Consider the following 57,671-nt stretch of genomic DNA (forward strand, 5'->3'; position numbering starts at 1 on the left):
CGTTTCTGCTGTGACTTGATGTTGGTCACGCGTTAAGGTCCTTTGTCAATTTAGGCGCAGATGCCGTGCTATCCTACAGTGGCTGTTTAGCCTACCAAGTAGGCTACGCTTTCTCACAAAAGCACAACTTCTTGCTTCTGGAACGGCCAATTTGAGGCAGCATGTCTTAGGTGAGTCTTCCCAACCAGCTAAAAGAGACTGGACCACCGTCGCGGTCTCGTTGCCGGTCTTCTGACTGGTTTGAGCGCATTTTCGGTGGGTACAACACCGCGGACATCTATTCAATAGCCTTCGACGAAATGTTCGATGGTCGGGGCAGTCTTTGTGGCCCGTACAAGGACATTTACGCTGAGCTGGCGCCGTCGGATGCGTCCGAGCTGAAGGCTAGTGCTGAAGCGTTAGCTCGCGCATTCATAGATTAGGGCATCACGTTTTCGCTGTCGGGTCAGGAGCGGCCCTTTCCGCCGGATTTGGTGCCGCGGGGTGATCTCGGCATCCGATTGGAGCGGAGTATCACCCAGCGTGTCAAAGCTCTTGGGGTGTACCGCGACGACATCTATGGTGATCAGGAAATCCCCCGCGACGGAGTCATCTCGCGCCGCTTGATTACCTCGTGTGAGCACTTTCACCGTCAGGCGGTCGGTATTGTTCCACCCAGCGGCGTGCGCATCCACGTCGCGGGCATCGACTTGATTCGCGATGACAGTGACAATTTCCGGGTGCCCGAGGACAATCTTCGCTTGCCGTCCGGGTGTCGTATGTGATGGAGAACCGGCGCACCCATAGCGCGGGTTTTCCCGAATCTTTTTGTCACCCATCGGGTGGCGAACGGTCGACGACTACGCCTCGCATTTGCTGAGGGCGCTGCGTAACTCCGCTGCCACCAATGAGGCAGACCCGACGGTGGTAGTGCTGAGCCCGGGCGTGGCCAACGCGGCTTACTTCGAGCATTAGCTATTGGCCCGCCAGATGGGTATCGAGTTGGTCGAAGGCTATGATCTGTTCTGGCGTGATAACCAAGTATACATGCGTACCACCGAGGGGGAGTGCCAGGTCGATGTCATTTACCGGCGTATCGATGATGGCTTTTCTAGACCCGCTGCAGTTCTGTGCTAACTCTGTACTGGGGGCGGCTGGATTGGTGAACGCCGCGCGCGGGAAACGTCGTCACCTCGAGTGCGATAGGAACGGTGGCGGCGATGACAAACTCGTGTACACCTCGTGCCGATCATGATTGAGTACTACCTACGGGAAAAGCCGTTGCTGGCGAATGTCGATACCTTGCGCTGCTGGCTGGATGACGAATGCCAAGAAGTGCTTGACCGGGTCCACGACCTATGTTCTCAAGCTGGTTGACGGGTCCGGCGGTTACGGAATCGTTGTTGGTCCCGATGCTTCCGAGCAAGAGCTCGCTGCGGCTAGTAAAAAGAATTTAGCGAAGATCCCCGAAGCTGGATCACGCAACCAGTGATGGAACTCTCGCCAGTGCCGACCTAGGTCGACATTACGCTGACGCCTCGCTATGTCGACCTGCGGTCGTTCGCCGTCAATGACGTCAATGACGGCAACGATGTGTGGGTGCTGCCGGGTGGACTTATCCGTGTTGCGCTGGTCGAAGGTTCGCGGGTGGTCAACTCCTGAAATCGTGTGTTCACTGCTGCAGTCGTCGCCCGACCCAGTGCCCGACGGATCGCCGCGACCAAAACAACAACTGCAGCAAGGGCAAGCCGAGCAAGCGCAACAACAGCAACAGTAGATAACGGTGCTCTGATGCTTGCCTGTAACGCCGAGGCGTTTTATTGGATCGGGTCGCTACGTCGAACGTGCCGACGAGACCGCGCGCATTCTCGACGTCGTTGTGCACTAATTGTTGGAAGATTCTAGCGTCGATCCCGACCACGTCTCGAGGACGTTGCTGCAGGTGTTCGGCATCGAGCTTCCGGACCGCGGGGTGTTACGCATGGTCGATGACCTGTTGCCCGCGCCGGGTGCGCATGACACCTATCTGCGCATCTACCGCGGTGTGTTGGATGCGGCCTGGGTTGTTGAATTTATGCTGCTCGAACGGCTGTTTCCACGTTCGATTTTCTACTCGCTGAAGCTGGACGAACACAACCTTGACAAGTTGTTGCGCAATCCGCAGAGTTGAGTTGGTGCCACAACGGAAACGCAGTGGTTACTCGGGCAGGCCCGCAGCGAACAGGAATTCGTGCAACCTGGTGTGCTGCTGAAGACACTGGACAGGCGCATGGCGAGCCTGCAGACCACTTGTAGAAATCTTGAAGAAGCATTGGCGTTGCAGTATTTTCACGTAGCGCAGTGGGTAGCGTGGTTGGATGCCGGCTACCGAGGCCGACTGGCCGGCAAGCGGGGGGAAACCTGATGTGGCGGATGCTGGTGGTACGTAATACCGGATACGCGTACGAATCGCCAGCGACCGCCTCCTTCAACGAAGCCCGGTTGACGCTGCGATCTAACACACGGCAAACCGTCATCCTCAATCGTGTCGAAACTATTCCGGCCACTCGGTCTTATTGCTACATCGATTATTGGGGTACCGTGGTAACAGCATTCGACCTGCGCGCGCCGCACACCGAGCTGGCAATGACGTCTTCATCAGTTGTCGAAACCGAACGCCTTGAACCACTCAGCGGGTCGGGCCACCTGGACTGACCTGCAGTCGATGGCCGTAATAGATCGATTTGACGAAGTTTTGCCGCCTACCGCATACACCCCAGTAAATACTTCGTGTAGCGGCGGTGGGCAAGCGAATCGCCAAGAATCACGAACCTCGGAAAGCCGTCGTCGCTACAGCCTGGTGGGTGCGAAGTAAGCTGGACCACATTCCAGGCATTACCGGTGTGTATTCGTCCGGGTTAGATACACTGTACCAGTGCAGGGGGTCTGCCATGGCTTCGCGCATCTGACTTCGATGGTGTTGCGCGGCATGGGCATTCCCGGGAGTTATGTGTCAGGTTATCTGCACCCCAAACGCGACGCCGTCCTCGGAAAGATAGTTGACGGACGCAGTCACGCCTGAACGGGTGGGTGGTGGAATTACGATCCCACCAATGACGTTGAAATCACTGAGTAATATATCAGCGTAGTTGTGGGGCGCGATTACGCGGACGTGGCCCCGTTGAAGGGGATCTACTCTGGACGGGGGCAACCGACCTTGACGTGGTTGTGGAGATCACTCGGTTAGCCTCGTTGTACGAATGATTCTTCGGCGCAAAGAATCAACAGCGCCGGCATAACTAAGGCACTGCAGAGTATAGTTATGCCCGGTCGCGGACTGGCCTGCATGGGGTGGCTGTTTGGTGGACTTGCTCTCGGCGTTGCGCTGGGCAGCGTGATCCCATGGTCCTACGGGTCGATATAGCTAGGGTTGCGGTATACGTCCGTGCCGGACCCAATCGTGCGTGCTGCAAGCTATAGCCACTAGTACGTTTGTGTCCTCGGCGCCGCTGGCGTTTTACGCGGCTATGGTCAGTATTCGGTGCATCAGTTGGGTAACGACCGCGTCTGCTGCCGTTTGCTCGACCGACGAGTGGGAGTCGAAGATATCCTTGATCTGCTGTTGGGGAACGCGGGTGACGATGTCCTTGCGGATTACGGTGTGCACCAATGCGTCGGCCTCGGCGGCGAGATCGTCTAGGCTAGCGCAGGAACCGTGTCTCCGGCCAGTACCACCAAGGTTGGTCCGGATTCGATCCGGAATCCGATCGTCGGCGTAACAGGCCGGTGATTCGTGGGGCCTCGGATCGAGACGCCGTCGGCGCTCCCACACTACACCTTTGGTATATTTGGATTTGGTGTATTTCGTATACTTTGACGGTCGCGACGCATTCAGGTCAGCGTGATGGACGATCCGATATTCGATGTCGTGACCGAACGCTTTCAGCATTGCCTCTACCGTTTAAACGGTGTCCGGCGGTACGATGATCGGCAGCGGTGGGGGATCCAGCGCAAAGGTGGTGACCCAATGCGTGATGAGCAGATCGCCAAGGTTGCTGTGCAGATTGAGTGAGCAGCAGCGCCGACAACCCGCTGGCGCTTATGTCGGGCCAACCTCCGCACGTTGCAACATTCCAAGCCCGCAGTCCACCCGGAACAGCTATCTGCCAGCTCGCCACCGCGTCGAGGGGCCCGGTGCTGCTTGGGGCAGGAATGGGACTTTCGGTGTTGAGCAGCGTGATCTCGATCATCGTCCCATCCTTGCAAGCTAGACTGGTGCGTAGTGGCGCAATTTACTCAGTTCGGTTGGTGAGCAAGGGTGCCGGCTTTCCAACGTGGGCGAAATGCTGGTTGTCGACCTGAACGTTCGAACGTTATTGGTGGTGTGTTTTTTGTTGGCTTTCCCGGCAGCCGAGTGAGCTGTAGCTTGGTGTTAAGCAGATCATAACCTTTGGCCTGGAGGCCTAGATGCAGATCACGGACTTCTTGCGGAGCAAGGGTGCAACGGTGGTGACGATCAACCCCGACGCGACTGTTTGGGAATGGATCACCGTTCTTGCCGAGCAGAACGTTTGGTGCCACGATGGTGGTCGGCATGGAGGGTGTGGGCCTTATTGGTGTCGGAGCGTGACGTCATACGTCAGCTTCATACTTATGGCGTCAGCGTGCTGTCTTACCCGTGCTCCAAGATCATGACTACCGTGGTTGCCAGCTGCCGCTGACCCTATCCTACCCCACCTAAGGTTAACTGCGCGGCTCAGCGGCAGGAGTAGTCGGCACGCAGTCGGGTGGCTATGGTATCGAAGATTTCACGGTTCAAGATTGCGCTCTCGCGGCGAATGCTCTCCTCCGTTACGTCGAGTACCCCGTCTAGTCGGAACCAGCTTTCTGGGCCTTCGTAATCCCAACTGCCAGAGTCGATATCAACCCAATTTCGCCGGTTACATGGCGTTCCCGGCTGGACACCATCGGTCCCAATACAATGCCGTGGTCGCGGCTCACGACGAGGACCGGTCCGGTCTTTGCCACGTGTCGGATCGTCCTTATAGGCTACCCACGTCCACAAGATCTACCCAGGATTAGAGCGGTCATCCAATTCAGGGGCGTAGAGTAGCTTACGGGTTTGCTTCGCGGCGGCGGAGGCTAAGCGCTTGTCATTGGTCGGTCCGCGGTGATCTCGACAGGTGGTGTCGGCGCAGGCCGCGGCTACCACATTCACGGTGACTTTGATCGCATGTTGTAGTTCCCGCAGCACGGCTTGCAAATCTGTACGTGCAGGGTGAGGTGCGGAGCCCGGCCGAATACTATGTTCTCGAGGACCCATTGTAACGATTTCCGCTGTAACTGCTGGGCTGACGCCATATCTAGCATAAATGCGAAAGGCCCGGCGAGATTGCGCACCAGTGTGTCTTGGCTGCTTCGCATGGATACGCTGGATACCGGCGAATCGCCGTTGAAGTATTCTTTAGTAACTGGAGCCCAGGAGATTCCCATCAGCAGTTTCGTCGACAAGACCTTCACTGCGCCGGCGCAGATTCGGAACTTCTGCATTATCGCTCATATTGATCACGGCAAATCCACGCTGGCGGACCGAATGCTTCAGCTTACTGGTGTCGTCGATGAGCGGTCGATGCGTGCCCAGTATCTGGATCGAATGGACATCGAACGTGAGCGTGGGATCACGATTAAAGCGCAGAATGTCCGGCTGTCTTGGAGTGTCACAGCGGGTGGGGCGACTGAGAACTATGTGCTGCACTTGATCGACACCCCCGGCCATGTGGACTTCACCTACGAGGTATCGCGAGCGTTGGAAGCCTGTGAGGGTGCGGTGTTGCTGGTCGACGCCGTCCAGGGCATCGAAGCTCAGACCCTGGCCAATCTTTACCTCGCGCTGGATCGTGACTTAACGATTATTCCGGTGCTCAGCAAAATTGACTTGCCGGCTGCCGATCCGGACCGTTACGCCGCTGAGATCGCCCATATTATCGGTTACGAGTCAGGCGATGTGCTTCGGGTATCTGGCAAAACCGGCGAGGGGGTTGCTGACCTTCTTGACGAGGTGGTCCGTCGGGTGCCGCATCCGCAAGGTGACCCTGATGCGCCTACCCGAGCGATGATCTTCGACTCCGTCTACGACATCTACCGCGGCGTGGTCACCTACGTCCGTGTGGTCGACGGCAAGATCAGCCCGCGTGAGCGCATCACGATGATGTCCACCGGCGCGACGTACGACTTGCTCGAGGTCGGCATCGTGTCGCCTGAACCGAAGGCCAGCGCGGGCCTGGGCGTGGGGGAGGTGGGCTACCTGATTACTGGGGTTAAGGATGTCCGCCAATCTAAGGTCGGTGACACCGTGACGACGGCTCGTCATGGCGCCACTGAAGCGTTAACTGGCTACCGCGAACCCAAGCCCATGGTCTACTCAGGGTTGTATCCCGTCGACGGTTCGGACTACCCGAATCTGCGCGATGCCCTAGGCAAGTTACAGCTCAACGACGCGGCGCTGACCTACGAGCCGGAAACGTCGGTGGCGCTGGGCTTTGGATACCGGTGCGGCTTCCTCGGTTTGCTGCACATGGAGATAACCCGCGAACGCCTAGAGCGCGAGTTCGACCTGTATCTGATCTCCACGTCGCCCAACGTCATATACCGTGTGGTGACAGAAGACAACACCGAGATTGTGGTGACCAACCCGTCGGATTGGCCAGAGGGCAAGATCCGAACGGTGTACGAGCCAGTGGTGAAGATCACCATCATTGCGCCCAGTGAGTTCATCGGAACGATCATGGAGCTGTGCCAGTCGTGCCGTGGCGAATTAGTTGGAATGGACTATTTGTCACCTGAGCAAGTCGAGTTGCGTTACACGATGCCGCTCGGGGAAATCATCTTCGACTTCTTTGACTTGCTGAAGTCACGTACTCGAGGCTACGCCAGCCTCGACTATGAGGAGGCTGGCGAGCAGAAGGCCCAACTGGTCAAGGTTGACATACTACTGCAAGGCGAGGCCGTCGACGCATTCAGCGCGATTGTGCACAAGGATTCAGCCTTCGCCTATGGCAACAAGATCACCAATAAGCTCAAGGAACTGATCCCGCGTCAGCAATTTGAAGTGCCAGTGCAGGCGGCCATTGGATCGAAAATCATTGCGCGCGAAAATATTAGGGCTATCCGCAAGGATGTGTTGTCGAAGTGTTATGGTGGCGACATCACCCGCAAACGTAAACTTCTGGAAAAGCAGAAGGAAGGCAAGAAACGGATGAAGACCATCGGGCGGGTCGAAGTGCCACAGGAAGCGTTCGTCGCTGCGCTGTCCGCCGATGCCGCAGGGGATAAGGACAAGAAATAATCTATTTGACTTTGTGTTGACGAACTGAAGCATCAAAAATATTCTTCTGCAAGTATCTTCAACGTCTAAGCGTGCATACTCTTGGTGCATTCGCGTGCTGGAACATCCCCGCGTTGTCGGCTTTCTTCTCGGCGAGGATCACATGGACCACTGCGTTGATCAACGCTAGATGGGTGAACGCCGGCGGGCAGTTGCCCAGGTGCCGCCTGGTGCGTGGCACGATTTCCTCGGCGTAGAGGTGCAGTGGGCTCGCGTAGGTAAACAGTCGTTTAGCGAGGGTCACTTCACCGATTTACACCAGAGCGGAAACCAGCCAGAATGAGTAAATGGTGAACATGCTTTCTTCACCGGATAACCTGTAGTCGGTCTCCTACACCCGGTATTGCAGTACGAGGCCCTCTCCTCTTCGGTGAGTTAGTTGGCGATGGCCAGCCCGGTGTTACGCAAGCGCAGGTCGTCTGGCGACAAGAATCGGGTCAGTACCACCAGCAACAGTGAGGCACCCAGCGCGTCGCTGCCATGCCGCTGGGTGCATACTTCGCGGGAGTCCACCTCATGCTCAAGCATCTCGGCCTTGAGCTCCTTAGCGATGGCCAGTCACTGTCGGGTGCGTCCTTCTTCCCCTGCCGTTCGGCCGGCTTGGCCCCGAGGTCCAGCGCCACTTAACACATCATGAAGTGCTACGGATCTCCCAGATTCCGCGGTCGGGCTCACACTAGTGCGTGATCGCCTCTTCTATCTGTTTTTTCAATACTGGCTATAATGCCTCCAGGATTTTCTCGAGCGACTTGGTGTAGAGGTTAGAGCGAGTCCAGAATCGAGCCATGGATGTCCTGCTGGACTTGGTCATAGAAGCCGTTGCCGATTCCCATCGGCCGCGTGTGGTCGTAGTCGAACAGATGATGTAGTTCGTCTTCAACGAGGCGGCGTTCGTCGTCCACCCCGTATATCACCTGCAGCGAATGGTGCTGGTCGACATTGGCGATGGATATATCGGCGATACATGCGGAGAAATCGTCGGCTTGGCGGTAGAGCCCCAGGGTGTACAGCTTCCCACAACGCGAACGTTGAATCGCGCACCCTGGCATCGTGGTACTCTCAGCTGCGTTCGCTTTGTGACGTTTCTGGAAGCGACTTAGTGCTGGTTTGCTAGCAGCGCGCCGGTGGGGAAATGCGTCAACCTCTTGAGTGTTAGTGTGCTGCATTGCAGGTATGCTCGCGACGGGTGGTCGGGGAAGTGGTCGATATCTATCCACTGCCGCCAGCATGCGGTGATCTGTCACATCTTGTCGGTTTGCTTTTACATAGGTCTGCAGCGCTGGGTGTGTGGTGCAGCTTAGCGTGACGAACGCGTCGTCGCCCTCTTTCATCCAGGTGCGTGTCCGTGCTTTATGGACCCCAACCTGATCCGCGTATTGGTTGTGAACCATAGCGCCGGGTGGGTGTCAGGTTGTTTGCTGGCACGTTCAATTGTTTCGCCGTATGCATGGGTCAAGTGTTTTCACACGGTGCCGACGTGGTGATAGTCAAACGCCGACTCACAGCTAATTATCAGCTCAACGGTCCCACTCACGCAGCGCACCGTGCACAGCAGGATGTGTTCGGCGTCCTAATCCATCGTGGTGCGGTGATGCGTTCGTAATCGGCGCTCGATGTCATGCCACGGCCCCATAACCAGCGCGTTTAACACGATCAGCCAGCCAGTGTGGGGTCTGCCATGTGGTTTCCCGGATCAGGCTGCTGGGCAAATAGCGGCGAGCTGACGGCATCGAGACGCTGTAGGGGCCCAATCGAAAATAGCCGGCATTGCAGTCCAGGATCGTGTCGGACACACTCCGGAGTCAGGCTGGGGCAGAAAAGCCCATAGTGATTCCACCGAAACGGCCAAAGAGATCAGGCACGTCGTTTCCAAGTCGGATAAGGAATGCGTAGTTAGCGATCGATGAAACGGGGTTGTACCGCACGCCGTTGGAGGCAACTGGCGCCTGCTAGCTGAAATCGAAGGGCGTTGGTTTGGCGGCTTAGGCCTGCGGTAAACGCTGTGGGCCGCAGCGGCCTTATTGTCGGTTTTGGCGGGTTGGTAGGCAGGTTCGGGCGTGCGGGACCATTCGGACATCATCTGTCGATTCTGCCTGGTGTACATCGTTTGTTTCTTTGCCTGAGGGGGTGGGGTCTTTACCTCGGTGTGCCTAGCATACTTAGGCATGTTGTTCGGGTCACGGGACAATCGCGGCGACTAGGTAACCGACGAAACTGTTGCAAGGCCAGTATTTGGCTCACCAGCCTCACGCTTTGCGACGGTGCTTGATCACCACCGCCCACCGCAACAACGATGATGTTGGTGTGGATCATCCGGTTTGCCGCCTACAGGATAACCGTCGGAATCCAGCGATGTAGCTGTACTCGAACCAGCTTCCGAGTGGACACGCGTTCCGCGCGCAGAGGACCGGCCAGCAGGCGAGCGGCCGCTACCATTAGGTTTATTCCCTACGCCGGCTACCGGAGACATCACCTGCATCGCGTTGCCGATGAACAACCTATTGTCCGAATACCAGAGACTGAGAGGATTAATATGCACATCAAGCAGTTTCATGTCGTTAAAGGACGTTAACGTGCCAACATGGTCAGTGATCTAGGGAATCATGTTAACCAGCGTGGCTCGCAACGTCTCTATGCCCTGAGCCCGTAATCGTTTCCCTTCGGAATGATGTAGGCGATTTATGTAAGTAGTCGTCGCGGTCGATCGTGATCGTAGCGTGCCCTGCGTGAGCACGTCGGCCAGTCCGAACGGGTCGTTGTGCCGGTGAGGCAATCGGAACTACCACACGTCCATCGGGGCGTCGAAGCTACGCGGTGTCAGCGTTATTGCTGAGCGCATAGTCGACGAGCAGCCATCGCAGGCCACCGTCACGTCGGCGCGCATAATCACTCCGGTCACCGCGGTGCTGCACATAAGCCGGAACGCGGGCTCCATCTCGGTGGTGGCAGCCACCATCTCCAAAAAGTTCCACTGTGGCAACCAAGGTGATGTGTTGATGCGTGCCGGACAAGCGGCTCAGGTCCAGGTTGACCGACTCGCTCGGTATCTCCATCTGGACTGGTGTCGATGTTGCGATGCAGAATTTGTGTGAATCATGGCCACAAATCGAGTTCGTCAAGTAGCCGCAAGGTGCTTGCGGGCCACGGCAACCGGATCGCTGGCCAAGAGCAGGCCAAGCATCATGCCCGCAGGTCCGTCGCCGGCAACGAGACACGTCGTTTTGTCGGATGTGGGAGGCACGGGCAGCATTGGGTAATCTTGACACAGTGGTATCACGATGCGGGGACGGCGCATGGGATTAGTGGATTAGTGTGAGCCCGGTGAACGGGTTCCTGAATTGGTGGGACAGCTTCGAGCTATGGCTGTCAGGGATCGCCTTCGTGTTACAGGCGGTTTTGGTGATGCCGGTAGTTCTTGTGCTTGCCTATGGCACCGCATTATTGTTAGATGCGGCTCTCGGCAAGGGCATCCAGTTGATGCGTCGAGCCTACCGCCCTGACCCGGCGCGCGGTTAATCTGAATGCCTCGGTCACATGTGACGTTGGTGTTGGTCGTCCTCGTGATTATGGTGATAGTGGCGTGGGTGCTGACACGCTAAGCAGCATTGTGTTGCTGACCTGCTTAGTGGTGATGAGGCCGCCCGATTCTGTTAGGCTTTGCGCCATGCATGTAGCACCCGGTGTTTTGGAGTGCTGTGTCCTCGTCAACTATCGTTGCAGACGCCAAACCCGTGAGTGGTCTGGTATGGAGTTCGTGAATTCTCTCCAGTTCTAGGTGCCTTCCCGCAACGATGCGATCGAGATGCCTACGTCTCGCACTGGAAGGCTGCTAATGTTTAACTACATTGGGCGAGTATTGCGCTGGCGGAACTTGATGGTTGTCGGGGCCGTGTTTGCCTCGACTATCGATATGGTTGCTGCGTGTCATGGTGGTGCCAGCAACGTCGTTGGCGGCGGGCTGGTGCATGCGCATACAAGTATCGCCCTGGTCGCTTACTCGGCACCGGGACCTGGTTGGGGCAAAGTGATTCCGGCGTTTAATGGCACTCGGCCGGGCGATGGTGTGCAAGTGATAACGTCGTATGGCGCTTCCAGCGAGCAGTCTCGCGGTGTTGTCGATGGCAAGCCAGCTGACATCGTGAACTTCTCGGTTGAAACGGACATAACCAGATTGGTCAAGGTAGGCAAGGTGTCCAAGGACTGGGATACCGACGCCACGAAGGGAATCCCGTTCGGATCCGTGGTGACGTTGGTTGTGCGCACCGGCAATCCCAAGAACATCAAAGATTGGGATGATCTGGTGCACCCCGGTGTGGAGGTGATCATGCCCAATCCGATTAGCTCGGGCTCGGCCAAGTGGAATCTTCTTGCTCCGTACGCCGCCAAAAGCGAAGGTGGCCGCAATAGCCAGGCGGGGATTGATTTTGTGAACCGGTTGGTGGCCGAGCACGTCAAATTGCGGCCAGGATCCGCGCGAGAAGCTACCGATGTCTTTGTCCAGGGTAGCGGCGACGTGCTGATCAGTTATGAGAACGAGGCCATCGCCGCCGAGCGGCAGGGCAAGTCGGTCGAACACATCAATCCGCCGGTTACCTTCAAGATCGAAAATCCGTTGGCGGTGGTGAGCACTAGCGCGCACCTCGAGGTCGCGACCGCGTTCAAGAATTTCCAATACACAACTGCCGCGCAGGGTTTGTGGGCGCAGGCAGGTTTTCGTCCGGTGGATCCGGCGGTCAGTGCTGATTTCAGCGACCAATTCCCGGTGCCGGTGAAACTGTGGACGATCGCCGACCTGGGTGGCTGGAGCACGGCGGATCCGCAGCTATTCGACAAGAACACCGGCAGCATCACCAAGGTCTATATGCAAGCCACCGGATGACGGCTCGTTAATCGATACTTGTTCGTTGCGCCGGTTCGGTACCATTGTGTCGCTTCGGATTGGTGCGGCTATGGTTGTGGCTTTCGATGATCTTGCTGCTGCTGCCCCTGGCTGCCATTGTGTGGCAGGACGCTGGCCGCTGGCGACCCTTCCTGTCTGGTAGTCACATCGCACGCCGCGATGGACCCGCTGCGGGTGATGCTGACCATCTCCGCTGGGGTTGCGGTAATCAACATTGTGTTCGTTCTGTTGATTGCCTAGGTGTTGGTGCGTGACGATGTCGTCGGCAAACGGTTGGTCGATGCGATGATCGATCTGTTGCTTGCGTTGCCTACGATTGTCGCCAGCCTGGCGATGCTGGCTCTTTATCGGAACAACAGTCCGGCGGATCTTCATTTGCAGCACACCGAATGGTGCGTATGAGTGGCGCTGGTGTGCGTTACGTTGTCGTTCGTAGTGCGTGCTGTCGAATCGTGGCTGTTAGAGATCAATCTGGGCGGACGAAGAGTCGATGGCGTCGTTGGGCGCCAGCAGCCCGAAAAATCTTTATCTCGGCGGTTTGTTCTGCCATCGGTTACTTCGGTGTTGTTATCAGTTGCGGGCCTGGTGTTTTTGCGGGCTATCGGCGATTTCGGTTCGGTGGTGCTGATTGGTGGTGCGGTGCCGGGGAAGACTTCAGTGTTATCGCAGTGGATCCAGACCTTGATTGAGAACGGCGACCGCACTGGTGCTACCGCAATCTAGATTGCATTGCTGTTGTTCTTGTGTGTCGTACTCCTCTTACTGCGGGTCGTAAGCGCGCATGCGGACTGACAAGAGGAGATAGACACATGACGGCATCGTCGCGATTTAGCTACCTGCTCCTGTCTGTCACCTTTGCCTAAATTGTTGTGCTGCTGGTTATTCTGGTTGCGCGTTATGTTTCGGTCGCTCACAGTGACGGTGTTCTGATCAAATCAGAGCACGCTGGCACTGGCGTGACCCGGGTGGAAGGTTCCATACGATGCCCTGACGCAAAGGTTCCTGGCAATGTCCCGGGTGCGCAAAACCTCCTCAACTCCACAAGGCGCGGTACGGGGAGAGACGTGCCATGGATTAGGTGTGTGTCGCCGGGCCAGCCAGTCCACCCAGTGCCGGACCTGCGTTCAGCGGTTTGCCCGGCATCGGGGCCCGGTACGTTTGACGTCCAGATCAGAATGTCCTGCAGTCCATCGTCATAGACCACAGTATTCGGCTTGCGCCACAGTACAGGGTGTCCCTCGATTCGCTGTCTTGCGGTATGGGAGCCGGATTAAGGCCATTCGGGACCGAAACGTTATCAACTAGCCTGTATGTCTGGTCGTTAGGCCCACAGGCGCGGAAGTCTTTCACCATGGGGGTGACAACTTCGCTGTCCGACCTGGCTGCGACGTCTTCTTGATAGAGCGTTCCCTTAGAGGGTGTAGCCAGGGATCTTTATGCTGTTGGGCAACAGTTTACCCACTCTGTAAGAGGTAACCATTGGCCCGTTGACCAGGTGTTGACTGGTAACGAATCCCTGGCTTTTGGCGCGGTGTAGGCAGTTGCTGCGGTGAAAATGCTTACCGAAGTTATTCTCCACGGCACCGAAGGTCGGCTTGACAGTGAGCGTTGTGAGCTTCACGGGGGCTCTGTATATTTTCTTCGTGTTGTTCGAGTGACTACGCAATAGCGGACAAATCGCACTCAATCGGTACTTAATTTATTGGCGTAACCAAGCGACAGCAACTTTAAATGTGACTGCACCGAGGAAGATCTCTTATCCTTCCTGTATGACTGCGCAAAAAGTTAATAAAATTTTGCGCCGCAAAATGTTTGAAAAACTTCTTTTATATTGGTATCAGTTGCCACTACTTCAGAAAGTCTGCGTATCCAATTGTCTCGAGTAGCGCTCATCGCCATCGCGAGGGGCTGCCAACTGTGACGTGTTGCGTGGTCGGTATCTATAGGTGCTGCGCTGTAGGAATGGGTGTTTGGGAACGCTGCGCTCGAACGGGTGGTCATGGAAGCCGCTGGGGTCGATGATGACCTCGTGCGGGACATGACCGAGATTTTGACCTTGATGTGTGCTCGCTTTATGGCAAGCGGGTAGATGAGAACCGTGCCAAGTGGTGCATTGGTAGCTGCCGTTATTGTAGGACCGCGAAGCAGTTTTATGGTTAAATTCGAGGTCTCCGAGGGCTGGACGCTGTAGGTGTTTCAGTTCACCTTGGACTGAACCCTCGAGTAAGTTTCCTGTTTGCGATTACAGTTCGGTGGCTACCGTTATATCCGCAACCGGGTGATGCGCACTTTGAAGAAAGATATCATCTGTTACTGCGAGGTCACAGAGGAGGTCGACAAGCCTAACTTTGCTGGATTGCGCGAGTGTTGGAATCAAGTCAAAGACGCTAAGCGTCGATACCGGCATCGGCCAGGTGTGGTGGACCGGGATCAGCAAGAAGGCGTTCGCCGATGGTGTTCGCGCTGCGTTGGACGGTTACTGGAATTGGCAGTAGGCCAGGTTGGGTAAGCGGTCCGGCTGCCGGGTTGGCTTCCTCGCTTGGCGAAGAAGAGCCAAGACCGTGACCGGATTACGTTCACCACCGGCGCGATTCTGGTAGAGACCGACCGGCGACATGTCACCCTGCCTAGGACCGAGCGTGCGCTGGTGCATGATAAAACTCGCCGCCTCCAACGTCTCTTGGCCATAGGGCGAGTACGGATACCGGCGGTTACCGTATACCGCAAGAGAACCCGGTTTATCACTGTGTTCGGCGTGCTGGTGTAACGTCCCCAACAACCCGTTGTCGCTAACTCTGATTGCCGTGTCGAGGTCATCCGAGCGTGTCCTGAACTCGTGCTTTTTGGAAATAGTGTTGAAAGAGCTGTGGCACCTGTCGCGGCGGAAGTCGAACAGCAGCAGGGGTTCTCGCCACCACGCCGAAGCGACACAACAGATTGCCAGGCTGCGGTGCCGGAATGCTGCGGCAAAAAAGAACTGACCGGTGCGACGCTGTGGCCTGTCCGATTCGACACTGGGTGAACACCGCCGCCAGTTAGCCTACAAAACCCGTTAGTAAGGATCATGTCTCACCCTTGCTAAAACCCACTGGTACCTGTAGTCGAAACTTGCCACGTCTGCGGCCACAGGCAGGCGATCGAATGAGCTGAACACTGGAATTCAACCCTTCTCTGACGGCGGATACGGGGACCACCAGTCACTAACGTGACAGCGACGCTGCGGTCACTTTCCGCACTATGAGAAACTTGTTGCGAGTGATAGCGGCGTCGACCCAGATGGGATCGCCGTAAAGAGTGGAGGCAACTGTAAGATCCGGCCTGGCCGTGAAGCGCGGAAGGGAACCGGCCGCTGGGTTGGGGAACAACCCTGAGATGGGGTGTGGGGCGCGTAACTACTAAAGATCATTCCTTGCAACGGTAGCACTGCCAGCATCCACAAGTGTTTTCACGACGAACTGGCTGTCGATTTTCGCGATCGTTTCCCGGGGCTGTACCCGATTGTGTGTCAGGCCGCAGTGCGATCGGCCAGAGTTCGAGCATGTTCACAGCAATCTAACGCGGTGACGCATTTTACCAGTGTGGGTGCGCACTCAGCTGCTGTGCCATCGCGATGCTGATGTCCCGTGCGTAGGTCTGTACTCGATAGAGCAGTAGATCAGGCCCAGAAACCGCGGCGCAATGGGTTACAAGCAGGCATCTTGGTTACGCAACTGGCGAACCGCATAGGCCGGGTAAGCATCCGGTCGGGTGACGAACGTGGTGGTCACTCCCATTCACCGGGTGCCCGCGTTAAGGACGCGTGTGGCCAGGTGGCCGCTGTGCATTCGTCTGTGCGCTCGCGCCAGCTCTACGATGCGGTCCTGAGGGCACGCCAGGTGTGGTTGTGCTGGTTGTTGGTGGTTATTTCTTGCTGGTTTGGTTTTGTGTGGTTGAGGGGTGTGGTGGGTTATGTGGTGGGGATCGGTGGTGTGGGTTGTGTTGGTGGTTTAGGGTTGGTCGCGGCGTAGGTGGGCTGCTTGCAAGGGCCGCCGAGTAGTTGGTGTTGGTCACCGGCCGCGACATCGAAGCTGGCGATGCTGGGGGTGCGTCTGGTGTGGCGGGTGGCCGGGGATCAGTTGCGCTTTTCTGGTGATGTGTTAGCCCGCCACGCGCACAAGTCACCAGATCACGCCGTGGATGGCTTTTATCTTCCTTCCGCGGTCGATCCCCACAAAAAGTCAAGTACTGCCCTAGGCTAGAGCACCGCCGTACGCGTCATCACCGGCTGCGAGGTCATCGACGAACTGTGAAACCAACACGACACCAACACAGCCAACCACTCGTTCACCACACCCCTGACCAACACCATCACCAACACAACACCCCAGTTGGATTTGTCTTAGCGCACAAGAGTGCACACGGAGTTAGCACAGCACGCCCGGCGCCGAACACGCCATTGTTGTCGAGGATCAGCTGCTGCGAAGGCGAGGAACATCGTCGAGCGTGCGCGGCAACACGTAGAGAGCCAGCTGTCGGTTCGCTACGTCGAATTCTCCTAGGAGTGCACAGCCACCGTGCTCCCAGAACGACGCACATCGTTTTTCGATGGTACGGATCGAAAATTACTCGGCTACAATGTAGTTCAAATTTTAGCGCACTGGCAACAAAGTGGAGAAGCAGGAACTGAACGATCGCGTTGCTCATGACGGCCGGGTCGGCGATGGCCGCGTGGATACCAAGATCGTAAGGGTCGAATTAATATTGAGTAAAGATAGAATCCTTTACAGAAAGACTATTTAAGACAGCCATGACCTTTCCCTATCCAGGACGTCAAGGTAAGACAGCGAATAGGTGCCGTCGAATTGTGCTCGCAGGTAACGACCCCAGGGCGACACCGATCAGACGGATTACCATATCTTAACCAAATGAGGTTGGCTCACACACTCGGCAATCATCTCAGCGTCGGCATTTGGGTCGGCCAGCCGAAAAGCGCACAATATGGGCACCTCTCTAGCGTGGGCGGAACGGGTACGTGCCGGACCTCGTCGGTGAGAGCAGTCAGTTACTGTGGGAAAACGCGTCGGCCTCACTAATGTCAGCCAGAGAGCATACCGAACCTGCAAGTCCTTCAAGACCGACATCCATCAATCAACTAGCACCGAGACCCAACCCAGTCACAGCTTGCGTATCGTCGAGCGACGCCTTTAACAGGACCAATGCGCCAACGCCCAGCTTGGATAGCACCCCAACTGTTTAAGACTAACCAGAGCCATCACCAACCCCAACTTAGCGCAGTCAAGACCGGACCCACCACACAGCTGCTCCAACTTATCGACCCACTTCCGTACCACAGCCAAACTGTCGAGGCTGAATCCATATTAGCCGTCTTCCCAAGACGCCGCTCGCAACAGAGCAGGATCGCTGTCACCGTCGGCACGAAGTAGATCGTGAGTATCGCTGTAGTCAGACACGTCAGCGCGAGCGATTCTTGTGCCGAGAACAGCTCGATCCCGACAGCGGCCTTGATGGGTGCGAATATCCACCCGGTATCGGGGCGGAAAATCGATCACATAAAGCACCTGTGTCACGAACGGCAATGGAGTAATGTCGCCGACAACGCTCGCTGCCAGGTACGTCGCCAACACTTCATAGGTGCGCACTGATGCCATGACCCCCGATAGCGGTTCAGTAGTAATACGTGTCCGACGACGCGAGTGAGTGAACCGGTTCGCCGTAACAGTCGGACACTTCGATGCCGTACGCACGAGCCAACTCAAGGATCTTCGTGACCTGGGCAATGCTCAGCAGGTCAGAGTCGTTTCCGACCTCTCCTTGTCACATTCGAAATCAACGAGAAAACCTTCTTACCAAGCAATTTCGTTCTTTTACGGAAATAGTCCCTCATGCACCTCCGCACATTGGTTCGGTGTGAGACAAATTTTTGCCCGTCATACCAAATTCAGTGTAAACAGCCATCGCCTAGATGAGACTTCAACTAGTGGAGCCGATAGTCGACCCACTGATCGCACTGGGCAGGGTAGCCGCCTTGGCGGCGATGGTGAAGCGTGATCACACGTACGCCAGGGGTAGTCGGGTTTTCTCCAACACCGGTGTCACGACGGAAATCGTCAATGCCGAAAACAAACCGAAAAGTGCCATTGGCGGCCGCGATGGCGGTGATGCGCTGCTAGAAACCCCGGTCCGTCAGCAACCAGCGCCACGATCGGCACGTTGGACAGTAGTTTCGCAGTCTCGGTGACATGGTCCACCGATTCGACCATCACCAACATCACTCCACCAACCGGGCTAGCGGCCAACCCGGCTATGTCGTCTACCCACCAAGGGGTGCCGAAGCCGTTGATATGAACCGAGTCGGAGTTTTCGGTGCTAAGCCAACTGCACGACGTAGCCACGAGCCACAAGCTTGTCCTTGGGAACGACCGCATCCTCCGATGTCAAACACGACCGTGTTGGCGCAGTAGCGCGCCGCGGATTGGAACCGGTCGGCATGCACACCGTTGACCAAGAGCTAGCTTTGATCCAGAAGCGTATCGATACCTGAACTAACGTCAGCAAGATCCGCAGAATGGACATCGAACTGCTCATAACATTAAATTGACCTGTCGTCAGAGCTATCCCGTGGGCGCATAGCTCGTTTCTTCACCCTCCCTAAACCGTAGCTGCATCGCGAAACAAATGGTCCGGATACCCCAAAACGGTCCGGATTAGAACCATGACAGCTTCTCTCCCGTCTCCCGGAAATCTTCTCGGCGCGAGGAGATACACACATAATGGCTTGAGCGAAACAGTGCGGGGTCGTGCGAAACATCTTCCTGATAGTCAGCGTCAAAACCTGAGGAGTACACTCGAGCAGATACGCACGCCGTATCCTTAGTGTCGCGCGTTTGAAGTTCGTGTACTACTTGCCGAAGTGTAGTTTATGTGTGCGTCCTGTTGTGGGTGGGTTGCGAGGTGGTGGGTGTCGCGGTGACGACGACCAGATAACCTCAAACCTCGATCACCGTCGGCACAATCATCGGCTGCCGACAGTAGGTTTCACCTACCCATTTGCCAACGGTGCGGCGCACGGCCCGGGCGATCCTGATCGGGTCGGTCACGTTTGCGGTGAGCAACGACTCCAGCTCTGCCTCGACCTTGCGAACCGCAGGCTCAAGTGCTTTGGGGTCTTCGGAAAATCCTCGTGAATACAGTTGCGGCACCGTAACTGGACGCCCAGTGCCGCGCTTCACCACCACCGTGACCGCGACAAAACCCGACAACAAGATAAGCCGTTCACCCAAGGTAATATCGACGACATCGCCGGTAATCAGCCCGTCGACAAACATCTTGCTGACCGGCACCGCTCCGGAGACCGACGCTTTACCAGCAACCAGGTCGACACTGACACCGTTCTCGGCTAACAAGATTGAATCCTCCGGCACCCCGGTGCTGGCAGCCAGCTTGGCGTTAGCGCGAAGCATCCGCCAAGTACCGTGCACCGGCATAACATGGCGCGGACGCACCCCGTTGTACAAGAACAGCAGCTCACCGGCATAGGCGTGACCCGAAACATGCACCTGGGCTTGGGCATTGGTGACAACTGGAACTCCGATCTTGGCGAGCGCGTCGATAACACCGTAGACCGCCTCTTCGTTGCCAGGGATCAGCGATGATGATAACACGACGAGGTCACCCGAGGTCAGCGTGACGCTCTGATGCTCGCCGCGTGACATCCGCGACAACGCCGACATCGGCTCGCCCTGAGTACCAGTGGTAATCAGCACTACCTGTTCTGGTGCCATCATCTCGGCAGCGGCGATGTCAATCAGATGAGAATCGTCTACTCGTAAAAATCCGAGATCCCGCGCTATGCGCATATTGCGGACCATCGACCGTCCGGCGAACGACACCCGCCGGCCCAATGCTACTGCAGTATCTATAATTTGCTGCACCCGGTTCACATTGGAAGCAAAACACGCCACGATGACACGCCCATCGGCACCCTGAATCAGCCGACGCAGTGTCGGACCCACCTCGCTTTCACTAGGACCGACGCCGGGTATCTCGGCATTGGTTGAGTCGCACAGGAAAAGGTCCACACCAGCGTCACCCAGCCGGGATATGCCGGACAAGTCGGTAGGGCGGCCGTCGAGTGGTAATTGATCGAGCTTGATGTCACCGGTGTGCAACACCGTTCCCGCACCCGTGTAGACCGCAATAGTGAGCGCGTCCGGGATGGAATGGTTGACGGCGAAATATTCGCACTCGAACACACCGTGCCGAGAGCTCTGCCCCCCGGTGACTTCGACAAACACCGGTTTGATGCGGTGTTCACGGCATTTCGTAGCGACCAAGGCCAAGGTGAACTTCGAGCCGACGACCGGGATGTCAGGCCGCAACTTGAGCAAGAACGGGACTGCGCCGATGTGATCCTCGTGCGCGTGCGTCAAAACCAGCGCCTCGATATCGTCGAGCCGGTCTTCGATATGGCGCAGGTCCGGCAGGATCAGATCGACACCGGGCTCGTCGTGGCCGGGGAACAGCACGCCGCAGTCGATGATCAGTAGCCGGCTCAGATGCTCGAAAATCGTCATATTGCGGCCGATTTCGCTGATGCCTCCCAACGCGGTGACCCTCAACCCACCTGAGGCCAGAGGACCTGGTGGGGCTAGGTCTACATCACACTTGTTGGCCACCTTTTGGCTCACCGAAGCACCGAGGCTGCACGCATATCAGCAGCCAACTCATCGATCTGCTCTGCTGTTGCCGGCATCTGCGGCAGCCGCGGATCACCGACGTCGATACCCTGAAGCCGCAGACCTGCCTTGGACATCGTCACCCCACCCAAGCGGCCCATCGCGCTGCACAGTGGGCCGATCGCGACGTTGATCTTTCGGGCAGTGGTGATATCCCCGGAACCGAAAGCGGATAACAGCTCTCGAAGCTGTCCTGCGGCTAGATGAGAAATCACACTGATGAAGCCGATGGCACCCATCGCCAACCAAGGCAGGTTCAGTGCGTCGTCACCGGAATAGTAGGCCAGGCCGGTGTCAGCCATGATCCGGCCACCGCTGTACAAATCAGCCTTGGCCTCTTTGACCCCGACGATGTTGGGATGCAACGCCAGCGCGCGAATTGTGTCAGGCTCAATCGGCACGACCGCCCGCCCGGGAATGTCGTAGAGCAGCACTGGCAGCTCGGTCGCATCAGCAACAGCGGTAAAGTGCGCAAACAGCCCGGTCTGCGGCGGCCGCGAGTAATAAGGGGTAACCACCAGAAGTCCGTGCGCGCCCTCACCCGCGCAGGCCTTGACGAGTCGGATACTATGAGCTGTGTCATAGCTACCCGCGCCGGCGATGACTCGAGCTCGGTCACCTACCGCCTCAAGTACTACACGCAACAGTTGGAGTTTCTCGTCATCGGTAGTGGTCGGCGACTCGCCGGTGGTGCCCGAGAGCACCAGACCGTCACACCCCGCGTCGACCAGGCGGTTCGCCAGCCGCGTCGCAGCCGCAGTGTCAAGAGAGCCATCAGCGTCAAACGGTGTCACCATCGCAGTAAGCAGGGTCCCCAAACGTGCGGGGGCATCGAATCCGACAGTGGTCACGGCCACAGGTTACCTGGCGAAGCCAAGCTTTCAGCAACTGAGCAAGGGTGCATGTTTGTCAAGCGACACGCCGTTTGGGTTGTACCTCCGCAGGCGCTAGCAACGGCCCCAGGAATCAGGCTTCGGTGGCTAAAGGACTGGTCGCGACCTCGGTACCATCAGCAAGTGCGGTGATCTCGAAATCGGCGAATACTGCGGGCGCAACGTCGACGAGCCGGCGCAAGCAGAGAATGGCCAGCCGCCGGATTTCGACGTCGGCGTGCTCGCTGGCCCGCACGGCGATGAAGTGTCGCCATGCCCGGTAGTTCCCGGTCACAACGATCCGGGCCTCGGTGGCATTGGGCAGCACCGCGCGGGCGGCTTGGCGGGCTTGCTTGCGCCGCAGTACCGCCCTGCTGCCGTCGAGCTCACTGGCCATGAACTTGGCGTCCAGCTTGGCCAGCAGTTCAGTGTAGGTGGTCTGGCTGGCCTCTGCTGCCGCAAGCAGGATCTGTTGAAGTTCGTCGTCATCTTCCATGTCCGGTGGCACGACGACCCGCGGGCCCTTTTCCGGCACATAGCGCTGCGACAGCTGCGAGTAGGAAAAATGCCGATGTCGGACCAGCTCATGAGTGCACGATCGCGAGATACCGCTAATGTACAATGAAACGCTAGCATGCTCGAGCACCGCAACATGCCCGACGTCAATGATATGTTTGATGTACGCGGCGTTGGTAGCGGTCCGCGGATTGGACTTAGACCAGCTCTGGTAGCAGGCGCGGCCGGCGAACTCAACTAGCGCGGAGCCGCCATCGGCGTCGGTAGTCCACGATACGTCGGGAGGCGCCAGAAACTCAGTCTTGGCAATTAGTTGCACGCGTAGCGGCGCGATCTCGGCCACAACACTCACCTTAGCCAGGGGGGCGATTCACGCCGCAGAGCGCCACGAGGAAAAGCCCAGCAGGCAGGCTGGGGTTTTCCGGGGAGCAGCTCTCTGCGGAACTGCGTAACAGCAGCGCTACGGTAGCCGTAAATCCTGTGCTGAGCTCGATCCATACCCCGGGGCCGTGTACGCCCGCCGAGAAAACCAGCAATAGCGTCATCGGTAATCCGACCACCCAATATCCAATCGTGGATGCTCGTACTCCGTCACGGTGTTCCCGATCCCCCGGAGCAACCCGACAACAACGTTTTGTATGAATTCCACCCTTTGCTGGGCTATGGCAAAGAGCAGGAAAGTTTGGACAGCAACATCATGGCCGAGTCCGCAACAGGATCGAGAAATGGTCACAGCACCCAGGTTGGTGTTGTCCACGTCAGGCACTCCGCGTGTAACCGTGGTGATCGCGCCAAGAACCAACACGACCGCAGCGATCTGGTGGACCCGTTCTCGGTTACCTGGGCCAAGAACACGGCTGATCGGAATTGACGATGTCTGAGACAAACCGATGCTGATTTGGAAGGCAATGGGTGTCAGATAAGTAATCAAATTAAACGTGGCCAGCATGACGGGGCCGAGGACCCTCATCACCACCACGGCGAGGGGTGAACCCAGCTCTGGGCTGCACGTCAACGAGATAGGGATGCCGAGGAGCAGGATCCCCCCCTACAAGCCGTTGCAGTGTGGGCATTCCAGCCATCTATCGCTGGTAGCCAGGGCAAGCTGATCGTCCCGGCGTCGCAAGGTGTAATAAACACCCACCGCGAAAACCTGCACAAGCGTTGTGACCAAACCAATTCCTACCAAACCAATTCCTACCAAACCAAGCTTCGGAAAACGAGTAACTCTGCGAATGAACGCAATGTTCTAGTGCCACGTTGGCTGCGACTACGACGACGCTGACCGCTAGCGATGCCCCGAGGCTACACATGCTGACTGTGAACTGACGCAATACATTGAGCCACACCATCGGTACCAGCCCGGGATCCATCGCGATACAATTAGCCGTGCCAGTGCCAACGCGTCCTAATCCACGCTGAAGAGCGGCAAGAGATAGCCGAGCGCGATGAGCGCTACTCCTAGCAGCACAGCAGCAGCGGTCGCCACCAAGCCAGACCACCGCCGGCGATGGCTGGCACGCTGGTCAGCCCATCATGGCCAAGTCGGTGATGGTCAACGCCACTTGGGAGAATTGAACTCCAGCAGATCGGCACCGCCAACGCGGTGATTTGCCGACCGGCACACACCAGGTTAACAGAGTACGCTGCCAGCTTTACCCGGCGAGCATCGCACATAGTTGATAGCAGTTTTCATCAAGTTGCTCGTGAAATTTACTCGACTACCGTGGTTAACCACAATTTTGGGAAAAACTCTGAGTCCATGGAACTCCGATTCGTTCTTATCCATCCGATAGCCAGCCGTATTCGGGTAGATGCACAAGTCTCCATGGCGTAGTTCTCATGGCAACACAACCTTGCGTCAGGTCAATACGTCGTACTCTAGGCAGCTGGTTCCGCACACACAGCTACAAACCGGACCTGCCAACTGACTGTCGTCACGCTCTTTTGCTGGCCACAGGATCGAATCGGTCAGGAACTCGCTAAATTCCACTACTCCGACAAGATCATGCTCAACCCGCGAACAGTTACGACGCCGTAATCGCTGCTTAGCTTTACGCCCTCGATAGCGAACTACTTTAATTGCCTGCATGAAAACCCGACTCGTTACCCTTAGGGAAGAAGTGCTACTCGCTGCGCATTGCCTCGGCGATGACCCACGACGAGGGCTGGCTCGCCGAGCACATGCTGATCCTCAAGCCCATCTCCGATGGAGATGGAGGTCGCTGCTAACCCTCGTAAGCGCGCATCGACCAGACGGTTAAGCAATTGGTCGGCCAGCTGTACATGCGGCTGGACCTCGCATCCGCTGAGACGAAAATATAATCCTTCCGTCTATACGCGATGCCGCTGTTAAACACGTCAACTGAAGACAATATCCATCTCAACGTGATCAAAGCCAAATCTGCTGTCGGGATCTGCCGCTGGACCGCAGCGAGGTCGCATTGCCGGTGCGGGTTCCCGAACCCAAGGTGGGTAAACTCGGATCGGCCCTCAACCGGATGCTCGATCACATCATGGCCGCACCGGGACACAGCAAGCGAGCAAAACCCAGTTGCACCAGTTCGTCGCCAACGCCAGTGACGAATTAGACAAACCGCTGGGCGCGACTATACCCAACCTAATCAGCACAACGGATGGGCCAGGATGGTCTGGGCCAGGAGGCGGCTGCACATATGATGACATGGGTGGTATCGGAGACCAAGTAGACAACGCGCCTCGTCAAGGACCTACTGACTTCCTGGGCCCGGGGCTTAGTACTCCAGTCGCCCGTTAGAGTGCGAACAGGACGCACACGCGGCAAGACCGGGCCACCGGTGAGAGCTTGCGCCACCCGAAGAGCCAGCGGTTGTTCCCGGTGATGGGGCGTGATTTCACCAAGGTGATGACTAACCTACTTGCCCAACGCACGCATTCATCCTCATCCCGGAGCCAGCACCGTCGCGGTTGACCACCGACCCCAGCCATGGCGTGCTGCAGGTGATCGACAACGATCCTGGCATTTCAGTAGCACTTCAGTCGGCGGTGTTCGAGCGGTTCGCCCGCGGCGACTCCTCACGCTCGCGCAAAGATGAGCAGCATCAGGCTTGAGTCTGACAATCGCATCCGCACAGTAGTCAAGGTACACAAACGAGTTCTTAAACTGCGCCACTGGCTATCGTCCGGTCCTGAACCCGTACCGGTCCGAACAACATGCGAGGGAGCAGTGCGTCACGTAGGATTGCCGGCGGAATCGACTCATTACGTCGCTCGTAACATAGTGCGCCTAAGTGCGCGAACGTCTGCAACGGTTCGGGAGCCAAACGGCGCACATCTCGCACCCGAACCTTGAGGAGTTCCTGCGGTTGAATACTTTGGTGACGTTCCGCGGTACTCGCGGCGTGCTGTCGCCGGGTTCGCGCGGACATCAGGTTGCCGTATCGCTGGCCACAGCATCAACGCATCGAAGCCAGTTAGTCGTAGCATCAAGAATTCGACACTCAAACTAATGCCATGCACGACTTCAGACTCACCATATTTCAGATCAGCGGAATTCTCGGGTGCAGCTTCGCAAACAACACGCACGGCTCCAACAAGACGACCTTGCCGATCCTAATGGCCATGGCGGGGACGATCTGCGGTTGCACACCGTCGTCAAACTCCGAAAAGCTGAAATGGACAACCACATAGTAGATAGTAGAACCCGCCCATGTTAAGAAACACCGTCGACCGACTTGCCGGGTCAGACAGCGGCACCTACTAAGAGACCGACTCGACAATGGCGAGCATTAAGGCCTCAGCAACCGCAATAACGCTTTGGTTGCCAGCAATTTTGTCATCGAGAACGCCGAGCAGCTCCGAAACCCTTTTTCGTTGCAACGTTGCGATCGCACTAAACCAACAAGTCGCGCAGAATCAGCTAGTTGAGCAGCGACTGGCCGGATCCGTCTCAGGGTTCATGCCAGTCTGCGACACATAGTACCAGTATCGTTCTTCTATGCTACCTTCTGCCCGGCAAAATCAGGGCGTTATCAGTTAACCCAGACATCGGATTCACGGTAGTGCGAGCTACTTCAGTATGACCCAACACGACCCACGACTACGAGAGGGACACAGGCATTGCACCGCGCAACGCAGCTTATCACCCCATTGACGCCATAAACCGGATAACGATCACCCGATTTCCGCGCCAGCGAAAAATACCCGTTGTTGAAGTCGCGGTAATCACCCAACCTGATCTTCATCACAGGCGCTCTACCTACTCACGCGCCACCCATTCTAATCGCACTGATTCGTCAAGCGCCACCATCCGATCCCCTGCCAACCGTGCGACTGTCTCGACGACTGACGCCCCGTCATCGTAATTCACTAAGTTCCCACATACCGTAACGTCGTGATCGTGAGCATACACCTTGAGTCTCTAATGTGATCCAGCAACACGGATCTACAGAATCACAGAACATCCTAGTAGGTAGGCCTTTCGCGGACGCTGACTTCGGCCTGCACCACACGTAGCACGTGTCGTCAATACGGGCAACCTCGTCTTCTGTCAATCCATGTTCAGCGAGATTCACCAGATAGCCGAGCCAGCATGCGTCGATAAACAGCACCTACCTGGATCGATCCATTCCATACGTTCCATAGGTTTTTGTCCATCGTGAGGAACCACAGGAAAACCGCAATCCCGGCGCTGGGAAACAGTCGTGCAGGCATGCTGGTCATTGATAAACAAGCTCCCCTCTAACCACACGCCACCGTTATCGGCGAGGTTCATCTGTGACATCCGCCAAGTCTGCTCGACGCGCTCCCACCCGTAGATCAAAACATCCGTCGAATTGCTACCGTCATAACAGATGAACCTTTCGGTCTGGACTAAACATTCCGCCCGAGCCACAGCACGAATCACACACCCAACCTCTGGACGGTTCGAGAATCTCAGCAATTATCTTAACAACACTGGGTAGGGTGAAGAATTCGCTGCTAAGCCGTTCTTCTACGTGAACTAAATTGCCTAGAAAGTTACTTGTACACCTCCCCTATCAGGTCCCGCGCGATGTCTGCCATGCAGGCTGAACCGTCCACTGCCAAGCAACTCGACTAGCTCACCCAGCCGACGCTGGTCAAAAGGTCATATATATGACAAAGTACCGACCAGCTCCGGGTTAGCCGCTATTATAGTGTCCATTGCCTCATCGATGAGCTGGCTGATGTTGTTGTCTTTTGTATTGTACGCCAACAATTTCCAGTGCTCGGATAGCAGCACAGCAAACACGCCGTCAGCTCGTTCGTTATCAACATAAGAGATGTATTGGAACAATACCAAAACGGAGCTTACACCCTATTTATTAGTTTTATTAGTTGGCAGGTAGTGACCCGCGTAGCTTGTCCACAGCCTTCAAAAGCGCGTCATTGATCTCCTTTACCGTCGACAGTACCTCCAGCGCGTGTTTCTTGCCCGGAGCCATCCAGCGAGTTCCTTATCTATGTTGCTTTACAGCTTAGTTGCATCCAATCGCGCGTAACTCGCCGGCCAAATCGCTCCGTCGGGACACAGTGACCCCATCCCGGCCAGGACGCCATCGACTCCAGCTCGCTGGCTAGCGACGTGTTAACCCAACTCCCCAGTAACTTGGTCGACATGCTGGTCCTCACCGAACACATCCACGACACGTAGCGTATTTCAGGCTGAGTCAGCCACGAGAGTCAACACACGCGGCCAAACGGTCGTTTAAGCAGCAGCAACCACAAATATTATAGCCGTACTGGCGTTTGACCGCTGCCGTGTAGATCTCAATGCGGTAGCGAAATCAAACAGCCGCTCCACCCGCTGTCGAAAGAAGATCAACGGATCGAAAGGACACGGCAGCACGGTGCCGCGGTCAACGCATGGCACCGTGCTGCCGTGTCGCAGATATGCCTACGCCGACCCCCTGGACAGTGACCGGTTCAATTTCATCAATCTCACTGACCGCCACTAGCTAAGCTGTAGCGAGTTTAACCTACTGAACCGACCACCGTAGGTAGTCGCTGCTGTCGGCTTCAGTACCCACACCCAGTGCGGTGGCGGCCCGCAGCGTCAACTCACGAACAGCCACGTCGTCAACCTCCCGAACCCACGCACTGGCCAGCAGCACCCGTTCCGCCAAATCGTAGTGACGGGCTAAGCCCACTCAAGTAACTGTGAGTAGCACCCCGGAAGCAAACAGGGCTCGACAACCCACTTGGTGTCGCTCCACTTGGTGCCGCTGCGATTCCACCAAGAACCCGTTGCTGAGCGTGATGCGGCGGCCAAATACGCCTCGATCGACCTCCACGGTACTGGACCAAAGCGCACCGACAGCGGCCACAATGTCATCAGCCAACTGCGCGGGTTGGCCTTGACGACATGACTGCCCCAGCAGCCATGCTGGTACTGACACATACTCCAGCGCAACAACGCCCAATCATCGACAGCCCTCAGTGTCGCCTCGCGTGCCCAGTACTCCACCGGCAACCTCGCCAAGCGAGTATGCCGAGCACCATACGGCGCGATCCAAAAACGTCGCGGTTGTACGACCCGAGTCAGCGAAAAACAGGCGAATAGTGTGCACACACCGACACCGAGTCCAACTGCAACACTTGGATCCACCAGATCAGTCGCTTCAAATGCGTATAGTGATTGGGTCAGCAGGTTTGAGCTCGGCGAAGCCTTGTGCCGCGACCGCTACTCGACAGACTTGCACGGTATAAAGGCGCTCATGCACACGCATCACGGCGATGCAGTGGGGATACCATCTGCTTGCCGTGGGACGCGGCGCTCATGAACGACGATAGCTGTGCAACCGGTACCGCAGTCCGGAGCAGCTCACCAGCCACTCCCCCGTCACACCCACCCATGTGTCGTCGAGCACCGGGGCCAGCACGTCATCGTCCTCATGAGGCAGGTCGGTGTCCACCTCGGTGACCCCGCAACGGGTCGCCAATGGCAACGCAAGCCGGTAGATCTGCCCACCGCCAATCACCCACATCTCGGGTTCAGTCTCGAAATTGGAAATAGTCTCTTCGAGAGAACCGAACACCTCCGCTCCCTCAGCCATGAAGTCAATTTGTCGGCTCAGCACGACATTTCGGCGTCCTGACAGCGGGCGAACCCCAGCCGGCAACGAATCCCAGGTCCGTCGGCCCATCACCACCGGGTGACCCATCGTCAGCTGTTTGAAGCGAGTCAGATCCTCAGGAACTCGCCAGGGTATGCCGCCACCGCGCCCAATCACACCCGTCGTCGACTGAGCCCAGACCAGGCTCACCATCGTCATACGCGCCACTTCTCGAGCCCAGCCATACTGGCATCATCGTCGTTGACGCGCGTCATACCGCGACTGGGGCTTTGATCGCCGGGTGCGGATCATAATTCGTAACGACGACGTCCTCGTAGACGTAGTCGAAGATCGAATCACGCTGCGCTAGAAAGAGCTCCGGATAAGCTCGGGGTTCGCGGCTGAGCTGCAGCCGTACCTGCTCGACGTGGTTGTCGTAGATGTGGCAATCGCCGCCCGTCCAGACGAACTCACCAACCAAGAGACCGGCCTGAGCGGCCATCATGTGGGTCAACAGCGCGTAACTGGCGATGTTGAAAGGCACACCAAGGAACAGATCGGCGCTGCGCTGGTACAACTGGCAACTCAGCCGGCCTTGGGCGACGTAGAATTGGAAGAACGCGTGGCATGGGGGCAGCGCCATCTGCGGGATTTCACCGACATTCCAGGCCGACACGATGATACGCCGAGAATCCGGGTCGGTGCGCAGCAAATCCAGCGCAGTGCTGATCTGGTCGATGTGATCACCGGAGGAGGTCGGCCAAGATCGCCACTGCACACCATAAATCGGCCCGAGATCACCTGTGCTGCTAGCCCACTTGTCCCAGATATTGACTCCACGCTCGCGCAACCAGGTGACATTGGAGTCGCCGCGCAAGAACCACAGCAACTCGTAGACCACCGACTTGAAGTGCACCTTTTTCGTCGTAACTAGCGGGAACCCAACCGACAAGTCGTAACGCAACTGCTGACCGAACAGACTGCGGGTCCCGGTGCCGGTGCGGTCGGCTTTGGCTACGCCGCAGTCAAGCACGAGACGCAGCAAGTCCTCGTATGGCGTCGCTATCAGCACACAGCCAGCTTAGCGGCGATCGCAAGCACGGCGGAAAAGCCAGTCGCGGCGGATCGACGCCAAGAAGCCAATGAATTTACGTCGCGCCAAGAAGAGTAGAGAGCATGCCGAACCGTACTGACAGTCTCACCACGTCCGACAGCCGTTGCCCCGTCCAGTTGTTCCCCCCGAAGGAGACGGACCCTGGCCTAGTGTGGTAATCTAATAGCCAAGTACGCACAACACATTTTACTAGATAACGACGAAGCTGGTCGGGTTCGGCTACGCAATGCTGCTGTTGCCCAACGTGTACCACTACTACCATGCGCCATGGCGACGGGGCTCCGATCAAAATTGCAGCAGCATTCAGCGACACGAAAGAACGCAAACGGGTGATGGCCATGGTGGAAAATGTCACATTGGACATGATGGCCAGCAACGCCGGGGCCTTCTTCGACTATTTGGCCGGTCGCCCCAAGGTAGCCGAGGGATAGTTCGGCGTATGCGGCTATATACATGATACATGGGGGTGGACGAATTTCAGTGTTAGTGGCGGAGCAGCAACCAGACCGCGTTGCCGCCGCGTTCTTCTACAGTGACGGCCTGGTGGCCAACACCACAGACAACCCACACCTGCTGGCCAACCGGATGAAGGCCACGGCCTACGTGGACGGTACCGAGAATGATACACATTTCACCCGAACCACGCCGCACAGCTCTACAAAGCGCTGACGGGCGACCAGCGTTGCCTGCACCGTCGCATGATATTCGGCTGTCCGCGGGTTCGCAGTAGCAGACCACCTACCGTATGACGCCGCCGCACGGCACTGGACAGCAATGGCCAACCTGTTCAGCTCGGTGCACCGCGTTAAAGCTAGCGGCGCGGCTGAAGCATCGTAAGTATACGGTAACCGATCAGCGCTAAATAGACCACGAAACCGGAAGGTCCACCAATTCGGCCAGTCGAGCCCCACAACGGTAGACGATGCCAAAGGCTAACTGGCCGCTCTTGGCCCGATTCAGGGTGGGTGCCCCATTAGTATTTTATTTAGTATTTTATTTATACTCCCAACGTCATTCCGGTGCTGCCGTGCGACTGTACGCGCTCCTCCGCGACATGAACATCGGTGGCGTAGCGGGCAGCAGCCATAGCCCATACCGACCGCAAACCCTAGATCCGCGGGCCGGTCTCTTGACCGCCTGATATAAACCAATCGTGCGGCCGAACGCTTAAGCTGTCTACCTTAGGTCAACACGGTGTCACACACCACCGCGTGACCCCAGGGGGGCTCGGAGTGTAGCAACGCCACTCCGATCTCTAGCGCTGCCGACACGACCGCATCCCCCTTGCCTAACCACGACAATGTCGCCGCCGAGAACCAAACGTCGGGAAAAAGCCTGATCATAAACAGGGCCAGCACCGGACGGCACATCAGCTTTCACTGGCACCCACGACACTACGGACGGATCCAGTCAGACCATCGGAGCCAATACTCACCTCGGCGACCGAATCGCCTGGCGGGGTGTACTGCGGCACCATCAGCGCCGCCGTGACCGTATCCTGTGCCAACGCCGACACGGTCTCGGTTTCACCAGAACGCAATAACACAACGGTGGCGGGCACAGCGCTGGACAATAACGGGACCGGCGCGACGGCCCGAACGATCTCCTCCATCACGATCGCGACCGCACGAGCACTCGGACCACCGCCACCCAATGACTCAGGCACCAACATCCCGGCTATCCAGCTCAACGGCTGCTCTTTGCCAGACTTCTGACAAGAACTGCAGAACCGAGGAATCCGAGTCATAGGTGCGAATAATCGATTCCCGTAGACACGTTTCGACGAGCAAAGCGAAGCACGCTGTCGCGCAGTGATTCCTAGGTGTCCGAGTACAGCGGGTCGCCCATGCTCATCGATCTAGATCCTTCGATGTGACTTCTTTGTCGACGCGATATTCGCCAGGCAATCCGAATCCACTCGGCGAGTTCATTGTGCAAGATTTCCGAAGTGCCATCCTAAATCGAGCTGCCGCGCGCGTAAGTAGCGGTAACCGGGCTCACACCCGATCAGGTCGATAACTTCTGGTCTGCACATGATCCAATCGTCTTGATGAAAAAGGATTCGGAGTGCAGATCGAGGTCAAAACCCGAGATACCCTACGCCAGAAGAGCAAAGTACAACTTTCAAGCAGAAAACCTCAGGACCGAACTGACCCTCTTGAATACTTTTGTCCCCCTAAAACAACCGTTAACCTATCCGACGAAGAACCTCTGCTTCGACCCGCAGGAGCATTAGCTCGTTGCGTATCACCGGGTTACGCTGGTCCCCAGCCGGTCTCGTCAAGTTGCGGTGACCTTACCGATATGACCACCTTACCGAGGTACGCCAGAGCAAGAGCCGATCGCGACGCGCTCGTTGTTGAGCACGGTTAATCGCAACACGCTAGCCTCCTGGCCGAGCCGATTCGCACCAGGCATCCGAACGTCGTTGGGGGAATACTTCGTTGAACTCCGCCTCACCAGTGATCTGGGGTAGCGCACGAATTCCGACTCTCGGTTGAGTAACGTCGCACAGAAAATAAGTCAGGACATCTTATCTAAGCACCGTCGAACCGATGCAAGCAACCAGGATGGCCATTTTCACGTGCTGCGCCATCAACGTCCATACCTTTTGCCCATTGACGATCCAGTCATCGGGGTGATAGCCGTCTCGCACCGTGCGGGTAGCCTCCTCCACCAAATCCGATCCCGAATCCGGATCATTGAACATTTAGCAATAGATGGAATAACCAACGAATAACGGAAGCAGAAACTTTTGCTTCTACTCCTCGATCTCGGACGGCGCGATGGTCGAAGCCGCCATACCAATCCTGATACCGTTCTTTCCGCCGCCCGCCGGGAGCGCTCCCGTGAACGACCAACTGGACACCAACCTGCTCCTGAGCGGCCTGCGGCAGACCCAGCCTGCCGTTGCTTGGTAGTAAACAGATCGAACCACGCACCAAGGAAATCGCGCAGTTCGCTGATGACAGGGCTGTGCCCGTCGAAGAACAACCTCCCCCACGCATCCAGGCCGACGGCAATACTCATTACTCATTGCTTGGCTTGCGGCTGAGCGCGGAATCCTTGTGCATGGCCGAGCAATAGACCACCGCCTATGACTATCGTCTCGCCGATGATCTAACTCACCGTATCTAGAAAATGAGAAAGACAACCGCACCCGCCACACCAAATTCTTCCGAGCGTGATGATCACCGCAAGCGAATTTCCTTGGTCTTTCCAAATGGCCTCAGTCAGCCTGCTACGAACGAAACCTGGGCAGACCAAAGTGACCCCAATAGCTGGAGCGAGCGTTCCAACGCCAATTGTTTGGTGACACGGATCACCGCCTCCTTGGTTGCGTCGCCCATACCCATGGCCGGTTGATGGGTGCAGCCGCCAACAGAGCCGGTAGTGACCACCACGCCGCCATGCTTACCCATCCATGCCGCGACGACGAGCGAGGGCCACAGCAGCGGAGCTCACAAGTTGACATCGAAAATCTTAGCGAAGCAAGCATGGTCCTGTTCGACTAGCGGAGCATACGCAGGATTGACTCCAAGCGTTGTTGGCCAAGATATCCACACCGCCGAACCGTCAAAGTACTCCAGCACGCACTCGACGCAATGTCGGGCAGCATCTCCTCGTCGACTGCGTAAGCGCCAACGCCTCATCACCGACTTGTGATGCGGCCGCCTCCGCTGCCTCTTACTTGCGGACGGCGAACACCACATTGGCCGCCGGCGATCGCGAGCTATTGTGGACGATCACCAGCCCGATGCTGCGGGGACGCGCTGGCGATTATGACGGTACGACCGGTCAGATCCAGTCAGGTCATTTTGATATACCCTCTGTTACGTTAATACCCAGAATCCCGTCAGCGAAGGGCACCGGTTGCACCCTGGTCTCTCATACCACGCTTTCTAGCTGCCCACATTGTGGCATGCAACCATAATGTTTAGTCAGATTAACTCTGATGAAACAACCGACAGGAACCGGGGGTTGTTACTGCGGCGATGGCCATAGCACCCACGGCCTCCGTCGAGACTTTTGCGACTGGCCCAGCGACCACCAAACACCAAGACCATCTCATTTTGTCCCCACGGACAACCCGGGCGGAGGTGACTGCGGACAACAACAGCAACTGCGGCTCTGAAAGGCGAAACGTAGGCGCCGGCGGCGGAGACCGGAGCCCACATAGGGAACAGCCGCCGGGGCGGCCAATTCTCCAGGCTGAGTAGTCAGGAATGCACTTCCGTGCTCCTCGTTTGTGAAACATGTCAACCAGTAACGATGCTTAGTTCGTGTGTATTGCCAACTTTGTTAGAATATTTGCTGCTCATCCCCAGTGTCTCCAAAAAAGCTAACAACTCGTTGCTACATAAACACAATAGACAAACGCCGATGAAAATTTTTTACGTGTTTCTTAACACGTATTCCCGGAAGATTTAACACGGTCTTACCGGGCATGCTATCCAATTTCAAGCAACCACACAAGAATGAATCACTCGCCGTGCGGTTCTGTAGGTATAGGTGCAATAGCAGGCCTCGACGCGCAATGCTAAGCGCACCAACTCCGCTTTCACTTTATAGTGAGTTTATAGGAGTTATTGCCCGAGTTTTCCCGCAGCAGGATTATCCGTGCTTTGCGGTAACCGTCCCACTCATCAGCTGACCAGACTCCACACCAACCTGCCAGCGGAGCTTACCCGTGAGCAGTTTGCCGCCGGCATTACGCGGCAACGCGTTGTCCACCACAGCGACATATTGCGGCGCCTTACAGTCGGCAAGTTGCCCCCAACAGTGGTCAAGCACCACCATCACGTCGATCTGCTCTGTACCGCCAAACAGTGCCGCTCCGTACCTTCTCCCTCATGCGGTCGTAAAGCACCGCCAACACGCGGGAGTCCGTAACATGCGGATCCACCAGCAGCACAGCCTCGACCTCAACGCTGGAGATGTTCTCGCGGCCCCGGTTGATGACATCCTTGAGACGATCGATACGTGCACCCGACCTACGTAGCTAACCCGAGCTATGTCGCCGGTATGCAACCAGCCGTCCACAATGCAGAGAAATAGTCTGCGGCCGGTTCCAGTAGCTTGGTCGTCACATGGCGCCGCGTACTACCAACGCGCCCACACCCGTGTTATGACCGTCAGAGACCGCACCAAGATCCACCGAGGGGACCGTATACCCCACCGAATCGGCATGCTCCACAGCATCCTGGTCAAGCAGGGCGGTCATCAGCAAAGCAGTCTCGACCATCCCGTAACCGTTGAACACCGCGGTCCACAGTAAAACGTTTTCACCCGGTGCACGAGAGACAGGGAGATCGGTGTCCCGTCATAGACTACCCAGCACGCACCGGAGACGTCTGCGGCAACAAAGTCATTGTGCTGCAACAAGAAACAGTAGTCCACGGAGACGGTAAGCATGAACGAGATGCACCCTGCAGACAGCGCTGCGATCAACCCGTCAATATTCAATGCGGGCATGATCACCGCCTTCCAAGACGCACTGCCACCAAAAGCTGCGAGTTGCAGCCGGTCCGGAACCTAGATCAACGTACGCAGCTCCTCGCCGAGATCCCTTGACTGACAGAGACATCAAATCGTGTTCTCGACGTTGGTCAGGAAAGCCTCGTGTGTGGTCAACACCCCCTGGAGGTGACCGGTAGTAAACGAGCTGTAGAACAGCACGGCGGCGTCTGTGTAGCGAAGATGATGAATCACATACGGTTGGCCGTCGGGTAATGTAGTCTCCGGTGCCAGCTCCACCCGAGCACCCGCGTAGGACAAGATGAACTCGACTTCAGGCTGCACCGACCGGGTATTGACCAGTACCGCAACATCGCCGACCATAACGGTGCCCCAAAATGCCAGCACCCAAAGCGACTCGTGAAGCACGCTGGCCACAACTGCCGGTAGGTCATTCGGGCCACTCCAGCTCAACTATGGTATCCCCGTTTGGGCGGTTGTCGACCTGCTCAGCAAACATGTTCAGCAGCGTGGCGGTCAAGCGATCTCAGTACGGGATGAAGTTGCGGTCGAGGGAAACTCGCTTCACCACAAACGGATTGTCGCCATGGAAGACGTCAATGGCAGCAGGCATGCCCGCTCCTTCCGATCATTCCATTAGCATCGCGGCAAGCGTGCCACCCACTTCGTGGGCTCGTTCGCACACCGTGGCATCGACAGGACTGACGGCCTCCAGCACGTCTGCAGCATGAGTCAGCGACAACCCAGTAGCAAGCTTGCCGACGGCGACCGCGGGCGCCGACGGTGTCGTTGTTGCCATGCACCCACAAGCCGTAGGAACGTCCCGACACGTGGTCCAGAATCGGGTAGTAGACGGTGTCAAAGAAGTGCTTAAGCGCCCCGGACATGTTGCCGAAGTTGGCGGCGGTGCCAAACAAGTAGCCGTCGGCGTCAAGCATGTCCGCGATAGTCGCGGCCAGCGCCGGTCGGGAAACCACGTCTACACCGCCGATCTCGGAATCGTTGGCTCCGGAAAGCACTGCCTCCAGCAGCTCTCGGGTAGTCAGCGACGGGGGTATGGTGCACCACCAGAAACTTCTTAGTCATTGGCAGGGTAAGTCGCTCCCGTGTAGTTCTAGGGCTGTCTTCATGGCTTCCCGCGCGCGACGACGATCTCCTGCGTATTCGTAGGCCCGAGCCAGCCGGTACCAACGGCGCCAGTTGTCGGGATCGCCTGCTAGCTCGGCGCGCACGGTGGCGAACAGCGCGTCAGCCGCGTTTCGCTGTATGCGCCCCGAGGGTCGTCGGAGCAGCGCGCTAGTGTCGAGCTCCATCCCGTCTGCCGCGATTAGGCGAGCCAGCTTCTGGTGAGCGAATCCTGCTCGCAGAGTAGCGATCATCGCCCATAATCCGATAAGGGGCATGATCAACAACGCCAGCCCCAGACCCACGGCGGCCGCCCGTCCTGAGCCAATCATCGCGATGGCCATACGACCCAACAACACAAGGTATGCCAGCATCGCGAAGCACAGAGCCGCGATGAGCAACTGGATATACAGGCTGCTCTTGATCATTACAGTGTCGTTCATTACAGGTTGAGTAGGGGCTCGAGACCCACCGTGAGGCCAGGACGTTCGGTGATGCGACGCACCGCTAACAACACGCCGGGCACAAATGATGTCCGGTCCAGGCTGTCGTGGCGGATGGTCAACGTCTCCCCCGCAGTACCGAACAGCACCTCCTGATGGGCGACCAGTCCGGCCAGCCGCACCGAGTGCACCGGGATACCGTCAATGTCGGCGCCTCGGGCACCAGGCAGGCTGGTACTAGTGGCATCGGGATTGAGCGGCAAACCTTTTCGCGCCTCGGCAATCAGCGTCGCAGTGTGCGTCGCGGTGCCCGAGGGTGCATCGGCTTTGTGTGGATGATGCAGCTCGATAACCTCCACCGAGTCAAAGAACGGCGCGGCCTGTCTGGCGAAATGCACCGAGAGCACCGCACTGATCGCGAAGTTAGGCGCGATCAGCACTGATGTGTTGGGCTGATCGACCAGCCATGACTGCACCTGCTGCAGCCGCTCGGCGGTGAAACCAGTGGTGCCAACCACGGCGTGAATTCCATTGCCGATAAGGAACTCTAAATTGCCCATCACAACATCTGGATGGGTAAAGTCGATGACTACCTCGGTGTTGCCCTCGGTGATCAGGCCCAGCGGATCATCGGCCTCCACCTCCGCGGACAGGGTCAAATCCTCGACGGCCCGCACAGCCTGCACCATCGTCGACCCGACTTTACCTTTGGCTCCTAACACACCTACTCGCATAGTGTTCACCCTAGACCGAACGGTTGGAGAACCTTAGCCGCCTTGACAGGTGTTTAGCCTGTGCGGCAAGTCAGGCACAAGTATGGCCCACCTGGCGTTCACTGCAAAACAAGTAATGTAGCGGTGCAGCTCATCGGGCCACAGCGAAAGCACCTCTTTAAATCGACGGAAAGCGCCTTTTCCACTTATCGCGGCCTCTAGAGAGTCCACCCAGTAGCGATAAACAACTCCAATATCCCAGTAGCCCGCTTACGAGCCGATGCACTCCACATAGAGCTAGCGGCCCTCATCCTCGTCAAAACTGTCGTCTTCACAGATCCGAGCCTGCGACCCACAATCACCGGTTTTGAGGTCGATCCAGCCACCACCCCACATGGGATCGCCTCCCATGAGTAACGCCAGCTGCTCCAGGTCGACTGGCAACAGACGAAGCATTGGCGCGGACCTTGGTTGAGGATTGCTACAAGTTGATCGGCCAACTCTTTGTCCCCGCTCATGCGCACTCGTTTAGCGCAGCCACACACTTGTCCGGTTAGTCCAGCCGCTTCTGGTAAATAACTGGACAACGATGTCCCGGAGTCCATCACCTGCGAGCTGAAGGACCTCGTCGGTGAGTAGCCCACGCACAGTCTCGACAACAGACCCGTTATCGGTGAACATCGCTGCACGTAGCGCCTTCACGGCGTTTGCATCCCACGTACGCTTAACGCAACGGTAACGGAGCAGTCACGCTAGATCGCAGAACGGGCCCCGCGATCGTATTCAGCGGATTTGCCCACAGTTAGCTATTCATCTACAGAGGCCAGCTGGGACATGGCTCCCTGCGATACATCGAAATAGAGTTCGAACATGCTTTCGGCTAAGATCCCGCCTGGAGTAACTGTCAAGCTCGACACATTCAATGCCGCTGTAACAGACATTGGCGAGCTGAACTTCGACGGCTTCGAGCCTCCCTATCCGGTTACATGCGCTGGAACCAAATATGGAGACGGCTCGTCGGCAGCAGATCGCGGTAAGTCACGAGGTAATTTCGGGCCTGGCCAAAGAAGATCCCGCCGATGTCGACGGCCCGGCTCACACAGTGGTCGCCGATTGGCTACGAACCAGCTGCGCCAAAGCTCGCCGCCGGCTGAAGGAATTGTCACCGCGTTTAACACTCGCCAGCCGGCATATTGCTGCCAGACCTACCGGCTACCGCCCAGACGGGGCAAAATGACATCCTCGATGGTCAACACCTGCGAATGATTCAAACCTTCTCAAAAATCTCCCAGACATAACGCCGCCCGATACGCTCGTTCACGCCGAGCAATTTCTTGCCCAGCAAGCGGCAAAATTGCGTCCCCACCAGCTGGAAAAGCTGGCGCTCAAGTGTGCGCTGCTGATCAACCCGTACGGGCAATTTCCCGGCTCCGACCGCACGCCGACGCGATTTTACCTGGTGCAGTCAACGGTCTGATAGGATGAGCATCGGGATGCTGATCACATACATACCCGGAATTGCGCACCAATAGCGACGCGTGGCTGGCACGATTCGCCACGCCTGGCATATGCCACCCGGACAACCAAGCCTCTCCGTGTCAGCGGCCAACCCAACGAAAGAGACAGCAGACAAGGACACGCGTGGCCACACCCAACGCCAACACGATGCACTCACGGCCTTGGTCCAGGTCCAGTTGGGCTATCCGAAACTCGGCGTGCACAACGGACTGCCGGTGACGGTCATCGTGTGGACCACGCTTCAAGAGCTAACGTTGGGCACGGACTGAACCGTAACGGGCCGGCGGTACACTGGTGTTGATGCGCAACCCGATCCGGATGGCCAGCCAGGCCTATCGCTATCTGGCCGTATGCGATGAGCATTCAAATCATCCACTGTGTCTTAGGCAAACTCGCCAAGTGACCTCACCAGATCAGCGAGTGGTCCTGTATGCGAAGGATCGCTACTGCACATCCCCGGCTGCAACATACCCAGCTATTGGTCCGAAGTTCACCATATAGATTGAGTGGTCAGCCGGCGGCTTAACCGATGCCGACAAACTCGCCTTTGCCTGTCAACCCAACCATAAGCAGGATGGAAATGGCTGGCGGACAAAGAAACTTCCCCACGACCGCACCGAATGGATCCCGCCGCCGTATCGGGATCACAGCCAAGCCAGAACGAACAATTATCACCGCCCAGAACAACTGTTCGACACCGATCAGCACCGATGTTGATGTACGGCCTATCAGACGTCAATGACCACCCGACTGCTTTTCGCCCGCGATACACAAACCAGCATCTCGTCATCGCTCTCGGTAGAGCGGCCACAACGATCGACCTGTCCAGCAATAACTTTGACCTTGCATGTTCCACAGAAACCTTGCTGGCACGAGTACGCCGTGGCCGGATCCCGGTCAAGCATGACGTCAAGTGCCGACCGATTAGCCGGAACGTTGAGCACACACCTCGACCGCGCGAGTTCCAACTCGAAAGAGATCCCGTCGACGAGGGGCGGCGGGCTAAATCGCTCGTAGTGCAGTGGCGCGTCGGCGTGTTCGTTACGAGCCAGCCGAACCGCCTCCAGCATGGCGGTCGGCCCACACACGTAAACAGCCGTCGTCGGCCCCGCACCGTCCAACAAATCGTCGACAGTGATGATGCGACTATGCTCGTCGTCGGCCCATACAGTAACCCGACCTGGAGCCACTGAAACCACTTCAGCCAGAAACGGCATGTACTCACGGCTACTAACCAGCATATATTGCCCGCCAGTTGCTTCCACGTTGCGCAGCCACCTGGATCATCGGCAGCATGGGAGTCACCCCGATGCCGCCGATCACGAACAGCAAATCGCGCTCGGCCGTGCCGAGGTGGAAAGCGTTGCGGGGACCTTCGAACATTACGATGTCACCCACATCGAATGTGTCATGCATCTCAATCGAACCGCCGCCACCGTCGGCGATTCGGCGGATCGCGATGCGGTAGTCCATGCGGCGTTCGGGCGGACCGCATAAAGAATCATAAAGAATATTGCCGCCGACGGCCCGATGGTAGCTGAACGTCGATATGCCCGCCGGGCGTCCAGGACGGCAGTAAACCACCTTGCGCATCGGCCAATGTCAACGCAACCACATCAGGGGTAACGAGCTAGCGTCTGATGACTACTGCAGATTGAGTCCGCCGCACCGGCTTCACCCAAGACGGCTCCCACCGCGAAGCTGAGGCGAATCCGCCGAACACCGCACGGATACCCCACAACAATGTAGCAAGCCGATCACGGTTGCACCGGCCATACAGGTCGGCTGGCCTACTGGTCCAGATACTCTCTGACACGATGCAATTCCCCAACAGACTCAAGCCCGTCGAATGCCCAAGCACGCTAACAGCCGAACTACCGACGGGCTGATGCGGCGCATCGCGTACCCAATCTTAGACTCGACGGCAATCGGCACGACCGCGAATCGTGCTGGCTGAACACAAGTATTCACCAGCTCCACGCACGTCGTAGGACACGAAGCTGTATCGGTTGTGGAAACTTTCATAGAACTCCCACATTATTCCTCACCAGACATAATGGTTGGTCGAGTCAGACGTGCACGACCAGGATATTCGAGCGCTACGGGATAGATCGTAATGTATCGATTTATTTCAAAGGTGATGTCGTCGAACGACGTAATGTCAGCTGCCAATATGGTGTTCATCGATCAGTGCGAAGCGCGGGCAGCTGGTGAGACCGCTAAATAGTCGACTGCCCGCTCCAGCCCGCCTAGTTGTGACGGGTGGAAACCCGGCTTGTAGTAGTCCCCAACGATTCTCACTAAACGCCGCGGCGCGGGTACCAATCCCCGACGTGCTGCCGCGAAGTAGTCACGCCACCGCGGTTTGGTCCCCTGCGGCAAGTAAGGATCCACCGAGTACATGAACTGTACTCCGCGAATCCACAGCAGCAGCATCACCGGCGTGACTGCCAGTTGGGTGCGTACCTGCCGCCAATATCCACCGCGCAGATGCTTCATAGTGTCGAACGCCACCGCTTTGTGTTCAACCTCTTCGGTCCCGTGCCACCGAAGCATGTCCAGCATCACCGGGTCGGCGCCGACGGCATCGAGCTGTGGAGAGTCCAAAATCCACTCCCCCAAAACGGCGGTGTAGTGCTCGATTGCCGCTATGCACGAAACCTGCTCCAGCAACCAGCTGCGCTGTCGTCGCACGTTGCACTGCGGTTTATCCCCTAATAGTTTATCAAAGAGCCACTTGATCTGATCAGGTGTACGGCGTCAGGTCGATGCCCTGCGCAGCGAAGTGGGCAAGCACCCCGGAATGCGCTTGGGAATGCATGGCTTCCTGGCCGATGAATCCCTGTACATCCAGCCGCAGCTGATTGTCCTTAATCAGTGGCAGCGTCTTCTTAAACACCTCAACGAAAAACTCCTCACCCGTGGGCAACAGCAGGTGCAACACATTGAGTATGTGGGTCACCAACGGCTCGTTGGGCACATAGTGAAACGACAGCTTCGCCCAATCAAAACCAACGTCACGAGCTTCGAGAACGAGACGTTCGTTATCTAAAGAAGCGTCATGTGGACCCGCTGCCTCGTCATAGGCGGTTAACATCCCTACCCTGTCTGAAGGTTGACACCGATTGAGTAAATATCGTCTCGATGTACACCACACAGTCGGAAGTGAAAGTATATATTAGAATGGGAGAAGCCTTAGGTGTAAAATATGGTCGTCAACCAACTGTCTTACGACGCTGACCCGTTGCCGGCCGTCTTGCACTTAGCAACGCGCCGCGCAGAATCAGTAATAACTATCGCACCTCAGCACCCAGTACCGATGTCTAGATCGGCACAATTCCGCACAGATGCTCGAAAAGCCAATGATGTCCGGGTTCCTGCGATATCGGCGTAAACTCTACCACCAACACGTAAAAATCGTCGGTGTCGCGGGCGGTTACGTGCAGGATGAAATCGTCGGCGCTGGCCAAGAAATAGACATCCATTACAGGGCGTCTGCGGCGGATCTGCTGAATGAAGCTGCGGATCTTCCCACGCGCGTTGGACTTTAGACTGACCGAGATAATTGCCTGCAGCAGCAATTCCACTGCGATCGGATCGATGTCGGTATAGAACCTGTGGATAACACCGAGTTCCAGGAGCCGCCGAACCCGACCATGAAACGTTGACAGCGTAATCCCGACCACCTTCGCTAGCGCATTGTTGGTCATCCAGGCATAGCCGTGCAGCAAGCGCAGCATTCTGCGATCCACCGCATCAATACCAGAGAGCCGAACATCCTTCGGTAAGTCGCCCTGCTCATCTCGCGGTTCCGTTGAGTCATTAGACATATCGAATATATATCGCAATAACCATTAACTATATCAATATGGCCATCATTTAAGGTATTGCGGACTATTCGAACTTTCTTCACACTTGAGCTACAATCTTAAACGATTTTGCGCCAGGGAGTGATTATGCGAGTCGGTATTCCGACCGAGACCAAAAACAACGAGTTCCGGGTGGCCATCACGCCGGCCGGCGTGGCCGCCCTGACACACCGCGGCCACGAGGTGCTTGTGCAGGCAGGTGCCGGGGAAGGCTCGGCAATCGCCGATGCGGATTTCAAAGCGGCAGGAGCCCAACTGATCAGCACCCCCGAACAGGTGTGGGCCGAGGTCGACTTGCTACTCAAGGTCAAAGAGCCCATACCTGCCGAGTATGGGCGCCTACGACACGGCCAGATCCTTTTTACGTATCTGCATCTGGCTGCCTCACGTCCTTGCGCCGACGCGTTATTGGCCTCCGGCACAACGTCAATCGCCTACGAGACCGTGCAGACCGCCGACGGCGCGCTGCCGTTACTGGCTCCGATGAGCGAGGTGGCCGGACGACTGTCGGCTCAGGTGGGGGCCTATCACCTAATGCGGACCCACGGGAAGTGCGGGGTACTGATGAGTGGAGTGCCCGGCGTAGAGCCCGCTAACGTGGTCGTGATCGGCGGCGGGACTGCGGGTTATAACGCGGCTCGAATTGCCAACGGTATGGGTGCGACCGTCACGATTTTTGATGTCAACATAAACAGACTACGGGAGCTCGACGCGGAGTTCGGTGGCCGCCTCCGCACCCGCTACTCGTCGGCCTACGACCTAGAAGGTGCGGTCAAGCACGCCGACCTGGTGATCGGCGCCGTGCTGGTGCCGGGTGCCAAAGCTCCCCGGTTGATCTCGAATTCTCTTGTCGCACACATGAAGCCGGGCGCGGTGTTGGTCGACATTGCCATCGATCAAGGCGGTTGTTTCGAAGATTCGCAGCCCACCACCCATAATCAGCCGACGTTCGCGGTGCATGATACGTTGTTCTATTGTGTGGCAAACATGCCTAGCGCAGTACCCAAGACATCGACATTCGCGCTGACCAATGCAACGATGCCATATATACTCAAACTCGCAGACCATGGCTGGCAGGCAGCCTGCCGGTCGGATCCCGCTCTGGCAAAAGGTCTTTCGACGCATAACGGTGCACTGTTGTCTGAGCAGGTAGCCAACGACCTGGGATTGGCCTTCACTGAACCGGCAAGGGTGCTGGCCTAAACGCCAGCACCCGCCTGACCAGCAATGTGCCGTTTAGATTTCATGGTGTGGTTGTGCTGGTTGTTGGTGGTTATTTCTTGCTGGTTTGGTTTTGTGTGGTTGAGGGGTGTGGTGGGTTATGTGGTGGGGATCGGTGGTGTGGGTTGTGTTGGTGGTTTAGGGTTGGTCGCGGCGTAGGTGGGCTGCTTGCAAGGGCCGCCGAGTAGTTGGTGTTGGTCACCGGCCGCGACATCGAAGCTGGCGATGCTGGGGGTGCGTCTGGTGTGGCGGGTGGCCGGGGATCAGTTGCGCTTTTCTGGTGATGTGTTAGCCCGCCACGCGCACAAGTCACCAGATCACGCCGTGGATGGCTTTTATCTTCCTTCCGCGGTCGATCCCCACAAAAAGTCAAGTACTGCCCTAGGCTAGAGCACCGCCGTACGCGTCATCACCGGCTGCGAGGTCATCGACGAACTGTGAAACCAACACGGCACCAACACAGCCGGGGGCACACCGGCTGGCCGAGGGCCGGTGAACAAACAGACACCCCACAGCCATAGCATGCACCCGAAAGCGCCCCCAACACCCAGCGCCAACAAGATCTAGGCTAGCCCACCAAACTCCCGACCGTATCGGCCAGCGATGGCACACCAGAACACTACTTCACCTGCCACCTATGAAACCGACCAACAATTCCTGCCACAAACACCAACACCCCCGGCCACCACACAACAACGTGAGATCGAGTCCTTCTTTAGAGATGGGACCCAGGGTGTGGATGGAACGAACTTGAGGAACTGCGTTATGGGTTATGGGCAAGTTCGTCAGCACCCCGATGTCGTTGAACTGCGTGTTACAGTCAAGGAGAACCCTGATGAGGAGTACGGGGCGGTAAGTATCGATGCACCGTTTGACCCGAAAGGCCGTTGAAGAAGCGTGTTTACGGTGACAATGTAGCCGGTGGGCAGGTTCACGCCCACTTGTGTAGTAACGAAAACAGCGGGTTGGGCATTGTAGCTATTAGCTGATAACAGCATCTGGACTTTGCTGGTTGTGGTCGTAACAGCTCAAGCCAACGCGCCGGCCTGGCCGACTGGTGTGCTAGTGTGGGCGACTTCTAGTGGCGTGGCGAACGCGGTCATTGTAGTGGCAGCCACTGAAGTTCCAGCGTAAATGGCCATGGCCAGAGCATCTTGGGCGCACATGTCGAGATAGCGGGCTTCGGTGGCTGCAATCACGTTGGTTTAGTGACCCAATACGCATGGGGGACGCCACCAGCGAAGCCAGTTGACTGCGGTTGGCTGCTACCTACTTCCGGTGGTACGTAGGCGGCCAATGCAGCCTCGTAGGCGCTCGCGGCGACATTGACTGGGGTCGAGCCGGCTTAAGTGGCTTGTATGGCGGCAGCGTGTAACCAACTCAGGAAGGTGGGTAATGGCATTGGTCAGACCAGCGACGACAGACCTATCTAGGGCCGCTAGTCAGGGATCGAGATCACTGATGAATACCAGGACAAGATAGACTATAGGTACGCGGCCCAGCGAATCCCAAGCCACCGTGGCCGACGTGCATCGGCACCAAATCTGGACCAGGAGAGATCCTGCCGAAGTTATTGCGGGCGGAAACCCCGCGTAAAACATCTCGATATCCCTTGTTAGCTGACGATAGGTGGTAATGGACTGTCACTGGACACGGTGGTCATTCCTCAACAAAGGGGATCACGATGCTGGTAGGCGGACTCAGCATAGGTGACCACAGCACCTGAGGATCGCGCCAGTGCCACTAAACGCACTTGCTGAGTTATAGTGCGTCTAAACAAGCTCGACAGGGCCATCTGACCAAAGACGCCGCTTGGGCCGGCAAACGACGTTAACTGAGGCACCCGCTAGGTCAGCCGGTATCCCCGAAGGTCAAGGAAGGTTTTGATTGCCGGGGCGGCTTAGTCCAGCCTTGAGGCACCAACAAACTTCCCACCGCGGCCGCCTACCCCAGTACTCTGGACACCGAACCGGCACTGACTGAACACACGTGTGGGATCAACCAATCAGCTATCGGAGCCAACGCCCCGCTGATCACTTTCGGTCCCGCGAAATACGCCGAGACTCCCTTGTCTGTTTTGCCCCCACACCGCATAGAACAGTCCAAACGACAAAAACGGGCTACCCACCCCGGCAGGGAATACAGCCCAATCAAAACTGACCAGCTGGTGTTCCAGTTGGCTAAATCCATCGAAAGTCTTAGCGCCAACGCAAGCCCGACCAAAACGTTCTGCGACCGGGTCGACGGCGACGACAATACCGTCGTTGCCATACTTTGCAATGCAGTCAGCATCGAGTTAATCAGCTCGGGATAGCCGCTAACCGAAGTTGACGCCAGCTACGCTGCTGACCTGAGAAACCGTGGCAACTGCACGGTACTAGCCAAGGTATTGACAATCTGCGATGGACTGGTAGACAACCCTAACCGCGACGCGATCACCTACGAGGTCGCAAAGGTACACTTACTATTGTGTCGACATCTTGAGCCCACCTCTCCAGGTAATGGGCTTCAGCGGTAAAATCGCGGAAGTGTTTTGACCCAACAAGTTAGTAGCGGTGAACGTCATCAGCAGGCTTTCGGTTGGTCGCAATTGCCAGCGGAGGCACCATTGTGGCGAACGCGGCCTCATACTTGGCCGCCGTGGCCACTCGCGCTCAGCTTGCGCGCCAGTCACACTACATCCACGCCACACAAGGCGCGGCCGCAGCCGCCATAGCAATTCGGAAGGAGACCCCCGTCCACGCGCTAACTGGTCAGGCGCTCGATCGCGAAACAATTCGTGGACTGCCGCTCCACAGCTAACTCATCCTATGCCATCGCAACAGCCAACATCGTCGCCGAACTGGCACCCACATACATCTACATCCAACCTCAGTTGATCTTCGGCAGAAGCACCCCGAAATCAAGCATCTATTATCTCCGATCCCCTAAAGGTACGCCATCCTAAGCGCAGCTACCTGGCCCGGCATGTAGTCTGCAATATCTCTTAATGAAATCCATCACATCTGACAGCAACAGATCCCTGGTCGCTACCTGAGAATTTTGTCCGAGCCACCATTTACTTGCTAAGAATTCTCACACTAATGTAATGGTAATCATGATCGCAACTTATTCGAACTGCCTTCCCGTCGTGTAATAACAACGTAAACAAAAATATCACAGACCTGTCGACCTAGCGATGGCCTTTCAGTTAACACATGTAGCAGGAGAATCCTAATTATATTGACAAATAGCAACCATACTAGAAGTAGATCAAGGAATACGATCTACTTGCTCGTACTTTAAGCAAGTAGATCGGCAGCAAATCGACACCAAGGTCGACCTTGATCCGAGGCAAGGAAAGCATTCTAGTTCACTTCATCCATAAATTCTAAAGATTTGATATTGCACAATTATTATAGTGACAATTCTAGTAATCTTGGCGTCTAGCGACTAGTTTCTAAACCAATTAATCGCTGGTATCAACGCAATCATTTCCAGACTACGCAGGAGAACGCTTTAATATAGATCACCATGGTGGACGTTGGCGTAGATCGGACTCGCGGCGCTGTGTGATGTCGCCAAATTGGTCGTTTAACTTGCATAGTGCACTCCACTTAATTTCACCAAAAGTAAGTGGTCGGCATGATGGATCGGACCTTCATAGAATCCCCTAGTGCGTGTAGCGCGAGGGTATCTCGCCCTGGCCTATCCGGCGTCGGGTGGGCGTGCCACGAAACTCGAGCGGAAACTGTATTGCGGAACAACGCCGCCCACACCTGTACCGCCCATGCCGAACACAAGCAATGGCAGTCCTGGCTCTCCAGCTGCGGGCGTGTTCGGAACGGTCATCGGCGTAGCTCCTAGCGACCGAAGTCCGAGACTGGCGAAGAGCGCAAGCGTTTTCCATGTAGGGCTATACCGACAACAGCTCGACTAAGATCACGTTGCCAAAATCAGCCGACACTGCGTTCCCGAAACCGCCCAGTCCGCCGATGCCGGCTGGAGGTCCTGGCACCGCGCCACCAACCGCCTGTTACAATATCTCTCAACGTCTGCCTGACCGCTCCACAGCCAAGAAAATTCGTAAACACGCCAACGCGTAGGGCAAGTGCAAAAAACCCGGACCCAAATATGCTATTTCCCAGAGCGGGATTTAGCATTACGACTAAAACGATGTTAGAGGTACCGTAATATATGCTCAGAAAACCATCGAGTCCCGTGGGGTAATTAGCCGACCCCTGAGCAAACCGATTTAACCTCGACCCGAGCTCACTGAGGATCCCAACGAGACCTGACGCCAGCGATGACAACCCCTGCAGTGCGGCGGAAACAATGCAGAGCAATTGAGATAACTTGCTCTGCCAGGGGTTCCTAGCCAACGCGTCCTTAGCTTGAGCCACCACAGTTGGACTAGGCAGCCACTCCAGGGTTGGCTGCAGCTGAATAAACAGGGTCAACCGGATAGGTCGTAACCAAGGAACCGGCATAGTCGTACATCGCCGGCTGCGTCCTGGGCCCACATTCTGGCTTCATTCCTTCGACAGCTGCAATCGCCGGAGTATTTTGACCTAATGCGTTGTTTACGACCAGTGACATCAGCCGATTGCGGTTTACCAAGATCAGCGGCGAGGGAACCGTTTTGGAGAATGTGATCTCATACGCCTCGGTGGCCGCCGTCTCTTGCGCGGCGGTCTGCTCCACCTGAGCAGCAACCGTGCTCAGCCACACCACATAAAGCGCGGCCACAACCGCCATCGACACCAAGCCGGACCCCGACCCTCCTCATTGGACAGCGCTAAAACTATCGACCCATAAGACACAGCGCCGCCGAACGCCACTCCGCGGCCAAACCCACACCAAGCCGACGCAGCGGCCAGCAGTGGCGTAAAGCCAGCCCCCGACATACATGCGCGCGAAGCCGATCGGGTGGCAACGTAACAAAGTACGGGGATGCAATTATAATTACCCTCCTTTGTCTAGCTGATCGCGATCGCGTTGGCAGCTTCGATAACCGCATAGGAATACGCGCTCGCACTCAAAATCCCGACAAACAGTTCGTGCACTACCATCGCTTGGGCACTCACCGACTGGTACGTCGCTCCGGTGTGCGTTGAATTGTGTTGCGGCCAAAATTGATATCTCGTCAACGGGAGCAAGAAGCAGCCCCTTGGTCGCAGCTGCCGCAGCTGCGTTTTGTGTAGCCATCACGGATCCCACCCTGTTTAGGCGACTAGCCACCGTTAGCTAACACTTCTGGATGCATAAAGACAAACGACATTGGGCTTAGCCTTACGAAAAGAGACAGAACCCGAGTTTGGTGGCCACCTCCGAAGCTACTTCGACGCACTCCACTCATACGAATCCGCTAAGTAGAAACGATCGGATCAAATCTTTAGGAAGGTAAACCGATTCAAACTGCGGAAACGGCACCCGGGTTAGTTCGCAACGAAATAGTCGTCGCTTTAAACTGCGGACTATCGTCGGGACTCATTTCGCCCTCACCTCCTCGCGACCAAGGGCACATGAGGGTACCGCGCATTGCACTGTGGGGAGGACGGCCCTACACGAATATCTGAATACGGCACCCCTCTCGTCAGAACTTCGGCACCACACGGCATATCCGGCTCAATGAGAGCCGGAAGGATTTGGGCTCAACCCTTAATCCGGGAGGAACTGTCTTGCCCCTAAGACTCGTTCGACGTCAGTGTCCTATATCCGTGCAGAATCCTCGCCTAGTGAGGTACTTGCAAAGGCGCCGCATGGAGCTCGAGGGCAAAGTGAGTCAAGAAACTGTCAGACAATTGCAACAATCCAGTCGGCCAACACAAATAAGCTATTCACAATGGTACCGGGATACGAAGTCCAACGAGATGTTCAGCTGGAACCAGCTCAAGTACACTTGATCGGTCGGTTAACAGCGGACGCCGTTGAATTGCCAACCTGCTATGAAGACTTTCCCTCAGCCACCGCCGCGCTGAGGCCTTCGGCCAGGTCGGCACTAGTCAACTCTTTGAAGCGTAGCAGTTGGTCAGCGCTGAATTCGGTGAGGTCACTGGCCAGTACCGCATCGAGGTCCTCATCGTCGAGGCGGAAGCTACGGTGGTCACGGGCCTTCTCCACTACATTGCGCACGAAGCCGGCATTACCGAGCATGTCGATACCACGAATTAGATCTCCATCTCCGGAATAAGTCTCGTCAAGGTAGAACTTGGTGTACGAGGGCAACAACACCTGTGCTGCTTGTTCAGTGATGACATCTTCGTTCTCCTGGCCCACCAATTGGGTCAGCGCGATCAACTCCTCAGGGGTGTAACTGAAAAACTCGATCACCGTCGAAAACCGCCTTCGCAGACCCTGATTCACCTCAAGCATTTTATCCATCGCCTTGGCGTAGCCCGCACCGAACACCACCAGCTCGTCGCGATGGTTTTCCATATACAGCAGCAGCGTGTTGATAACCGCATTGCCGTAGGGGTCTCCTCGGGTGTAGCCCTTCTCATGTAAAGTGTGCATCTCATCGAAGAAGACCGCCCCACCCAACGCGCCCTCGAGCATCTCCTCGGTGTTTTTCTCCGCATCAGCCATATGCCGACCTAACAGCTTGGTGCGGTTTGTCTCGACTACGAGCGGCTTGCGCAGCACGGTCAATCCACACAGCTGCTTGGTGAAAGCGCGTGCTACCGAAGTCTTCCCGGTACCCGGTGGTCCAAGCAACAAGGTGTGGCGCGATGTCACCGGTACCGGCAAACCCATTTTGGCGCGGGCCAAGTTCACCCTTGTTGTTGACTTGATGAGTTTGATTTCTCGCTTGGCTTGTTCCATGCCCAACATCGCGTTGAGCTCGGCATCCCCTTCCGCCAAATACTTTGCGGCTATCTCAACGTAGCGGGCGGCCTCGGTCTGCGCACGGGTCGGGGCGCTGTCTGGATCCCACGGATCAGTGCGTGCCTCAATTGTTTCCGGATCAGTCAGTTTCAGACGAAAATTGTTGTTATCCAATGCCTCTCGAGCCAGAGTGAACTTTGCATCACGAGAATACACCCGGCGCAACAGCTCGACGGCTTCGTCTTCTCGACCAATATGTCGTAAGCACATGCCTTGGGTGTACAAAGCGATGTTGGCCGCGCCGGGCACACGGTCACCCTCGATTGCTTCCTGGCCACGCCGAAACGCCTCTTCAAAAACCCCAAGAGATGCCAGCGCAGAAGTCGCCATTGCCGCGCCCGCGGCCTTCAGGTCGGGATGACGCCACTGCTTTCCCTCGGGAAATTGGGTAAGCACGTCCGGCCAACGTTTAGTTCGGAAGTACAGCATCCCCTGCACGTAGTTGACCAGCTCAGTGTCGAAAGGATGCCGCGGCTCGACACCTTCAAGCAATTTGGCGGCTTCCGCGTAACGTTTCGCCTCGACTAGCACAGCGGCATAAGCGCAAGCCAACGACTCCACGCTGGTTACCGCTAGTCGTAGAAACAACCCGTCGGACACTTCGGGACGAAACTGCAAATCGGTGACCCCAAGGCGACGCGTCTCCCAGCCGAATGTCCTGACTGAATTCCATGCGCCGGCCAGCACTTCGATGCTCTGATCCCCTGCCAGTATTCGCGCCTGCCAAGCGTCACACATCCCTGGATCAAGCGTGGTGGCCGTCTTGAACATTTGCGACGCAACCTGTGGGTTGTGGCTGGGCTGCAGTCCGTTGACAGAAATCCCCGACGCCAGCAAGCCGGCGACCATAGCATAGCGGGCGTCTTCGGCAGTTGACTGTGGGCGCGTCATTGCCCTACAAAAAATAAGCTCGTTGAGCCTTCCCTCTCCCGTCCCACCGGCAGCACCAGCTTATCATGGTCGCTTAACTCTCGGCTAGGCACGACCAATATGGGTCGGGGCGCCGGCGCCGGCAGGCTAGCGCGCACCGCAGCTAGCTGGCGGCCGGTCAGTTGGTTGAGTCCGCTACATACTTCCCTGGACAATCGACTCTCGCTGTGGTAGCGCACCCACACCGATAGCCAGGTTCGGCAACCACGACTGGCGAGACGGATCGTGATCACAGTAGCCCTAATGTCGGAGCGGTCAGACAACCACAGCTCATCCAGTGTTTCGGAATCGATGTCTGACGGTGTCACCCAGAAACTAGTCGCGAATCCATTGAAGTGCTTGATATGGCGCCATCCCTGGCAATTTAACGTTGGTGCCAGATCGGCCAGCACAGCACTATCAACTTCCGCCAGCTCATCAGCGGTCAACGGCCGGGCCGCACAGTTTTGTCCATCGAGATCTTGGGCAAGTCGCTCAGTGGCCGCCACCAACGTCGAAGCCAACGAATCCCGAGCAGCCACCGCGACGACGTTATGCTGCGGATTCATCCGCAACACCAACCAGGTAAAACGTTGATAGGTTGGCGGGCAAGCACGCACCAGCCCCCACTCGTCGGACTCCCCGTTGTCGAGTACGGAAAGTTGGGCCGCGTTGCCGCCGCGGCGTATCTTCACCGAGACAATGTCGATACCATCGAGTCGGATATCAAACTGTCGCAACCCATCGGCAACGGCTTGTACCGACAAACTTGCCGGCGTTGTCCGATGCCGATGTCGCCCCACTGGGTCGTCTTCGCCATCGTCCACCGCGATCACCGTGACTAGCCGGCCTTTGTACTCACGCACCCCAACCATGTCGCATCCGAAACGGCGCCGATGATCGATCGCGGGCGTACACCCCGCCGTCAGTGCGGCACCCGGATCGGTAGAACAATCCCATACCCACGTGGCCAAACCCGACACCAGTGTGATGCCGTGGTAACTGACCAACGCCAGCACCATGACCACGACGGTGATTCCAACGCCCACACACCACACGACATGATGACCAGCCTGCCATGACTCCGGGACATGGCTCGCCACCACCAGGACGACAATATCGACCAAAAATACCGTCGTGACACGCGACCACGACAAAACCAACCCCAACTTGCACTGAGCCTTCATTACTGCCCCGCCTTCATCGCCGCTTTTGCGTTTCGCCGCACCAGCATCGCTGTACCGAACGCCACAGCGCCTATCAGTACTGCTGTGGTCAGTCCTCCGGCGGCCACCCACACAGGCACCATATCGCGGTGGGCCGGCAGCTTGGGCAGGTTAAGCGGTGACGACAAGTGCGGAGGCGGCTTTGCCGGGCCTTCAGGTACATCCCACGTAAGTGCTGCCAACGGGTCGACAATGCCATAGCCGACCTGGTTATCCACGCCGCGAGCCGGCGACCTGGCCGTGTGGATCAACCGGTTTATCACCTGGTACGCCGTGAGCTGAGGATATTTCCCGCGCACAAGCGCGGCCACCCCTGACACAATCGCAGCCGAAAAGCTGGTACCAGCCGGGGCCAGCAACGTGTTATCTGGACCGTCAATCGCATTGATTAGGCCGTCATCACGTGGTGAAAGGCCGATTATGTCTGTTCCCGGTGCCGCGATCGATACCCACGGTCCAGCGATACTCGTTTGGGTCAGCGGCTGGCCATACGAATCAACTGCACCGACGGTCAGCACATACTCGCTGAACCAGGAGGGCGTGACCACTGTCGTAACGCCGTTCCAGCCGCGGGGGTCATGCGGCTGCAAAGGATCAGACAGTGGGTTCTGCTTGCAGTTCTGCTTGCAGTTCTGCTTGCAGTTCTTCTTGCTGCTGTCGCCAGCAGCAGCAACGATGACAGCGTTCTTATCGACCGCCGCATAGCGGACAGCCGCTCCAAGCGCGCGCTGATCGATAACATTGCGCGCACTCATGCACGTCACGTCAGAGATGTTGATCACTGTGGCGCCCATGTTGGCAGCATGCACTATTGCTCGCGCCATAGTTTGAACGTAGTCAATTTTTTGCGATGTCTGCGGATCTTCGTCGCCGGTGTACGGGTCCTTAAGGCCAAAGGCCTGACTTGACTGGCGTATCGAGAGGATGTCAACATCTGGAGCGATCCCGGTGTATGCGTCGGGGCGCGACACAGGCGCTAGCGGGAGTGATGGTTGGTTCGGCACCGGGGCGAGTGGGCTCGGGTTGGCTGGGTCGTCGATGGCGATTACCTGTCGGCCGCCCGAGTAGCTGGGTATTGTCACGGTGCTACCACTCCGGCTACCCGACGGAGCCTGCTGGCCAGGTGGCAGTGGCGGCGGCACGCCCGGAGGCGACAGACCCTCTTCCGGGGGCGGCGGGGCCGGAATGACCGTCACGGTCTGAGGTAGTGGTGACAAGGTCACAGTCTGCGGCGGTGGCGGCTTCTCGGTGGTTGGAATAGGGACAGGCCTGCGCGGTGCCACGGGCACCGGTGCGCCGGTCGCCGGCTCCGCGCCGATCATTGACGCCACGATAGTGCCGTGGGCATCGCAATCTGACAGCCCATCGCCCCCAGCCATCACATAGTCGCCACCAGCAATCAGATGCGGGAACCTAGGGTGCGGAGTCACACCGGTATCAATGACGGCTACCTTCTGCCCACCACCACGACCGAATTCCCATGCATCGAACATGTTCAGCATGTCCATATACTTTGGCAGAAGCCGAAAGTCAGTGCCGGGCAGCACCCCGACCTCAGTGCAGTAAGAGTACTGTTTCATCGGTGTGACCGGTCCGGGAGGACCGTCTGGCGGCACCGCACCTGGATCAATCTTCGGAGGCGAAATCGCATAAGCTGGCGGCAAACCAGCAAATGCACCCGAGGTAAGTAACGCTAGTGTGACAAACACGCAAGGCGAGCAACCGCGTCGCGCCCTCTTACTACCGATACCGGATCGCGGTATAGACATCCATCAACCACAATGCCAGCGGGAAAATAGGTACCAGGCACAAGTATTCGATCCATTCCACAAGCTTGCGGAACAGCGGGCTATAGATCGTGTTGGGCACGACCGCCGCAGCTGTCAGCCCTGCGGCAGGCAGCAGAACCAATATTGCCGCCCCGATCGATACCGCCAACGGCGACGACAACACCAGCACGTACCGCATTACCACAGCAGCAACGATGAGTACCGCCGTCGCGGCCAACGTAATCGATTGCCAGCGATCAACATACGAGCGGCCCCGCAACAGCAGGAAAACCGAGTTAAACCCAGCTAGCAACAGCGGCAGCCAGCGCTGCCCGACGTGGGGGTTGCTCAACGCGGTAAGTGAAACCACCAACAACACACCCAGCCCCAGGAGCAAACCCGACAAATAAGACCGGGCACGCTCGGATTGCAGCAGCACATCGCGCACCGACGCCGGCCCCTCCAATACCGGCGGGCCTCCGTCGGAGTGCACCACCGTGGCAGGCAAATCGGGTCGCGCTTCAAACACCCACCGGCTGGTGGCCGACGGGAACACCGGTAGTCGAATGCCGGACAGACGGCGGGACAGAGCTGGTGCGCAATGATAGAGCGCCACACAGGTTAGCACCACACAGGAAAACAGCGTCACCGCGCTAATCATCGCGACCATCCGTGCCAGGCTTGCGATCGCCGCCACCACGCAAATGGTGATAATCGCGGTGTAAATACTGAGTTGACGACCGGTGAACCGCAGGACCAGCATCGCGGCAACCGCGAGCACCCCGAAACCCAACACCGCGTGTGGGGACCCCACCGGACCAGGTGGCGCGGCTGTTGCGGCCGCAGTCACCGGAGCAAGCCCACTCAACAGCATTATGTCACCGGTGCGTCGATCCTCCCGGGTAACGGCCCGCATAAGCACCAACGTGGACACCATCAATATCAGCAACGCAATCACCGCGGCGTAGATGACCGACAGCCAAAAACTGTGGTGCCAACGCCACCAGACCAGCAAAACTGACGAAGCCAACACACCTGCTGCCACCATCGACGCACCGACCTGCACGGCAACGATCGGGTCTATCACGGCGAATCGTTTGCTGAGATTTGCCGCGACCGCAGTAGAGATGTGCTCGATGACCTGCGATCGACGCTCGGTATCGGCGATGAACCGAATCCACAGTCGGTCGCCGTCGTAAACATCTTGCTCGGTCAACGACTGGGTGGGCCGCAACGGCGTGCCGTCAATCAGGCACAGTGCCCACCTGCCGCGCCCGGTAGACTCAAGCCCTCCTTCGCCAAGCTCACGCAGTCGAGTGTTCACTACTTTAAGCAGGGGTTCGGTCATCACCGACACCGGGGCGTTGGCATCAAGCAAAACGCTGGTCTGAGCGCCCTCGCCAGCCACGATGCCAACGACGACCGCTCGGGAGGACGATGTGCCCTCGATGTCGTTCTGTGGCACGTCAGCTACCGCGGTCATCGTTCTATACCCCCCTGGTGTGGTGAGTTTAATATCCCGCACCTCTGACGGCGCAGGGATTGCGCACCTGCACACGTTAAGGCTCTCTGGTAGGTGCAGCGCGACCAATTCCAAATCCCATTTACCTCGCGATTAGTGGTTATCATAACACCACTTTTTAACTTTGCTGCCGACTATAAAACAGCATGCACGGCTCATATCTTGACCGTACACGTTTTAGTCAAACACGTCGCAGCATTTTTACATTCCGCATTCGACGTCAGACCCTGCTGTTAGTTTTCCAGTCACCGTACGGCAGTGTGTCCAACACAGTCTTCACGCCCACCTGCACTAGTTGCGGGGTAGCCGGGCAGATCGCTAACCACACATCACTCGAACCCGCTGTCCGCGCTTGTTGATAAAGCGCGATACGCCCACTGGAACTGTCCTTTAACGATAGCACCGAGGCACTGGCGCCCTTGGCATCGTCACGATATTGTCGTGCATACACCGCGGCCTCAGCCGCGGGATCTGACA

The 57,671-nt window shown here is 57.1% G+C and carries 50 protein-coding genes, 25 pseudogenes and 1 riboswitch (2 of these 76 only partly in view); of the genes and pseudogenes, 28 read left to right on the plus strand and 47 right to left on the minus strand.

Features of this window, described 5'->3' with window-relative positions; genetic code table 11:
* On the minus strand, window positions 1-29 hold the 5' end (the start) of the coding sequence (gene rpsT / locus MLPF_RS03720; RefSeq protein ID WP_045842597.1) for a 30S ribosomal protein S20. The gene continues 232 nt to the left of window position 1, outside the view; 29 of the gene's 261 nt are visible here — the first part of the coding sequence; it begins with the start codon at window positions 27-29; its stop codon lies off the left edge, out of view.
* 141 nt (window positions 30-170) lie between these two features.
* Between rpsT and MLPF_RS17010 the strand changes: the two genes are divergently transcribed.
* The 7 genes and pseudogenes from MLPF_RS17010 (at window position 171) to MLPF_RS03740 (ending at window position 3,222) form a co-directional block, all read left to right on the plus strand.
* Complete coding sequence (locus MLPF_RS17010) at window positions 171-422, plus strand: hypothetical protein (RefSeq protein WP_236684867.1); 252 nt, start codon at window positions 171-173, stop codon at window positions 420-422.
* Between the two features lie 51 nt (window positions 423-473).
* Window positions 474-764 (plus strand): circularly permuted type 2 ATP-grasp protein, encoded by a 291-nt coding sequence (locus tag MLPF_RS17015; RefSeq protein ID WP_420329576.1) that lies wholly within the window; start codon window positions 474-476, stop codon window positions 762-764.
* Between the two features lie 88 nt (window positions 765-852).
* A pseudogene (locus MLPF_RS17020) lies at window positions 853-1,116 on the plus strand (circularly permuted type 2 ATP-grasp protein).
* Window positions 1,082-1,356: pseudogene (locus tag MLPF_RS17025) on the plus strand (circularly permuted type 2 ATP-grasp protein). Before MLPF_RS17020 ends, MLPF_RS17025 begins: the two co-directional pseudogenes overlap by 35 nt.
* Window positions 1,319-1,471 (plus strand): hypothetical protein, encoded by a 153-nt coding sequence (locus MLPF_RS17030; RefSeq protein ID WP_420329577.1) that lies wholly within the window; start codon window positions 1,319-1,321, stop codon window positions 1,469-1,471. The pseudogene MLPF_RS17025 and the gene MLPF_RS17030 overlap by 38 nt, the downstream one beginning before the upstream one ends.
* 299 nt (window positions 1,472-1,770) lie before the next feature.
* Window positions 1,771-2,383: pseudogene (locus MLPF_RS03735) on the plus strand (alpha-E domain-containing protein).
* A pseudogene (locus MLPF_RS03740) lies at window positions 2,383-3,222 on the plus strand (transglutaminase family protein). The pseudogenes MLPF_RS03735 and MLPF_RS03740 overlap by 1 nt, the downstream one beginning before the upstream one ends.
* Before the next feature lie 298 nt (window positions 3,223-3,520).
* On the opposite strand, the pseudogene MLPF_RS03745 reads toward MLPF_RS03740, so the two are convergent.
* Window positions 3,521-4,208: pseudogene (locus MLPF_RS03745) on the minus strand (MBL fold metallo-hydrolase); the annotation flags it as partial.
* 217 nt (window positions 4,209-4,425) lie between these two features.
* Between MLPF_RS03745 and MLPF_RS03750 the strand changes: the two are divergent.
* Window positions 4,426-4,673 (plus strand): annotated as a pseudogene (locus MLPF_RS03750) (CBS domain-containing protein); the annotation flags it as partial.
* A 41-nt stretch (window positions 4,674-4,714) separates the two neighbouring features.
* On the opposite strand, the pseudogene MLPF_RS03755 reads toward MLPF_RS03750, so the two are convergent.
* Window positions 4,715-5,319: pseudogene (locus MLPF_RS03755) on the minus strand (type II toxin-antitoxin system PemK/MazF family toxin).
* Window positions 5,320-5,380: 61 nt separating this feature from the next.
* On the opposite strand from MLPF_RS03755, the gene lepA reads away from it, so the two are divergent.
* Window positions 5,381-7,303, plus strand: a complete 1,923-nt coding sequence (gene lepA, locus MLPF_RS03760) for a translation elongation factor 4 (protein WP_045842599.1) — start codon at window positions 5,381-5,383, stop codon at window positions 7,301-7,303.
* Between the two features lie 58 nt (window positions 7,304-7,361).
* On the opposite strand, the pseudogene MLPF_RS03765 reads toward lepA, so the two are convergent.
* A pseudogene (locus tag MLPF_RS03765) lies at window positions 7,362-9,267 on the minus strand (glycoside hydrolase family 15 protein).
* Window positions 9,268-10,121: 854 nt separating this feature from the next.
* On the minus strand, window positions 10,122-10,322 hold the full coding sequence (locus tag MLPF_RS03770) for a hypothetical protein (RefSeq protein ID WP_237817249.1): 201 nt from the start codon (window positions 10,320-10,322) through the stop codon (window positions 10,122-10,124).
* Window positions 10,323-10,663: 341 nt separating this feature from the next.
* Here MLPF_RS03770 and MLPF_RS03775 point away from each other — a divergent pair, with 341 nt between their 5' ends.
* The 3 genes and pseudogenes from MLPF_RS03775 to MLPF_RS03785 all read left to right on the plus strand — a co-directional run.
* Window positions 10,664-10,858, plus strand: coding sequence for a hypothetical protein (locus MLPF_RS03775; RefSeq protein ID WP_045842601.1), 195 nt, complete (start codon window positions 10,664-10,666; stop codon window positions 10,856-10,858).
* Window positions 10,859-11,174: 316 nt separating this feature from the next.
* On the plus strand, window positions 11,175-12,221 hold the full coding sequence (locus MLPF_RS03780) for a sulfate ABC transporter substrate-binding protein (RefSeq protein WP_045842602.1): 1,047 nt from the start codon (window positions 11,175-11,177) through the stop codon (window positions 12,219-12,221).
* A gap of 95 nt (window positions 12,222-12,316) precedes the next feature.
* A pseudogene (locus MLPF_RS03785) lies at window positions 12,317-13,034 on the plus strand (ABC transporter permease subunit); the annotation flags it as partial.
* A 378-nt stretch (window positions 13,035-13,412) separates the two neighbouring features.
* On the opposite strand, the gene MLPF_RS03790 reads toward MLPF_RS03785, so the two are convergent.
* Window positions 13,413-13,670 (minus strand): DUF1942 domain-containing protein, encoded by a 258-nt coding sequence (locus tag MLPF_RS03790; protein WP_236684884.1) that lies wholly within the window; start codon window positions 13,668-13,670, stop codon window positions 13,413-13,415.
* Between the two features lie 559 nt (window positions 13,671-14,229).
* Here MLPF_RS03790 and MLPF_RS03795 point away from each other — a divergent pair.
* The 5 genes and pseudogenes from MLPF_RS03795 to MLPF_RS03815 form a co-directional block, all read left to right on the plus strand.
* A pseudogene (locus MLPF_RS03795) lies at window positions 14,230-14,402 on the plus strand (hypothetical protein); the annotation flags it as partial.
* A gap of 76 nt (window positions 14,403-14,478) precedes the next feature.
* Entirely contained in the window at window positions 14,479-14,751 is a 273-nt protein-coding gene (locus tag MLPF_RS03800) for a hypothetical protein (RefSeq protein WP_237817250.1), read from the plus strand.
* Between the two features lie 30 nt (window positions 14,752-14,781).
* A complete protein-coding gene (locus MLPF_RS03805) occupies window positions 14,782-15,009 on the plus strand; it encodes a hypothetical protein (RefSeq protein ID WP_082082308.1) in 228 nt (75 codons plus the stop codon).
* A 1,012-nt stretch (window positions 15,010-16,021) separates the two neighbouring features.
* Window positions 16,022-16,117 (plus strand): annotated as a pseudogene (locus tag MLPF_RS03810) (16S rRNA (cytidine(1402)-2'-O)-methyltransferase); the annotation flags it as partial.
* A gap of 132 nt (window positions 16,118-16,249) precedes the next feature.
* Entirely contained in the window at window positions 16,250-16,480 is a 231-nt protein-coding gene (locus MLPF_RS03815) for a hypothetical protein (RefSeq protein ID WP_237817102.1), read from the plus strand.
* Here the strand turns inward: MLPF_RS03815 and MLPF_RS15540 are convergent.
* The 9 genes and pseudogenes from MLPF_RS15540 to MLPF_RS03855 all read right to left on the minus strand — a co-directional run bounded on the left by MLPF_RS15540 (window position 16,477) and on the right by MLPF_RS03855 (window position 24,042).
* A complete protein-coding gene (locus MLPF_RS15540; protein ID WP_282435827.1) occupies window positions 16,477-16,599 on the minus strand; it encodes a hypothetical protein in 123 nt (40 codons plus the stop codon). The genes MLPF_RS03815 and MLPF_RS15540 overlap by 4 nt on opposite strands.
* 1,000 nt (window positions 16,600-17,599) lie before the next feature.
* Entirely contained in the window at window positions 17,600-17,890 is a 291-nt protein-coding gene (locus tag MLPF_RS03820; protein WP_045843209.1) for a hypothetical protein, read from the minus strand.
* A 16-nt stretch (window positions 17,891-17,906) separates the two neighbouring features.
* A pseudogene (locus MLPF_RS03825) lies at window positions 17,907-18,777 on the minus strand (HpcH/HpaI aldolase/citrate lyase family protein).
* A gap of 451 nt (window positions 18,778-19,228) precedes the next feature.
* Complete coding sequence (locus MLPF_RS03830; RefSeq protein WP_045843210.1) at window positions 19,229-20,917, minus strand: ribonuclease J; 1,689 nt, start codon at window positions 20,915-20,917, stop codon at window positions 19,229-19,231.
* A gap of 8 nt (window positions 20,918-20,925) precedes the next feature.
* Window positions 20,926-21,828: a 4-hydroxy-tetrahydrodipicolinate synthase gene (gene dapA / locus MLPF_RS03835; RefSeq protein ID WP_045843211.1), complete on the minus strand. Its 903-nt coding sequence runs from the start codon at window positions 21,826-21,828 to the stop codon at window positions 20,926-20,928.
* A 115-nt stretch (window positions 21,829-21,943) separates the two neighbouring features.
* Complete coding sequence (thyX, locus tag MLPF_RS03840; RefSeq protein WP_045843212.1) at window positions 21,944-22,708, minus strand: FAD-dependent thymidylate synthase; 765 nt, start codon at window positions 22,706-22,708, stop codon at window positions 21,944-21,946.
* Between the two features lie 10 nt (window positions 22,709-22,718).
* Window positions 22,719-22,910, minus strand: a complete 192-nt coding sequence (locus tag MLPF_RS03845) for a hypothetical protein (protein WP_175266419.1) — start codon at window positions 22,908-22,910, stop codon at window positions 22,719-22,721.
* A complete protein-coding gene (locus tag MLPF_RS03850) occupies window positions 22,907-23,380 on the minus strand; it encodes an MATE family efflux transporter (protein ID WP_193386745.1) in 474 nt (157 codons plus the stop codon). Before MLPF_RS03850 ends, MLPF_RS03845 begins: the two co-directional genes overlap by 4 nt.
* 446 nt (window positions 23,381-23,826) lie before the next feature.
* A complete protein-coding gene (locus MLPF_RS03855; RefSeq protein ID WP_050039151.1) occupies window positions 23,827-24,042 on the minus strand; it encodes a hypothetical protein in 216 nt (71 codons plus the stop codon).
* A gap of 435 nt (window positions 24,043-24,477) precedes the next feature.
* Between MLPF_RS03855 and MLPF_RS17035 the strand changes: the two are divergent.
* Window positions 24,478-24,573 (plus strand): annotated as a pseudogene (locus MLPF_RS17035) (hypothetical protein); the annotation flags it as partial.
* 738 nt (window positions 24,574-25,311) lie between these two features.
* Window positions 25,312-25,455 (plus strand): sensor histidine kinase, encoded by a 144-nt coding sequence (locus MLPF_RS15545; protein ID WP_156147126.1) that lies wholly within the window; start codon window positions 25,312-25,314, stop codon window positions 25,453-25,455.
* A 47-nt stretch (window positions 25,456-25,502) separates the two neighbouring features.
* Here the strand turns inward: MLPF_RS15545 and MLPF_RS03865 are convergent, their stop codons facing one another.
* The 9 genes and pseudogenes from MLPF_RS03865 to MLPF_RS03900 all read right to left on the minus strand — a co-directional run bounded on the left by MLPF_RS03865 (window position 25,503) and on the right by MLPF_RS03900 (window position 30,492).
* A complete protein-coding gene (locus tag MLPF_RS03865) occupies window positions 25,503-25,772 on the minus strand; it encodes a hypothetical protein (RefSeq protein WP_236685051.1) in 270 nt (89 codons plus the stop codon).
* Between the two features lie 111 nt (window positions 25,773-25,883).
* On the minus strand, window positions 25,884-26,030 hold the full coding sequence (locus tag MLPF_RS03870; protein WP_237755991.1) for a hypothetical protein: 147 nt from the start codon (window positions 26,028-26,030) through the stop codon (window positions 25,884-25,886).
* A gap of 572 nt (window positions 26,031-26,602) precedes the next feature.
* Window positions 26,603-26,755 carry a hypothetical protein gene (locus MLPF_RS03875; RefSeq protein ID WP_193386746.1) on the minus strand — a complete coding sequence of 51 codons (153 nt, stop codon included), beginning with the start codon at window positions 26,753-26,755 and terminating at the stop codon, window positions 26,603-26,605.
* 149 nt (window positions 26,756-26,904) lie between these two features.
* Window positions 26,905-27,066: a hypothetical protein gene (locus tag MLPF_RS03880; RefSeq protein WP_162196930.1), complete on the minus strand. Its 162-nt coding sequence runs from the start codon at window positions 27,064-27,066 to the stop codon at window positions 26,905-26,907.
* A gap of 122 nt (window positions 27,067-27,188) precedes the next feature.
* Window positions 27,189-27,302 (minus strand): annotated as a pseudogene (locus MLPF_RS17040) (N-6 DNA methylase); the annotation flags it as partial.
* A gap of 170 nt (window positions 27,303-27,472) precedes the next feature.
* Entirely contained in the window at window positions 27,473-27,667 is a 195-nt protein-coding gene (locus MLPF_RS03885) for a hypothetical protein (protein ID WP_050039155.1), read from the minus strand.
* A gap of 158 nt (window positions 27,668-27,825) precedes the next feature.
* Window positions 27,826-29,093 (minus strand): annotated as a pseudogene (locus tag MLPF_RS17045) (DNA glycosylase AlkZ-like family protein).
* 48 nt (window positions 29,094-29,141) lie between these two features.
* Window positions 29,142-29,639 carry a dihydrofolate reductase gene (locus MLPF_RS03895; RefSeq protein WP_045843214.1) on the minus strand — a complete coding sequence of 166 codons (498 nt, stop codon included), beginning with the start codon at window positions 29,637-29,639 and terminating at the stop codon, window positions 29,142-29,144.
* A 52-nt stretch (window positions 29,640-29,691) separates the two neighbouring features.
* The gene (locus tag MLPF_RS03900) at window positions 29,692-30,492 is read right to left on the minus strand and encodes a thymidylate synthase (protein WP_045843213.1); all 801 of its coding nucleotides are present in this window, start codon (window positions 30,490-30,492) and stop codon (window positions 29,692-29,694) included.
* A 104-nt stretch (window positions 30,493-30,596) separates the two neighbouring features.
* Here MLPF_RS03900 and MLPF_RS17050 point away from each other — a divergent pair.
* Window positions 30,597-31,371 (plus strand): annotated as a pseudogene (locus tag MLPF_RS17050) (dienelactone hydrolase family protein).
* Window positions 31,372-31,715: 344 nt separating this feature from the next.
* Here the strand turns inward: MLPF_RS17050 and MLPF_RS03915 are convergent.
* The 3 genes from MLPF_RS03915 to MLPF_RS03925 all read right to left on the minus strand — a co-directional run bounded on the left by MLPF_RS03915 (window position 31,716) and on the right by MLPF_RS03925 (window position 33,244).
* Entirely contained in the window at window positions 31,716-31,904 is a 189-nt protein-coding gene (locus MLPF_RS03915; RefSeq protein ID WP_050039156.1) for a hypothetical protein, read from the minus strand.
* Window positions 31,904-32,224, minus strand: a complete 321-nt coding sequence (locus tag MLPF_RS03920) for an acyl-CoA dehydrogenase family protein (protein WP_237755993.1) — start codon at window positions 32,222-32,224, stop codon at window positions 31,904-31,906. The genes MLPF_RS03915 and MLPF_RS03920 overlap by 1 nt, the downstream gene beginning before the upstream one ends.
* A gap of 843 nt (window positions 32,225-33,067) precedes the next feature.
* A complete protein-coding gene (locus MLPF_RS03925) occupies window positions 33,068-33,244 on the minus strand; it encodes a hypothetical protein (RefSeq protein ID WP_156147128.1) in 177 nt (58 codons plus the stop codon).
* A gap of 200 nt (window positions 33,245-33,444) precedes the next feature.
* On the opposite strand from MLPF_RS03925, the gene MLPF_RS03930 reads away from it, so the two are divergent.
* Window positions 33,445-33,621, plus strand: coding sequence for a hypothetical protein (locus MLPF_RS03930; protein WP_156147129.1), 177 nt, complete (start codon window positions 33,445-33,447; stop codon window positions 33,619-33,621).
* On the opposite strand, the pseudogene MLPF_RS03935 reads toward MLPF_RS03930, so the two are convergent.
* The 6 genes and pseudogenes from MLPF_RS03935 to MLPF_RS03970 all read right to left on the minus strand — a co-directional run bounded on the left by MLPF_RS03935 (window position 33,568) and on the right by MLPF_RS03970 (window position 38,749).
* A pseudogene (locus MLPF_RS03935) lies at window positions 33,568-34,342 on the minus strand (SDR family NAD(P)-dependent oxidoreductase). The gene MLPF_RS03930 and the pseudogene MLPF_RS03935 sit on opposite strands and share 54 nt — an antisense overlap.
* Before the next feature lie 806 nt (window positions 34,343-35,148).
* A pseudogene (locus MLPF_RS17055) lies at window positions 35,149-36,625 on the minus strand (class I adenylate-forming enzyme family protein).
* 15 nt (window positions 36,626-36,640) lie between these two features.
* Window positions 36,641-37,098, minus strand: a pseudogene (locus MLPF_RS03955) (flavodoxin family protein).
* Entirely contained in the window at window positions 37,095-37,565 is a 471-nt protein-coding gene (locus MLPF_RS03960) for a tetratricopeptide repeat protein (protein WP_162196933.1), read from the minus strand. Before MLPF_RS03960 ends, MLPF_RS03955 begins: the two are co-directional and overlap by 4 nt.
* 14 nt (window positions 37,566-37,579) lie before the next feature.
* Window positions 37,580-38,314: a 4-hydroxy-tetrahydrodipicolinate reductase gene (gene dapB / locus MLPF_RS03965; protein ID WP_045843216.1), complete on the minus strand. Its 735-nt coding sequence runs from the start codon at window positions 38,312-38,314 to the stop codon at window positions 37,580-37,582.
* Between the two features lie 276 nt (window positions 38,315-38,590).
* On the minus strand, window positions 38,591-38,749 hold the full coding sequence (locus MLPF_RS03970) for a hypothetical protein (protein WP_156147130.1): 159 nt from the start codon (window positions 38,747-38,749) through the stop codon (window positions 38,591-38,593).
* Between the two features lie 547 nt (window positions 38,750-39,296).
* Here MLPF_RS03970 and MLPF_RS17060 point away from each other — a divergent pair.
* From MLPF_RS17060 to MLPF_RS17070, 3 genes and pseudogenes are all read left to right on the plus strand, one after another.
* Window positions 39,297-39,770, plus strand: a pseudogene (locus tag MLPF_RS17060) (DUF222 domain-containing protein).
* 61 nt (window positions 39,771-39,831) lie between these two features.
* Entirely contained in the window at window positions 39,832-40,080 is a 249-nt protein-coding gene (locus MLPF_RS17065; RefSeq protein WP_420329606.1) for a DUF222 domain-containing protein, read from the plus strand.
* Window positions 40,081-40,105: 25 nt separating this feature from the next.
* The gene (locus MLPF_RS17070; RefSeq protein ID WP_420329607.1) at window positions 40,106-40,312 is read left to right on the plus strand and encodes a DUF222 domain-containing protein; all 207 of its coding nucleotides are present in this window, start codon (window positions 40,106-40,108) and stop codon (window positions 40,310-40,312) included.
* A 21-nt stretch (window positions 40,313-40,333) separates the two neighbouring features.
* Here the strand turns inward: MLPF_RS17070 and MLPF_RS17075 are convergent, their stop codons facing one another.
* From MLPF_RS17075 to MLPF_RS03990, 4 genes and pseudogenes are all read right to left on the minus strand, one after another.
* A complete protein-coding gene (locus MLPF_RS17075; protein ID WP_420329608.1) occupies window positions 40,334-40,519 on the minus strand; it encodes a hypothetical protein in 186 nt (61 codons plus the stop codon).
* A 20-nt stretch (window positions 40,520-40,539) separates the two neighbouring features.
* A pseudogene (locus MLPF_RS03980) lies at window positions 40,540-41,627 on the minus strand (PDR/VanB family oxidoreductase).
* Between the two features lie 371 nt (window positions 41,628-41,998).
* Window positions 41,999-42,990: pseudogene (locus tag MLPF_RS03985) on the minus strand (metal-dependent hydrolase).
* A 144-nt stretch (window positions 42,991-43,134) separates the two neighbouring features.
* Window positions 43,135-43,641, minus strand: a pseudogene (locus MLPF_RS03990) (Lrp/AsnC family transcriptional regulator).
* A gap of 126 nt (window positions 43,642-43,767) precedes the next feature.
* Here MLPF_RS03990 and ald point away from each other — a divergent pair.
* From ald to MLPF_RS04005, 3 genes are read left to right on the plus strand one after another with little or no spacing between them, the layout of a single operon-like run.
* The gene (gene ald, locus MLPF_RS03995; RefSeq protein ID WP_045843217.1) at window positions 43,768-44,883 is read left to right on the plus strand and encodes an alanine dehydrogenase; all 1,116 of its coding nucleotides are present in this window, start codon (window positions 43,768-43,770) and stop codon (window positions 44,881-44,883) included.
* 24 nt (window positions 44,884-44,907) lie between these two features.
* Window positions 44,908-45,060 (plus strand): hypothetical protein, encoded by a 153-nt coding sequence (locus MLPF_RS04000; protein WP_156147131.1) that lies wholly within the window; start codon window positions 44,908-44,910, stop codon window positions 45,058-45,060.
* A complete protein-coding gene (locus MLPF_RS04005; protein ID WP_237817102.1) occupies window positions 45,061-45,291 on the plus strand; it encodes a hypothetical protein in 231 nt (76 codons plus the stop codon).
* Here MLPF_RS04005 and MLPF_RS04010 read toward each other — a convergent pair.
* Complete coding sequence (locus MLPF_RS04010; protein ID WP_237817104.1) at window positions 45,288-45,458, minus strand: hypothetical protein; 171 nt, start codon at window positions 45,456-45,458, stop codon at window positions 45,288-45,290. The genes MLPF_RS04005 and MLPF_RS04010 overlap by 4 nt on opposite strands.
* A gap of 193 nt (window positions 45,459-45,651) precedes the next feature.
* Here MLPF_RS04010 and MLPF_RS04015 point away from each other — a divergent pair, with 193 nt between their 5' ends.
* Window positions 45,652-45,792: a hypothetical protein gene (locus MLPF_RS04015; protein WP_175266422.1), complete on the plus strand. Its 141-nt coding sequence runs from the start codon at window positions 45,652-45,654 to the stop codon at window positions 45,790-45,792.
* A gap of 137 nt (window positions 45,793-45,929) precedes the next feature.
* Here MLPF_RS04015 and MLPF_RS04020 read toward each other — a convergent pair whose 3' ends face one another.
* The 9 genes and pseudogenes from MLPF_RS04020 to MLPF_RS04060 all read right to left on the minus strand — a co-directional run.
* Window positions 45,930-46,100, minus strand: a complete 171-nt coding sequence (locus MLPF_RS04020; protein WP_156147132.1) for a hypothetical protein — start codon at window positions 46,098-46,100, stop codon at window positions 45,930-45,932.
* A gap of 2,488 nt (window positions 46,101-48,588) precedes the next feature.
* Window positions 48,589-48,783: pseudogene (locus tag MLPF_RS04025) on the minus strand (PPE family protein, SVP subgroup); the annotation flags it as partial.
* Between the two features lie 510 nt (window positions 48,784-49,293).
* On the minus strand, window positions 49,294-49,644 hold the full coding sequence (locus MLPF_RS04030) for a PPE domain-containing protein (protein WP_050039158.1): 351 nt from the start codon (window positions 49,642-49,644) through the stop codon (window positions 49,294-49,296).
* 215 nt (window positions 49,645-49,859) lie between these two features.
* Window positions 49,860-50,161: pseudogene (locus MLPF_RS04035) on the minus strand (PE family protein).
* Window positions 50,162-50,461: 300 nt separating this feature from the next.
* Window positions 50,462-50,630, minus strand: a riboswitch (M-box (ykoK) riboswitch).
* A gap of 196 nt (window positions 50,631-50,826) precedes the next feature.
* Window positions 50,827-52,659 (minus strand): type VII secretion AAA-ATPase EccA, encoded by a 1,833-nt coding sequence (gene eccA / locus MLPF_RS04040; protein WP_045843220.1) that lies wholly within the window; start codon window positions 52,657-52,659, stop codon window positions 50,827-50,829.
* Window positions 52,656-53,864, minus strand: coding sequence for a type VII secretion protein EccE (gene eccE, locus MLPF_RS04045; protein WP_045843221.1), 1,209 nt, complete (start codon window positions 53,862-53,864; stop codon window positions 52,656-52,658). Before eccE ends, eccA begins: the two co-directional genes overlap by 4 nt.
* Window positions 53,864-55,666 (minus strand): type VII secretion-associated serine protease mycosin, encoded by a 1,803-nt coding sequence (mycP, locus tag MLPF_RS04050; protein ID WP_420329609.1) that lies wholly within the window; start codon window positions 55,664-55,666, stop codon window positions 53,864-53,866. Before mycP ends, eccE begins: the two co-directional genes overlap by 1 nt.
* The gene (gene eccD, locus MLPF_RS04055; RefSeq protein WP_045843223.1) at window positions 55,644-57,155 is read right to left on the minus strand and encodes a type VII secretion integral membrane protein EccD; all 1,512 of its coding nucleotides are present in this window, start codon (window positions 57,153-57,155) and stop codon (window positions 55,644-55,646) included. Before eccD ends, mycP begins: the two co-directional genes overlap by 23 nt.
* Window positions 57,156-57,414: 259 nt before the next feature.
* A protein-coding gene (locus tag MLPF_RS04060) for an ESX secretion-associated protein EspG (protein ID WP_045843224.1) crosses the window boundary here: on the minus strand, window positions 57,415-57,671 show its final stretch. Its footprint extends 646 nt past the window's final position; the window shows 257 of its 903 coding nt (coding positions 647-903); its start codon lies off the right edge, out of view — the gene reads right to left on this strand; the stop codon is at window positions 57,415-57,417.

The organism is Mycobacterium lepromatosis (assembly GCF_000975265.2).
Lineage (GTDB): Bacteria > Actinomycetota > Actinomycetes > Mycobacteriales > Mycobacteriaceae > Mycobacterium > Mycobacterium lepromatosis.

Bases quoted from the DNA above. Each gene is read 5' to 3' on its own strand.
- dapB (WP_045843216.1), bottom strand. From the start codon at position 38,314: ATGCGAGTAGGTGTGTTAGGAGCCAAAGGTAAAGTCGGGTCGACGATG.
- MLPF_RS04000 (WP_156147131.1), top strand. From the start codon at position 44,908: ATGTGCCGTTTAGATTTCATGGTGTGGTTGTGCTGGTTGTTGGTGGTT.
- MLPF_RS03960 (WP_162196933.1), bottom strand. From the start codon at position 37,565: ATGATCAAGAGCAGCCTGTATATCCAGTTGCTCATCGCGGCTCTGTGC.
- eccE (WP_045843221.1), bottom strand. From the start codon at position 53,864: ATGAAGGCTCAGTGCAAGTTGGGGTTGGTTTTGTCGTGGTCGCGTGTC.
- lepA (WP_045842599.1), top strand. From the start codon at position 5,381: ATGGATACGCTGGATACCGGCGAATCGCCGTTGAAGTATTCTTTAGTA.
- ald (WP_045843217.1), top strand. From the start codon at position 43,768: ATGCGAGTCGGTATTCCGACCGAGACCAAAAACAACGAGTTCCGGGTG.
- eccA (WP_045843220.1), bottom strand. From the start codon at position 52,659: ATGACGCGCCCACAGTCAACTGCCGAAGACGCCCGCTATGCTATGGTC.
- MLPF_RS03925 (WP_156147128.1), bottom strand. From the start codon at position 33,244: ATGTTCAATGATCCGGATTCGGGATCGGATTTGGTGGAGGAGGCTACC.
- MLPF_RS03820 (WP_045843209.1), bottom strand. From the start codon at position 17,890: ATGGCATCAGTGCGCACCTATGAAGTGTTGGCGACGTACCTGGCAGCG.
- MLPF_RS03970 (WP_156147130.1), bottom strand. From the start codon at position 38,749: ATGCTTCGTCTGTTGCCAGTCGACCTGGAGCAGCTGGCGTTACTCATG.
- MLPF_RS03865 (WP_236685051.1), bottom strand. From the start codon at position 25,772: ATGTCCGCGCGAACCCGGCGACAGCACGCCGCGAGTACCGCGGAACGT.
- MLPF_RS03855 (WP_050039151.1), bottom strand. From the start codon at position 24,042: ATGTGCGATGCTCGCCGGGTAAAGCTGGCAGCGTACTCTGTTAACCTG.
- eccD (WP_045843223.1), bottom strand. From the start codon at position 57,155: ATGACCGCGGTAGCTGACGTGCCACAGAACGACATCGAGGGCACATCG.
- MLPF_RS03915 (WP_050039156.1), bottom strand. From the start codon at position 31,904: ATGTGCCGTCCGGTGCTGGCCCTGTTTATGATCAGGCTTTTTCCCGAC.
- MLPF_RS03895 (WP_045843214.1), bottom strand. From the start codon at position 29,639: ATGACGATGGTGAGCCTGGTCTGGGCTCAGTCGACGACGGGTGTGATT.
- MLPF_RS03880 (WP_162196930.1), bottom strand. From the start codon at position 27,066: ATGACCAGCATGCCTGCACGACTGTTTCCCAGCGCCGGGATTGCGGTT.
- MLPF_RS03780 (WP_045842602.1), top strand. From the start codon at position 11,175: ATGTTTAACTACATTGGGCGAGTATTGCGCTGGCGGAACTTGATGGTT.
- MLPF_RS03845 (WP_175266419.1), bottom strand. From the start codon at position 22,910: ATGACGCTATTGCTGGTTTTCTCGGCGGGCGTACACGGCCCCGGGGTA.